Origin of the sequence: Solidesulfovibrio sp. DCME (genome assembly GCF_049995385.1) — a bacterium.
Classification (GTDB): domain Bacteria; phylum Desulfobacterota; class Desulfovibrionia; order Desulfovibrionales; family Desulfovibrionaceae; genus Solidesulfovibrio.
The window spans coordinates 4864078-4921748 of the sequence record NZ_CP188261.1 but is presented as its reverse complement, the minus strand read 5'-3'; the positions used below and the strand labels follow the sequence as shown (position 1 = coordinate 4921748).

48 protein-coding genes and 1 tRNA gene (1 of these 49 running past the window's edge) are annotated in these 57671 nt (G+C 65.5%); 22 read left to right on the top strand and 27 right to left on the bottom strand.

What is annotated here, in order from left to right:
- Window positions 1-317: 317 nt before the first annotated feature.
- The 6 genes from ACP59X_RS21790 to ACP59X_RS21765 form a co-directional block, all read right to left on the bottom strand.
- Window positions 318-935 (bottom strand): sensor histidine kinase, encoded by a 618-nt coding sequence (locus ACP59X_RS21790; RefSeq protein ID WP_428562589.1) that lies wholly within the window; start codon window positions 933-935, stop codon window positions 318-320.
- A gap of 10 nt (window positions 936-945) precedes the next feature.
- A complete protein-coding gene (locus ACP59X_RS21785; protein ID WP_428562587.1) occupies window positions 946-1308 on the bottom strand; it encodes a response regulator in 363 nt (120 codons plus the stop codon).
- The gene (locus ACP59X_RS21780; protein ID WP_428562585.1) at window positions 1286-3025 is read right to left on the bottom strand and encodes a sensor histidine kinase; all 1740 of its coding nucleotides are present in this window, start codon (window positions 3023-3025) and stop codon (window positions 1286-1288) included. The genes ACP59X_RS21785 and ACP59X_RS21780 overlap by 23 nt, the downstream gene beginning before the upstream one ends.
- A gap of 66 nt (window positions 3026-3091) precedes the next feature.
- Window positions 3092-4318 (bottom strand): response regulator, encoded by a 1227-nt coding sequence (locus ACP59X_RS21775; protein ID WP_428562583.1) that lies wholly within the window; start codon window positions 4316-4318, stop codon window positions 3092-3094.
- Window positions 4319-4340: 22 nt separating this feature from the next.
- Window positions 4341-6470: a SulP family inorganic anion transporter gene (locus ACP59X_RS21770; protein WP_428562581.1), complete on the bottom strand. Its 2130-nt coding sequence runs from the start codon at window positions 6468-6470 to the stop codon at window positions 4341-4343.
- Between the two features lie 12 nt (window positions 6471-6482).
- Window positions 6483-7064, bottom strand: a complete 582-nt coding sequence (locus ACP59X_RS21765) for a TetR/AcrR family transcriptional regulator (protein WP_428562579.1) — start codon at window positions 7062-7064, stop codon at window positions 6483-6485.
- 233 nt (window positions 7065-7297) lie between these two features.
- Between ACP59X_RS21765 and ACP59X_RS21760 the strand changes: the two genes are divergently transcribed.
- The 4 genes from ACP59X_RS21760 (at window position 7298) to ACP59X_RS21745 (ending at window position 11830) form a co-directional block, all read left to right on the top strand.
- The gene (locus ACP59X_RS21760; RefSeq protein ID WP_428562577.1) at window positions 7298-7726 is read left to right on the top strand and encodes an RrF2 family transcriptional regulator; all 429 of its coding nucleotides are present in this window, start codon (window positions 7298-7300) and stop codon (window positions 7724-7726) included.
- A gap of 76 nt (window positions 7727-7802) precedes the next feature.
- Window positions 7803-10208 (top strand): hybrid sensor histidine kinase/response regulator, encoded by a 2406-nt coding sequence (locus tag ACP59X_RS21755; protein ID WP_428562575.1) that lies wholly within the window; start codon window positions 7803-7805, stop codon window positions 10206-10208.
- On the top strand, window positions 10205-11428 hold the full coding sequence (locus ACP59X_RS21750) for an HDOD domain-containing protein (RefSeq protein ID WP_428562573.1): 1224 nt from the start codon (window positions 10205-10207) through the stop codon (window positions 11426-11428). Before ACP59X_RS21755 ends, ACP59X_RS21750 begins: the two co-directional genes overlap by 4 nt.
- Window positions 11429-11476: 48 nt before the next feature.
- Window positions 11477-11830, top strand: a complete 354-nt coding sequence (locus ACP59X_RS21745) for an STAS domain-containing protein (RefSeq protein WP_428562571.1) — start codon at window positions 11477-11479, stop codon at window positions 11828-11830.
- 120 nt (window positions 11831-11950) lie between these two features.
- Here ACP59X_RS21745 and ACP59X_RS21740 read toward each other — a convergent pair whose 3' ends face one another.
- From ACP59X_RS21740 to ACP59X_RS21680, 13 genes are all read right to left on the bottom strand, one after another.
- Complete coding sequence (locus tag ACP59X_RS21740) at window positions 11951-13069, bottom strand: PP2C family protein-serine/threonine phosphatase (RefSeq protein ID WP_428562569.1); 1119 nt, start codon at window positions 13067-13069, stop codon at window positions 11951-11953.
- A gap of 26 nt (window positions 13070-13095) precedes the next feature.
- Window positions 13096-14268 (bottom strand): MltA domain-containing protein, encoded by a 1173-nt coding sequence (locus ACP59X_RS21735; RefSeq protein WP_428562567.1) that lies wholly within the window; start codon window positions 14266-14268, stop codon window positions 13096-13098.
- Window positions 14269-14335: 67 nt separating this feature from the next.
- A complete protein-coding gene (locus tag ACP59X_RS21730; RefSeq protein WP_428562565.1) occupies window positions 14336-14656 on the bottom strand; it encodes a DsrE family protein in 321 nt (106 codons plus the stop codon).
- 237 nt (window positions 14657-14893) lie between these two features.
- Complete coding sequence (locus ACP59X_RS21725) at window positions 14894-15265, bottom strand: hypothetical protein (RefSeq protein WP_428562563.1); 372 nt, start codon at window positions 15263-15265, stop codon at window positions 14894-14896.
- 54 nt (window positions 15266-15319) lie between these two features.
- Complete coding sequence (locus ACP59X_RS21720) at window positions 15320-16384, bottom strand: protein-tyrosine phosphatase family protein (RefSeq protein WP_428562561.1); 1065 nt, start codon at window positions 16382-16384, stop codon at window positions 15320-15322.
- A 6-nt stretch (window positions 16385-16390) separates the two neighbouring features.
- Entirely contained in the window at window positions 16391-18859 is a 2469-nt protein-coding gene (locus ACP59X_RS21715; RefSeq protein WP_428562559.1) for a PEP/pyruvate-binding domain-containing protein, read from the bottom strand.
- A gap of 16 nt (window positions 18860-18875) precedes the next feature.
- Complete coding sequence (locus ACP59X_RS21710) at window positions 18876-19244, bottom strand: response regulator (RefSeq protein WP_428562557.1); 369 nt, start codon at window positions 19242-19244, stop codon at window positions 18876-18878.
- Between the two features lie 5 nt (window positions 19245-19249).
- Window positions 19250-21307: an ATP-binding protein gene (locus ACP59X_RS21705; RefSeq protein ID WP_428562555.1), complete on the bottom strand. Its 2058-nt coding sequence runs from the start codon at window positions 21305-21307 to the stop codon at window positions 19250-19252.
- Between the two features lie 67 nt (window positions 21308-21374).
- Complete coding sequence (locus tag ACP59X_RS21700; RefSeq protein ID WP_428562553.1) at window positions 21375-22313, bottom strand: phosphate/phosphite/phosphonate ABC transporter substrate-binding protein; 939 nt, start codon at window positions 22311-22313, stop codon at window positions 21375-21377.
- Window positions 22314-22416: 103 nt separating this feature from the next.
- Window positions 22417-23625: a PQQ-binding-like beta-propeller repeat protein gene (locus ACP59X_RS21695; protein ID WP_428562551.1), complete on the bottom strand. Its 1209-nt coding sequence runs from the start codon at window positions 23623-23625 to the stop codon at window positions 22417-22419.
- A 286-nt stretch (window positions 23626-23911) separates the two neighbouring features.
- Window positions 23912-24484 (bottom strand): hypothetical protein, encoded by a 573-nt coding sequence (locus ACP59X_RS21690; protein WP_428562549.1) that lies wholly within the window; start codon window positions 24482-24484, stop codon window positions 23912-23914.
- Between the two features lie 127 nt (window positions 24485-24611).
- On the bottom strand, window positions 24612-25763 hold the full coding sequence (locus ACP59X_RS21685) for a sulfite exporter TauE/SafE family protein (RefSeq protein WP_428562547.1): 1152 nt from the start codon (window positions 25761-25763) through the stop codon (window positions 24612-24614).
- 612 nt (window positions 25764-26375) lie between these two features.
- Entirely contained in the window at window positions 26376-26624 is a 249-nt protein-coding gene (locus ACP59X_RS21680) for a hypothetical protein (protein WP_428562545.1), read from the bottom strand.
- Window positions 26625-26805: 181 nt separating this feature from the next.
- Here ACP59X_RS21680 and ACP59X_RS21675 point away from each other — a divergent pair, with 181 nt between their 5' ends.
- Both ACP59X_RS21675 and ACP59X_RS21670 read left to right on the top strand, forming a co-directional pair.
- Window positions 26806-27396, top strand: a complete 591-nt coding sequence (locus ACP59X_RS21675) for a hypothetical protein (RefSeq protein ID WP_428562543.1) — start codon at window positions 26806-26808, stop codon at window positions 27394-27396.
- Window positions 27397-27916: 520 nt separating this feature from the next.
- Window positions 27917-29203 carry a DUF3466 family protein gene (locus ACP59X_RS21670; protein WP_428562541.1) on the top strand — a complete coding sequence of 429 codons (1287 nt, stop codon included), beginning with the start codon at window positions 27917-27919 and terminating at the stop codon, window positions 29201-29203.
- 86 nt (window positions 29204-29289) lie between these two features.
- On the opposite strand, the gene ACP59X_RS21665 is transcribed toward ACP59X_RS21670, so the two are convergent.
- The gene (locus ACP59X_RS21665) at window positions 29290-29796 is read right to left on the bottom strand and encodes a 4Fe-4S dicluster domain-containing protein (RefSeq protein ID WP_428562539.1); all 507 of its coding nucleotides are present in this window, start codon (window positions 29794-29796) and stop codon (window positions 29290-29292) included.
- Window positions 29793-30353 (bottom strand): 4Fe-4S binding protein, encoded by a 561-nt coding sequence (locus ACP59X_RS21660; protein ID WP_428562537.1) that lies wholly within the window; start codon window positions 30351-30353, stop codon window positions 29793-29795. The genes ACP59X_RS21665 and ACP59X_RS21660 overlap by 4 nt, the downstream gene beginning before the upstream one ends.
- A 259-nt stretch (window positions 30354-30612) precedes the next feature.
- On the opposite strand from ACP59X_RS21660, the gene ACP59X_RS21655 reads away from it, so the two are divergent.
- From ACP59X_RS21655 to ACP59X_RS21640, 4 genes are all read left to right on the top strand, one after another.
- Window positions 30613-32700, top strand: coding sequence for a molybdopterin-containing oxidoreductase family protein (locus tag ACP59X_RS21655; protein ID WP_428562535.1), 2088 nt, complete (start codon window positions 30613-30615; stop codon window positions 32698-32700).
- Window positions 32701-32849: 149 nt separating this feature from the next.
- Entirely contained in the window at window positions 32850-33314 is a 465-nt protein-coding gene (locus tag ACP59X_RS21650; RefSeq protein WP_428562533.1) for a MarR family winged helix-turn-helix transcriptional regulator, read from the top strand.
- A gap of 47 nt (window positions 33315-33361) precedes the next feature.
- Window positions 33362-35005, top strand: coding sequence for an FmdE family protein (locus ACP59X_RS21645; protein ID WP_428562531.1), 1644 nt, complete (start codon window positions 33362-33364; stop codon window positions 35003-35005).
- Between the two features lie 63 nt (window positions 35006-35068).
- Entirely contained in the window at window positions 35069-35848 is a 780-nt protein-coding gene (locus tag ACP59X_RS21640; protein WP_428562529.1) for a lytic transglycosylase domain-containing protein, read from the top strand.
- Here the strand turns inward: ACP59X_RS21640 and ACP59X_RS21635 are convergent.
- On the bottom strand, window positions 35845-36294 hold the full coding sequence (locus ACP59X_RS21635) for a hypothetical protein (protein WP_428562527.1): 450 nt from the start codon (window positions 36292-36294) through the stop codon (window positions 35845-35847). The two genes, ACP59X_RS21640 and ACP59X_RS21635, sit on opposite strands and share 4 nt — an antisense overlap.
- 104 nt (window positions 36295-36398) lie before the next feature.
- On the opposite strand from ACP59X_RS21635, the gene ACP59X_RS21630 reads away from it, so the two are divergent.
- Entirely contained in the window at window positions 36399-36797 is a 399-nt protein-coding gene (locus ACP59X_RS21630; protein WP_428562525.1) for a lysozyme inhibitor LprI family protein, read from the top strand.
- Window positions 36798-37091: 294 nt separating this feature from the next.
- Here the strand turns inward: ACP59X_RS21630 and ACP59X_RS21625 are convergent, their stop codons facing one another.
- A complete protein-coding gene (locus ACP59X_RS21625; protein WP_428562523.1) occupies window positions 37092-37742 on the bottom strand; it encodes a DedA family protein in 651 nt (216 codons plus the stop codon).
- 269 nt (window positions 37743-38011) lie between these two features.
- Between ACP59X_RS21625 and ACP59X_RS21620 the strand changes: the two genes are divergently transcribed.
- The gene (locus ACP59X_RS21620) at window positions 38012-39298 is read left to right on the top strand and encodes an RsmB/NOP family class I SAM-dependent RNA methyltransferase (protein ID WP_428562521.1); all 1287 of its coding nucleotides are present in this window, start codon (window positions 38012-38014) and stop codon (window positions 39296-39298) included.
- A 20-nt stretch (window positions 39299-39318) separates the two neighbouring features.
- Entirely contained in the window at window positions 39319-40179 is an 861-nt protein-coding gene (locus tag ACP59X_RS21615) for a class I fructose-bisphosphate aldolase (protein ID WP_428562519.1), read from the top strand.
- A 64-nt stretch (window positions 40180-40243) separates the two neighbouring features.
- On the opposite strand, the gene ACP59X_RS21610 is transcribed toward ACP59X_RS21615, so the two are convergent.
- From ACP59X_RS21610 to ACP59X_RS21595, 4 genes are all read right to left on the bottom strand, one after another.
- Window positions 40244-42358: a SpoIIE family protein phosphatase gene (locus ACP59X_RS21610; protein WP_428562517.1), complete on the bottom strand. Its 2115-nt coding sequence runs from the start codon at window positions 42356-42358 to the stop codon at window positions 40244-40246.
- A 139-nt stretch (window positions 42359-42497) separates the two neighbouring features.
- Window positions 42498-44582, bottom strand: coding sequence for a methyl-accepting chemotaxis protein (locus ACP59X_RS21605; RefSeq protein ID WP_428562515.1), 2085 nt, complete (start codon window positions 44580-44582; stop codon window positions 42498-42500).
- A gap of 287 nt (window positions 44583-44869) precedes the next feature.
- Window positions 44870-46714, bottom strand: coding sequence for a chloride channel protein (locus ACP59X_RS21600; protein ID WP_428562513.1), 1845 nt, complete (start codon window positions 46712-46714; stop codon window positions 44870-44872).
- A 6-nt stretch (window positions 46715-46720) separates the two neighbouring features.
- Window positions 46721-47659 (bottom strand): bifunctional riboflavin kinase/FAD synthetase, encoded by a 939-nt coding sequence (locus ACP59X_RS21595; protein WP_428562511.1) that lies wholly within the window; start codon window positions 47657-47659, stop codon window positions 46721-46723.
- 186 nt (window positions 47660-47845) lie between these two features.
- Here ACP59X_RS21595 and ACP59X_RS21590 point away from each other — a divergent pair.
- The 9 genes from ACP59X_RS21590 to ACP59X_RS21550 all read left to right on the top strand — a co-directional run.
- Window positions 47846-47932: transfer RNA gene (locus tag ACP59X_RS21590), tRNA-Leu, on the top strand.
- 86 nt (window positions 47933-48018) lie between these two features.
- Window positions 48019-49965: a tyrosine-type recombinase/integrase gene (locus tag ACP59X_RS21585; protein WP_428562509.1), complete on the top strand. Its 1947-nt coding sequence runs from the start codon at window positions 48019-48021 to the stop codon at window positions 49963-49965.
- A 111-nt stretch (window positions 49966-50076) separates the two neighbouring features.
- Window positions 50077-50817: an ERF family protein gene (locus ACP59X_RS21580; protein ID WP_428562507.1), complete on the top strand. Its 741-nt coding sequence runs from the start codon at window positions 50077-50079 to the stop codon at window positions 50815-50817.
- Between the two features lie 91 nt (window positions 50818-50908).
- Window positions 50909-52147: a hypothetical protein gene (locus ACP59X_RS21575; protein WP_428562505.1), complete on the top strand. Its 1239-nt coding sequence runs from the start codon at window positions 50909-50911 to the stop codon at window positions 52145-52147.
- Between the two features lie 11 nt (window positions 52148-52158).
- Window positions 52159-53136: an AAA family ATPase gene (locus ACP59X_RS21570; RefSeq protein ID WP_428562503.1), complete on the top strand. Its 978-nt coding sequence runs from the start codon at window positions 52159-52161 to the stop codon at window positions 53134-53136.
- Between the two features lie 19 nt (window positions 53137-53155).
- Complete coding sequence (locus ACP59X_RS21565; RefSeq protein ID WP_428562501.1) at window positions 53156-54187, top strand: DUF3150 domain-containing protein; 1032 nt, start codon at window positions 53156-53158, stop codon at window positions 54185-54187.
- A gap of 14 nt (window positions 54188-54201) precedes the next feature.
- Window positions 54202-54690 (top strand): hypothetical protein, encoded by a 489-nt coding sequence (locus ACP59X_RS21560; protein ID WP_428562499.1) that lies wholly within the window; start codon window positions 54202-54204, stop codon window positions 54688-54690.
- A complete protein-coding gene (locus tag ACP59X_RS21555) occupies window positions 54671-55900 on the top strand; it encodes a VWA domain-containing protein (RefSeq protein ID WP_428562497.1) in 1230 nt (409 codons plus the stop codon). Before ACP59X_RS21560 ends, ACP59X_RS21555 begins: the two co-directional genes overlap by 20 nt.
- A gap of 461 nt (window positions 55901-56361) precedes the next feature.
- Window positions 56362-57671, top strand: the 5' portion of a protein-coding gene (locus ACP59X_RS21550; protein ID WP_428562495.1) for an AAA family ATPase. Its footprint extends 1120 nt past the window's final position; only the first 1310 of its 2430 coding nucleotides appear in the window; it begins with the start codon at window positions 56362-56364; its stop codon lies beyond the right edge, outside the window.

Sequence of the window (57671 nt, the reverse complement as noted above, 5' to 3'; positions counted from 1 at the left end):
CCGCGCCGGCCGCGGGCCGGCGGGAGCGGGCAAGGCCCTGCTAACAGGCGCCGGGCCGGGCCGTGGACAGCCCCGGGGAAGGCCTGCCCCGCAGGCGTTGGGCCAGGGCCACGGACAGGCGGGGAAGGCCCTGCCGTAAGGTGCTGGCGCAGACGACGGACAGGCCTGGGGAAGCCTGCCGTCAGGCGTTGGGCTGGGCCACGGACAGGCCGGGGGAAGGCCTGCCCGTCAGGCGTTGGGCCAGGGTACGGACAGGCGGGAAAAGCCTGCCGTCAGGGTTGGGCCGGCCCACGGACAGGCCGGGGGAAAGCCTGCCGTCAGGCGCCGGGCCAGACCACGGACAGGCCGGCGGCGTCGCGGCAAAGCCGGGCACCCAGGCTGGCGGCCAGGGCGTGCAGGGCGTCGTCGTCGGGCAGGGCGGCCGCCGGGTCCAGGCCGGTCAGGGTCACGGCCGGGCCGTGCGGGGCGTTTCGCGCCGCGACGCGGATGGTTTTTTCGGCCCCGGGTGCGTCCATGGCCCGGTCCAGGCAGGCAGCCAGCAGCCGCACGGCCAGGAAGGGGTCCCCGGCGACGGGCGCGGCCTCGCCGGGTTCGGCGGCCAGGCAGACCTGGCGCATCTCTGCCCGGCGGCGGCACAGGCCCACGGCCAGGGCGGCGGTCTTGGCCAGGTTGACGGACGGGGCTGGCGGGTCGGTGGTGTGGGCGAAGTTGTTGATGTGGGTGAGGATGGCGTCGCCGCGCCGGATCTGCTTGAGCAGGCAGTCGGCGGCGGCGGCCAGGCGGCAGGGGTCGAGCGGCATGCCCCGCTCGGCCATGAGGGCCAAATCGCCCAGGAGCCCGGCCTGCTCGTGCATCACGGCCAGGACGTTTTTGAGTTCGTGGGAGACCGAGGCGCACACGGCCCCGAAAAAGCGCAGGTCGTCGTTGTCCGGCATGGGGGCCTCCTTAGCCCTGCCCGCCGGCCAGGGCGGCCTGGACAGCGGCAATGAGCGCCTCGATGCGCACGGGCTTGACCAGGTAGCCGGCGGCCTCGGCCGAGCCGGCCCGGAAGTCTTCCTCGGAACCATGGCCGGTCATGAAAATGAACCGCATGCCCGGCCGCAGGCGCTGCAGCTTTTTTTTCAGGTCCAGGCCGCTTAAGCCGGGCATTTTCATGTCCAGCACGGCCAGGTCGTAGGCGCCCGCCCGCACCTTGTCGGCGGCGGCGTCGCCGTCGGTGGCGAAGTCCGCCTCGATGCCGCGCAGGCGCAGGCGTTCGGCCAGGGCGGAAACCAGTTCCGTTTCGTCATCCACGAGCAGCAGGCGCACCGTCGTCTCCTTTGGCCAGGGGGAAGGTCACGGTGAAGGTGGAACCATGGCCGAGTTCGCTGGCAACGGCCAGCGTGCCGCCGAGTTCCTGGACCAGCCCATAGGTGATGGACAGGCCCAGCCCCGTGCCCCCCTTCTTTTTCTTGGTGGAAAAAAACGGTTCGAAGATGCGTTTGATGTCCGCGGCCGGGATGCCGCAGCCGTTGTCGGCCACGGACACGGCCACGCTGGCCTCGCCTGGCCTGAAGATGCGCACCCGCAGGCTGCCGCCGTCGTCCATGGCCTGGAAGGCGTTGTTGACGAGGTTTAAAAGGATCTGCTGGAGCTTGCCCCGGTCGGACTCGATGGCCGGCACGGCCGGGTCGGCCGTCACGTCCACGGTGATGCGCCGGTATTCGGCCTCCTTGGTCAAAAAGCTCAAGACCTCCTCGGCGATCTTTTGCAGGCTCACCGATTCGATGTGCACTTCCAGGTGCCGGGCGAACGACAGCAGGCGCTTGGTGATGGTGCCGGCCCGCTCCACCGAGGCCAGGATGGAGTCCACCAGTCCCGAGAGGCGTTCGGGGGAGGGGGGCTCCTTGGAGAAGGTGATGAGGTCCTGCATGAGCCCGGCCTTCTCGTTGATGATCGCCAGGGGGTTGTTGATCTCGTGGGCCACGCCGGCGGCCAGGCGGCCGATGGAGGCCATGCGGTTGGTGTGCTCCATCTGGTGCATGGTCTTGGCCCTTGTCTGGTCGGCCGTGAAGATCTTTTCCACCATGTAGGTGGCGACACCGAGGATGACCACCAGGATGACCAGGACGCTGGCCCCGAGGAAGCCCATCAGGTTCAGGCGCATGGCGAACCAGGGCCGCATGAGTTCGGCCTGGCGCTTGACCACCATGAGCACCAGCGGCGTGCGCTCGATGGAGGCGTAGCCGACGATGAGCCCGCCCTCGGCGTCGGAGGTCTCCACGACCTCGGTGCGCTCGACCTGTTCGGGCACGGGGAGAGTGAGGTGCTCGAAGACCGTGCCGTGGGAGCGGGAGACGGTTTGCAGCACGCCCGCGCGGTTGACCAGGAAGGCGTCGCCGTTGCCGGAGAGGTCGAGGCCGGCCAGGATGTCGTTGATGCGCTGGGTGTCCACCGAGGCGCGCAGCAGGAAATGGCCGCCGCCGGGCATGTCGGCGCGCACGGCGATGATCAGGTGGGGGACGTTGCGAAAGCCCAGGAAGATGTCGCTGATGTAGGAGCCCGAGGCCAGGGTTTCCTTGAACCAGGCCTGGTCGGCGTAGTTGATGCCGAGCAGGTCGTAGGGGCCGACGTAGGCGACCTGCCGGCCGTCCTCGCCGATGACGCCGAGGTCCATGAAACCGCCGAAGGCGGCTTTGAGGTCCCGAAGCAGCGCGGTCAGGTGGTCCTGGGTGGCGAGGCTGTCATAGGTCTGGACGCGGGCGGCGAAACCCAGGGCGGCCAGGCGCTCGTCCAGGAAATAGGTCAGGGTGCGCCGGGTGTTGGAGGTGGTGATGGTGGTGCGGTTGATGTTTTCCTGGTTGACGGCCCGCTTGGTGACGTTGAAGTCGATGACCGTCATGATGCAAAGCGGGGTCAGGGAAACCGCGGCCAGAAGGGCCACGGACAGGCGCCACAGGCGCCTGTAATTGAACAGGCTCCGGTACGGCCCGCCGTCGGCGGCGCCGTCCCAGAAGGCCGGACGCAAGCGATCGATCATCCCCATGGCGCTGTCCTCTCCGCCTGGTCGGATCGCGGCCGCCGGACGTTGGCCCGGCGGCCGCGGGGGGCTTTACGCCCCGGCCTTGCGGGCCTGGACCTTCTCGTTGGCCCGCTTGAGGGTATCGCTTAACTGCTCGATGTCCACGGGTTTTTGCAGGTAGGCAAACGCGCCCAGGCGCATGCATTCCTCGCGGTCGGCCTCGGAGCCGTGGCCGGTGAGGATGATGACCTCGACACCCGGCCGGTCGGCCTTGGTGCGCTTGAGCACCTCCAGGCCGTCGATGCCCGGCATCTTGAGGTCGAGCACCATCACTTCGGGTTCGTCGTCGGCCATCATCTGCAGGGCCGATTCGCCGTCGAACACGGCGTGGGAGCCGACCTCGCGCATGGACAGGCGTTCGGACAGGGTCTGGACGAATTCGCGCTCGTCGTCGACCAGAAGAACCTTGGTCGGCATCTCGAAATCGGCCCGGCGGTAGATGTCGGTCTGGTAGTAGCCCTTGCCGACCTTGGTCACCACGTCGGTGACGCCTTCCACCTTGCCGGCGATGGCGCGCAGTTCGTTTTCCAGGCGGTCGAGGAGCAGGACCTTTTTGTTGATGGTCAAAAAGACCACGCCGTCCTTGGCCGCAACGGCCACGTCGTGTCCCTTGCCCGTGACCACGGTCTCCACCCGGGCGGCCAGGAGGAAGTCGCGGGCGCAGGCCTTGGAGGCCTCGGTGACGCGCACGGCCGGATCGGCCAGGTGCTTGAGGATCAGGGCCGCCGCCTCGTCCACGGTGGTCTTGTCCATGGGCACGACCATGTCGTAGAGGGCCGGCGCCCAGGGGTCCTTCACATCCGTGGCCTGGGCCGCCCACAGGGAGCGGTCCTCGTCGCTTTTTTCCAGGGCGCGCTGGGCCTCGCGGTCGGCCAGCCCGTCCTCCTCGGCGGCCACGGCCCGGCGGAAGGCGGCGTCGGCGATCAGGCACACCCGCAAGACGTGGGCGATGTCGCGCGGCGGCAGCAGGGCGCAGAACCCGGACACCAGCAGGCGCTCGCGCTCCACGAACTCCGTGGCCAGGGCCAGGCGCAGCCAGGAGATGGCCCGCTGTTTCTCGTGGGTGAACTTGTTGAAAACCGAGGTCTTGGCCGTAAAGGCCTTTTCGATTTTCTCGGCGCCAAGCCCCGAGAGCTTGGCGGCCAGACCGACCAGGTCGGCGTCGCGGACGATGGGCAATCCCGTGGTGCCGGCCAGGGCCGCGACGACGGACTCGTCCTTGCAAAAGGCGCCGCTGAAAAGGGAGATGACGGACATGGGTCGCTCCTTGTGATCGTGCTTACGCGCCGGGCAGACGGCAGACGCTGGTCAGGGGGCAGCTTTCCCCGGAGGCGTGCCAGGAATCCTGGTGCACGGCGCAAAGCGCCTGCCCCAGGTCGGGATAGAGGTGGTCCTCGCCGATATGCTCCAGAAGGTGGGTCCGCTTCATGACGTCCATGACGGATTCCTTCACGCCGCAAAGGGAGATGTCAAGGCCGGCGCTGCGCACGCGGTCGACCAAAAGCGACAGCGCTTCCTCGCCCGAGGCGTCCATGTCGTTGATGCCGTCGGCGGCCAGGATGATGTGCTTGAGCGATTTGCCAGACTGCATCCGCTCGGTGATCTGGTCTTCCAGGAAGCTCGCGTTGGCGAAGAAAAGCGTGCCGTCGAAGCGGACCACGGCCACGTAGGGGCACTCGGCCAGCTTGAAGACCGAGGCGTCGCGGTAGGCGCTGTCCTCGGTCAGCGACAGGGAGGCCACGCGCGGGCGCATGCTCTTGTACAGGAACACCAGAAGCGACAGCACCACGCCGATCATGATGCCCTTGTCCAGGTGGGGGGCGAAGGCCAACGTGGCCACGAAGGTGATGATGGAAATGGCCCCGTCGTACCACTGGGCCTTCCAGGCGTGGATGAAGCCCGTGGCGTTGAGGAGTCCGATGACGGCCATCATGATGACCGCGGCCAGCACGCTTTGCGGCAGGTTGTAGAGCAGCGGGGTGAAAAAGAACAGGGCGATGACCACGGTTGCGCTGGTAAACACCGAGGAAAAGCCCGTGACCGCGCCGGCCTGCAGGTTGACGGCCGAACGGGAGAACGAGCCCGAGGCCGGGTAGCTCTTGCCCACGGCGCCGAGGATGTTGGCCAGGCCCTGGCCGATGAGTTCCTGGTTGGGGTCCAGGCGCTGGCCGGTCTTGGCGGCCATGGCCTTGGCGATGGAGATGGCTTCCATGAAGCCCAAAAGCGAGATGATGGCCGCAAACGGCAAAAGCTTGAGCATGGCCTTCAGGTCGAGGCTGGGGATGGTGAAGGAAGGCAGGCCCGAGGGGACGACGCCCACGACCTGGCCGCCGCCGATGAGCAGCAGCTTGTCGGTTTTCAGCGCCGAGTTGCCCACGCGCATAATCCAGGTGCGGCCGTCGGTTTGGGCCCCGGCCGGTTCCTGGCCCTTTTCGTAGAAGGCAAGGCTCCCGCCCGCGCCCGTCACGCCGGTGAGCAGGTAGCGGCGCAGCTTGGCCCGAGAGGCGGCGGCCTCTTTCTGGGCCTTGACCTTGTCCAGGTCGAGCAGGGCGATGTCGTGGTCCACGGCCAGGATGGCCGAGGGGTCGCCCGAGGCCTTGGCCGCGTCCTCGCGCGGGGTGAGCTCGGCGCGCTTGGCGGCGATGGCCGGCAGGGCCGCAGCGGCCTTGTTGAAGGCCTCGATGTCGGCCACCACCTGGGCGGACTTGATGGTGCTCAAATCCACCGTGGCGTTGTGCTCGAAGCCGACGGCCCAGGAGACGGCCGTGGTGATGACCACGGCCACCAGCACGTTGGGGATGCGCGGGTTGAGCTTTTTAAGCCCGAACATGATGGCGAAGGCGGCCGCGCCCATGATAAAGGTCGGCCAGTGGGTGTGGTGCCAGGCGGCGGCCACCACCCGGCCGATGGTTTCGTAGTAGTGCTCGGCGTCGTCCACGGACACGCCGAACATCTTGGACAGCTGGGACGAGGCGATAATGAGCGCGCCGGCGTTGGTGAAGCCGTTGACCACCGGGTGGGACAGGAAGTTGACGACCAGGCCCAGGCGCAGCACGCCGAGAAGGAACTGGAAGACGCCGACCAGCAGGGCGAGCAGGATGGCGTAGGCGATGTAGCCTTCCGAGCCGGCCGTGGCCAGGGGGGCCAGCGAGGCCGAGGTCATCAGCGAGACCACGGCCACCGGGCCGGTGGCCAACTGGCGGCTGGAGCCGAACAGGGCGGCCACGAGCGGCGGCAAAAACGAGGCATACAGGCCGTAGTACGGCGGCATGCCGGCCAACTGGGCGTAGGCCATGGATTGCGGGATGAGGACCAGGGCCACGGTGAGTCCGGCAATGGCGTCGACGCGCAGCTTGGCCATGTCGTAGCCCGAAAACCAGCCGAGAAAAGGAAAGATTCGTAGCAGCATCGGCATCTCCCGTCACTTTTTTGCCAGCATCCTGCGGCAGGATGCGATCAGCTCGTCGTACAGCGCCCCGGCGTCGTAGAGGTTGCAGGTCTTCAGGCGCAGCAGCCCGTCCACCATGGCGAACAGGATCATGGCCGTCTCCCGGGGCGGAAAATCGGCCATGGAGCCGTCGGCCTGGCCCGTGCGCACCACCCGCTCGAAGATGTCGGTCAGGCAGTTGTAGATGGCGGCCAGATGCGACCGGCATTCGGGGTTGTCCTCGGCCAACTGGTGGGGAAACTGGCGCTGGAGCAGGGTGAACTCGTGCTCCATGACTCCGGTCAGGTGGAAGTAGTGGGCCACGGCCTCCTCCATCATCTCCAGGCCCGAGGCGAAGGCCCGGCCGGTGAAGGCGGCGTCGTACTCCTCCAGGATGCGGGTCTTGGCCTGTTCGAGGATGGCGATGAGCAGGCCTTCCTTGCTCTTGAAATGATAGAAGATCGTCCCTTCGGCCGTCCCGGTGACCTTGCAGATGTCCTGCATGGTGGTCTCCTGGAAGCCCTTGTGGGCGAACAGCACCGTGGCGGCGTAGCGTATGGCTTCTTTGCGTGTCATGTGAAGTCCGGCACAATTCGACTGAGTGCTCAGTCGGTTTTTCTTTAGGCCCGGCCCTGTCCCCTGTCAAGAATCCGGAGCGGATTTTTTCTCCTTGGGCGACGGCGCGGTGGCCGCGGCCGGACGGCGCCGCGCGTTGACGGCGGCCGACTATTTTTCTACCATGGGCGTATGAATGTGCGTCCCATGCGGCGGCCGCCAGTCGTTCACCCGCCAGCCAGGAGGCGGCGATCATGAAGCTCACCACCCGAAGCCGCTACGGCACCCGGATGATCCTGGACATGGCGCTCCATGGCCACAATGGCCCGGTGCGCATCAAGGACGTGGCCGCCCGCCAGGGCGTGTCCATCAAGTACCTGGAAAAACTGGTACGGGAACTCAAGCAGGCCGGGTTCGTGCGCAGCCGGCGCGGGCCGCGCGGCGGCCACGAGCTGGCCAGGCCCCTGGAAGCCATCACCGTGGGCGACATCGTGCGCACGCTCGAGGGCGAGCTCAGCCTGGTCGAATGCGACGCCGACCCGGGCCGGCCTTGCCCGCGCCTGGCCGATTGCCTCACCCGCGAGGTCTGGGTGGAGGCGGCCAGGGCCATGCACCAGGCCCTGGACGGCATCACCCTGGCCGATCTGGTGGCCCGGGCCGAGGCCAAATCCGCCGTGTCGTGAATTGTGCTTGAACGCGGGGCTCCTTTTGCCCTAGTGTGTGTCAGTTGCCGCGAAGACTCTTGCGGCGGGCGGTGGCATGGCACACGGGAACACCAGCACGGCGCAGCGCAAGCGCGTTCTCGTCGCCGAGGATGATCCGGTCTCGGCCGATCCGTTGCGCCGCCTGCTGACCCATTTGGGTTACCAGGCCCTGGGGCCGGCCGCCGATGCCGTGACGGCCATGGACATGGCCGCGAGGCTCTCCCCGGACATCGCCCTGGTGGACATCCTGCTGCCCGACGCCGCTTCGGGCCTTGGGCTGGGGCAGGCGATCGGCGCCCGGGGCATCCCCGTGGTGTTCATGACCGCCCGCCGCGACCAGGACATCCTGTCCGGGGTGGCCGAGGCCCGGCCGTACGGCCTGCTGCTCAAGCCCCTGGACCGGTTCCAGCTGGCCGTGGCCCTGGAGGGGGCGTTGCGGCTGCGGGCCGAGGAACTCCTGGCCCAGCGCTGCCAGGATGTCACCGAAAGCGAGCGGCGGTTCCGGGCCGTGTTCGAGCAGGCCGGGGTCGGGGTCAACCGCCAGACGCCGGAGGGGTTGTTCCTCGAGGTCAACGAGCGCTTCGCCCGCATGGTGGGGCGCACGCCCATGGGGCTGGTGGGCCGCTCGTTCCGTGACATCAGCCATCCCGACGACCTGGCCGCGCGCGGCAACGACCGCGAGGAGCTCCTGGACGGCCGGCGGGATACCGTCGTGCGGGAAAAGCGCTACGTGCGCCCCGACGGCTCCGTGATCTGGTGCCGGGTCACGCTCTCGGCCATCCGCGACGAAACCGGCCGGCCCGAGGGCGTCCTGGCCGTGGCCGCGGACATCACCGACCAGCGGCGGGCCGAGATCGAACTCAACAACCAGCTGTCCTTCCAGCGCAGCCTCATGGACGCGGCGGTCAACCCCATCTACGTCCAGGACCCCGAAGGCCATTACGTGAGCCTCAACCGGGCCTTCGAGACCTTTCTCGGCGTGTCCATCCAAAGCGCTCTGGGCCTGACCGCCCGGGAGATCTTTTCCGAGGAGACCGGGGAATTCCTGGCGGACAAGGACCGCGAGATCCTCGAGGCGGGCGGCGTGCAGCGCTTCGAGGTGGCCCTGGAGGACGCCTCGGGCCGGGAGCGCCACCTGGTCTTCCACCGGGCCCGCTTCGACGACGCCGACGGCCGGCCCCAGGGCATCGTGGGCGTGGCCACGGACGTCACGGACAGCAAGCGGGTGGAAAAGGAACTGCGCGACGAGCAGGAGGTCCTGCGCCGCATCCTTTCGGGCATCCGGGCCGGCATATTCATCATCGATCCGCGCTCCATGGTCATCGAGGACGTCAATCCCGTGGCCGAGGAGCTGTGCGGCCGTACCCGGGAGGCGCTCGTCGGCCACACCTGCCAGGAGATCGGCTGGCGCTACACCGACGGCCGTCGCCTGACCGAGTGTATCCTGGCCGAGCGCAACCTCATCAACGAGGAGATGCGCCTGGAGCGGCCCGACGGGCGCATCCTGCCCATCGTCAAGACCGTGGTTTCGGCCATGCGGCGCGGCCAGCTGCGCCTTTTCGAGATCGTCTTCGACGTCAGCGAACGCAAGGCCCTGGAACGCCAGTTGGCTGTGGCCCAGAAGCTCGAGAGCGTGGGGGAGCTGGCCGCCGGCATCGCCCACGAGATCAATACGCCGACCCAGTACATCGGCGACAACCTCCATTTCCTGGCCACGGCCTTCGACGGGCTGTCCAAGGCCCTGGCCGATGTCGAGGCCGTGGCCCGGCGGCTGGCCGCACTGACCGGCGACCCGGCCGACCTGGCGGCCGTGGACGCGGCCAGAAGCGCCGCGGACGTGGATTTCCTGCTGGAAGAGGCGCCCCGGGCCCTGGAGCAGTCCGTGGAAGGCGTGGCCCGGGTGACGGCCATTGTCTCGGCCATGAAAAAGTTCTCCCACCCCGGCGGCGAGGAGAAAACCTTCGTCGACATCAACGCCGCCGTGGAAAACACCGTCACCGTGGCCAAAAACGAATGGAAATACGTGGCCGACGTGGAGCTCGCCCTGGACCGGAGCCTGCCGCCGGTCCTGTGCCTGCCCGGCGACTTCAACCAGGTCCTGCTCAACATCCTGGTCAACGCCGCCCATGCCGTGGCCGACAAGGTCAAGGGCACGGCCGATAAAGGGCGCATCGTCATCGCCACCACAGCCGACGGCGCGTTCCTCAAGCTGACCGTGGCCGACACCGGCACGGGCATTGCCGAGGAAAACCGGCCCAAGATCTTCGATCCCTTCTTCACCACCAAGGAGGTGGGCAAGGGCACGGGCCAGGGGCTGGCCATCACCCACAACATCGTGGTGGTCAAGCACGGAGGCTCCATCGATTTCGAATCCGAACCCGGGGTGGGCACCACCTTCACCGTGCGCATCCCCTTCGCCGGCGACGGCGGCACGCGCGAGCACACCGGAGAGACGCCGTGAAAACCCGCATCCTGTTCGTCGACGACGAACCCAACGTCCTGTCGGCCCTGCGCCGCATGTTCCACGACATGCGCGGGGCCTGGGACATGGCCTTCGCCACGGACGGCCCCATGGGGCTGGCCATGATCGCCGAGCAGCCCTTCGACGTGGTGGTGGCCGACATGCGCATGCCGGGCATGGACGGGGCCATGTTTTTGCGCGAGGCCCAGCTGGCCAATCCCGGGGCCATCCGCATCGTGCTGTCGGGCCATTCCGACCGGGACATGATCCTGCAAACCGTGCGGCCGGCCCACCAGTTTTTGCCCAAGCCCTGCCAGCCGGCGGCGCTCAAGGCCGTCATCGACCGGGGGCTGGCCCTGCGCGAGGTCTTTTTGGACGAGCGGGTCAAAAACGTGGTGGCCCGGCTCGACCGGCTGCCCACCGTGCCCCGGCTCTATGCGGCCCTGCTCGAGGCCCTGTCCCGGGAGGAGCCGTCCATGCGCGAGGTGGCCGGGCTCATCGCCCAGGACGTGGGCATGTCGGCCGGCATCCTGAAGCTCGTCAACTCGGCCTTCTTCGGCCTGCGCACCCACGTGGCCAGCCCGGCCCACGCCGTGAACCTGCTGGGGCTCGAGATCGTCAAGGCGCTGGTGCTGGGCATCGGCCTGTTCGACCGCTTCGACAAGGAAGCCTTCCGCGACTTCGACCTGGAAAAGCTGTGGGGCCACAGCTTCGGCACGGCCCGGCTGGCCCGGGTGATCGCGGAACTGGAGGAGGGCTCGGCCGGGGAGCGGGAACACTGCTACATCGCCGGGTTGCTGCACGACGTGGGCAAGCTGGTCATGGCCACCAATTTCCCCCAGGCCTACCGCGAGGTCATCGCCGCCTGCCAGGCCGGGCAGGGCACCATCCTCGACATGGAGCAGCAGGTGTTCGGGGCCTCCCACGCCGAGGTCGGGGCCTACCTGCTGGGGCTTTGGGGCGTGGAGGACCCGGTGGTGCAGGCGGTCTACCTCCACCACGAGCCGGGGCGCGACCGCCGGGCCGGGTTTTCGCCGCTTCTGGCCGTGCATGTGGCCAACCGCCTGGAGCACGAACTGGTGGTCATCCACCAGGGGTATGCCATCAATCCCCTGGACGAGCTGTACCTGGCCGCGTCGGGGCTGTCCGGGCGCCTGCCGGCCTGGCGCGAGGCCGGCCTGGCGGCGCTGGCGGGCGGGCCGGCGGCGCGCGACGGGTAAGCCGTCCTCAACCGCCTGGCGTTTCGGGCAAAACTGCGCGAGGTGCCCATGGATCTGACGACGAGGCTTGTAGGGACGTGTTTTTTGGTGGAAGTGGGGGACCGGGAAGTCGACCACACGGTGAGCGAGGAATTCAAGGACGCGGTCTTGCTGCGCTACGAAACGAGCGGCGCCCGGGACCTGCTCATCGACCTCGGCCAGGTGACGTTCCTCGACAGCAAGGCCATCGGCGCCATGGTGACCATGCGCAAGGCGGCCGGCGGCCGGGGCGGGCGGCTGGGGATATGCAGCCTGCATCCCCATGTGGAGAAGATCATCCGGGTGGTGACGCTCGGCACGCTGTTCGAAGCCTACCCGGACCGGGAGACGGCGGTGGAGCGGCTTTGCGGCGCGGGGGCCTGACCGTCGGGCGGCTTTGCCATGCCCGTTCGCCCGGGGCCACGACGAAAGGCCGAGGCCGGGTGGGCGCGCGCGTACCTTGTCCGGCCCGGCAGGTCGGAGCGGGCACGGGGCACCGGGCGGTCACAGGCGGCGCAGGGCGGTCATGGCCAGGTCGTCGTGCAGGCTTCCCAGGCAAAAGGGCAGGGCGGCCTCGATGATCTCGCCGATGAGGTCCTTGGGCGGGCGGTCCGGCCGCAGCAACTCCCGCAGCCGGTCGTCGCCGAAAAATTCCCCCGAAGGCGAACGCAGTTCCGTCAGGCCGTCGGTGTAGTGGAACAGGGTGTCGCCCGGGGAAAACGGCACCACGCAATCCGACCAGTCGAAATCCGGGATGATGCCCAGGGCCGGCCCGGACGAGGCGATTTCGGTGAGGCCCTGGGCCCGCAGCACGAAGGCCGGCACATGGCCGGCCGAAACCGCGGTCAAAACCGGCGAGGCCCGGTCGATGCGGCACAGGACCATTGTCACGAACATGTCCAGGTCGCCGCCGTCGAGCAGATTGCACAACAGCCGGTTGAGCCGGCCCACGATCTCGGCCGGGCCGAGCCTGGCCGCCTGCAGCGACAGCAACAGCCCCTTGCACACGGCCATGAGCATGGCCGCCGAGGCGCCATGCCCGGAGATGTCGGCCATAAGCAGGTACACGCCCGCGCCGTCGTCCCAGGCCTCGTAGAAATCCCCGCCCACCTGCTCCTGGGCCTGGTACACGGCCGCCGATTCGAAGCCGTCGAAGTCGAGGTCCCGGGGCAACAGCTGGCGCTGGACGCAGCCGGCCAGGTAGCGTTCCCGGGAGAAAAGCGCGTTCTGGGCCCGCAACTCCCGGCCGAGGCTCGAGAGCTTCAAGTGCAGCGACAGCCGGGCGGCCAGTTCCTGGTGGTGGTAGGGCTTGGACACGAAATCGTTGGCCCCGGCCGAGAGGGCCTCGGCCCACTTGCGCCGGTCCGTCTCGGCCGAAAGCAGCACGATGGGCACGTCGCGCAGGCCCGGCACGGTCCGGATGCGCCGCGTGGCCTCGATGCCGTCCACGCCCGGCATCATGAGGTCGAGCAGGATCAGTTCGGGCCTGGTGGCGGCGGCCAGTTCCACGGCGCCGTCGCCGTCCTCGGCCTCCACGATCTCGAAGCCGAACAGCCCCGTGACCTGCCGTTTGAGCATCTCCCGGAAGATGGGGTTGTCGTCGGCGATGAGGACGCGGGACATGGGACCGCCTTGTGCCGTGGCGCGCCTTAGCGCGGCAGGAGGATGTAGCCCTTGGCCGTGCCCTTCATGAGGCCCGCCTGGTGGGCGGCTTTCTCGCCCGGGCCGAGGTAGAGGTCGAAATGGTTGCCGCGCATGCAGCCCGTGTCCTGGGCCATGACGAAGCCGGTGAAGCGCTCCGGGGCCGGCCCCGGGAAACCGGGCAGGTCGCCGTCCACGACCAGGAGCGCACCGTAGGGCACGAAGCCCGGGTCCACGGCGACGCTGGCATGGGGCGTGACCGGCACGCCCATGGCCCCGATGGGCGGGATCTGGGATTCCTTGAAGAAGATGTAGCTGGGGTTGGCGGTCAGGTATTCCCGGATCTGGGCCGGGTTTTCCTCGAGGTAGCGGCGAATGCGCTGCATGCTCATTTCTTCCTCGGGAAAACAGCCCCGGTTGACCATGACCCGGCCCACGCCCACGTAGCGGTGGCCGTTGTTGCCGCCGAAAAGGACGTATTCGGTCGAGCCGTCCTCCACGAAGCGCAGCTTGCCCGAGCCTTGGACGTGCAGGAAAAAGACGGCGATGGGGTCCTTGGCGTAGCCGATCTCCAGGCCCTTGCCGCGCAGCGCCCCGCCGTAGTCGATGGCTTCGCGGCTGTGTTTTTTGGCGCCGGCCCCGGGGTTGCGGTAGATGGGCCAGGTGTAGGGGCTGCGGGCGGTGCGCGAGACCTCGATGATGGGCTCGTAGTAGCCGGTGAGAAGCGTGTCGGTCTCGAGGGGCACCCACTTGAAATACTTCGACAGGACCGAGGGGTCGCGGTCGAGTTCGGGCAGGATGCGCCGGAAGGTGATGAGCGCCTGGTGGAGCTGGCCCCAGGTGAGGGTGGCGCCGGGTTTGTCGATGGCCAGGGCCGAGGCGGGCTTGCGGGCGGCGTAGGCGATGGAGCGGTCCACGGCCGGGGCCAGGGAGGCGAAGCTCGGGATCTGCTGGCTGCCGCGGCTGATGCGGGTGTTCCAGGGTGTGGTCGGCGCGGGCGTGGGCGCCGGCGGCGGGGTCACGGGCAGGCGCACCTGGTGGGAGCCGTTGGGCCCGGGATTGGCCCCGGGCGCACTGGCCGGGTTTTCGGCCACGCCGGCGCAGGCGCCGGTCAAAAGGAGCACCGCCAGGCCAAGCCCGGCCGCCAGGGGACGCAGCAGCGCCGACGCGGGGTTTTTCATGGCCGGACTCTAACGCGGGGCCGGGCCAATGGCAACGCGGGCGGCCGCGAAACCGCTCGCTCAAGGCTCAGTAGCACAGGATTTTGTCGGCCAGCCGCATCCGCTCGTAGAGGAACTGCATACTGGAAAGGCTCACCGGCGCTTCGGCTTCCACACCGTGGAGGCCCAGGCATTTCCCTCAGGCGGCCAGCTTGCCTTCGCTCAAGCCGAAAAGCTTGGCTTCGGCCGCGATGGGGAACCGGTCGGTGTTGCCGGCCGCGAGGTCCACGGCCGGGCCGTTGAGGAAGATCGTGACTTCCTCGCCCTTGTCGAGCAGGAAGTTGCCCAGCCGCACGGCGTTCCACTTGATTTCCGGGTCGGCGCTGGAAAGGACGATGAGTATTTGCATTGCCTATGCCTCCAGCAATTTTCAATAGAAAAATTCAATACAATAGGCAAGGGCAAACCGGTCGGACAGGCGGCTCGCAACATCGCGAGCCTGGCCGCCGGTCAAGCGGTTATTGGACAAGAGGGGTAACGGGCCGGTTGCCGGGAAGGAAAGGCCTGGCAGGCGGAGCCGGCCACAGCGAACCCGGCTGGAGCCGGACTGCCGTTTCCAAAGAAGGCCGACCGGCCGGGGCGGTTGCTACGGCAGCGGATGGGTCCGGGCGTACACCAGCAGGTCCTCGTAGATTTGCTGGCAGGTGGCCACGGGTACGTCCGGGGCGCGCATGATGGTGGGGCCGTCCTGGACGAAAAGCGACGCCCAGGGCTTGGCCGCGAGTTCTTCCCAGGCGCCGTGGCGGCCGTAGCTGATCACGCCCTGGACGGTTTGCAGGCGCAGCTCGAAGGAATCGTAGCCCATGGGGCCGACCAGGGTCTGGGGGCGGCTGTCGTGGAACGGGCCGGCCTGGGCCGAAAAATAGAACCAGCCGCCGATCTGGATGTCCCCGAACCAGCGGTCCCCGTCCTCCAGGCGATCCGTCTCCATCAGCAGCGTCCTGAAATCTTCGGCCATGCCCGACCTCCTTGGAAATGCGTTCCGGCTTGTAGCCCGATGGGAGGGGCTCGGTCAACGCCCGAGGCCGTTTTCCAGGGCCAGCAGGAACTTGAACACCGCCGACACGTAGCGCCCGGAAACCACGTCCGGCAGGGGAAAACGCGGCAACACCTGGCTGCTGAGGCTGCCGGCCAGGGCCAGGAACACCTGGCGCGACAATTCGGCCAGGCCCGGTTCGAGGCTTTGCTCCCACAAGGCCGCCTCGGCCCCGGGCTCCATGCCGGCGGTCACGCAGGCGATGGGCCGGTTGGCGAAGACCAGGCAGGCCCCCTCCCGGGACAGGGGGCACAGCCGCGCCCAGGACGAAAGGCAATGGCCGCTGCCCTCCCCGTAGCGCCGGGACAGGTCCGCCATCTCCCGGGAAGCAGCGGCCGCCTCGTCGATGACGGCCAGGCGGGTTTGGCTGGACAGGCCGATGTTGATGCGGTTGCCCAGGTGCACGGCCTCGATCAGCGACAGCGACAGGGGCCGGCGGCAGCAGCGGGCGTGGTCGCGGCCGCAGCGGGGCAGCCCCTTGGCCGCCAGGCGGGCCACGGCCACCAGGCCGGCGTAGTCGGCCAGGAAGGGGCTCAAATCGACCAGGTGGCCGCATTCCAGGCGCGGTTCGCGGATGGTGAGCTTGCCCGCCTGTTTGCCGTAACGCCGTATGGTCCACCACTGGTCGAAGTTGGTCGGCTTGGACCGCAGGGGTTTGAGCACCCGGGCGGCCAGCTTGTGGCCCAGGCCCCGGCGCAGCAGATAGGCGTTTAAGACCGTGCCTGTGCGGCCGATGCCGTGGCGGCAGTGGATGAGCACCTTCTTGCCGAGGTAGACGGCCTCGTCGAGCCAGGCCAGGGCCCGCTCCAGGGCGGCCAGGTCCGGGGCCTCCTCGTCCTGCACCGGCAGGTAGTGGACCTCGAAGCCGTAGGCCGTCTCGATGTCGTGGAGGTCGCAAAATTCCGCGCACAGGTTGAGGATGGCCGAGACCCCCTGTTCCTTGAGCGAACGCAGCTGGTCATAGGACATGGGCGCGCCGCCCACGGCCAGATGGTCCGTGACCCAGGTCAGGGGATAGGCCTGGTCGGTCGCCTCGGGCATGGCCGCCTACCGGTCCGTACGGGTGATGAAGGAGGCGACCCAGGCCTCGGCCTCGGCCTCGTCGGCCAGCCGGATGTCCAGCAGGCGCGTGGCCGCGAGCAGGCAGCCGAGCATGGCCAGGCGCTTCTGCACGACGTGCTCGGCAATGCGGGCCAGGCTCGCATCGAGCAGGTCGCCCGAAACCCGCACCGCAAAGCCGAAATGGGCCAGCACCCGGCGCACGCACGACAGGCGCAGGCCCCGGCGGGCATGGTCGGCCCCGCCGCCCTTGAAGCGGAAATGGACGAAGTTCTGGTTCTCCTTGGGGCCGCACAGGGCGTCCACCACGGTGAAATGGTAGCCGAAGCGCAGCATGACGTGGGCGTAGACGTCGGAGATGACGGCATAGCTGGCCAGGTGGCGGTCCTCGCCCAGGAAAAGCCCGGCGCTGGTGCGGTCCAGGGCCACGTCGTCGACCATGGGCGGCCCCTCGGGCCAGGGCGCGTCGTCGGCGGCCAGCCCCGACCACAAGGCCCACATGGGCGCGCTCTTGATCTGGTCCGGCCGCACTTCCTTGTCCGCCGCCGCCGAGTCGAACACGCCGCCGCCGAGGTCGAGGAGATACATGCTCAGGGGCAGGGGGCTTTTGAGCCTGCGGGCCGAGGCCATGCCCCTGGCGTCGTCGCCGACCAGGGAAAACATCTCGGTCACGGCCTTTTCGTGGGCGAAGCGCACCACGTCGTGCAGGGAGCGGACCTTGGCCGGTGTGAAATCGGGCGAGGCCGGATCGGTCAGGGTCAGCCCGGCCAGCAGCGGCACCAGCCGGGACAGGCGCCGGGCCACCGGGGAACCGGCGTCGGCCCGGGCCAGGCGCGAGCGGGCCAACAGGGCCTCGACGCGGCCCGGGTAGACGGCTCCGGCGTCGGCGTCCACGGTCACCCGCGCCCCCTCGGCCAGGGCCTCGAAGGCGGCCTCGGCGCCGGTGACCACCGGCAGGCCGAACTCCCGGGCAACGGAGGCGAAATGCCCGGCCCGGCTGCCCGAAACCGCCACCACGGCGGCCAGGCGGTCCACGGCCCGGGCCAGGCTCGTGGGCAGGGTGGGCGTGACCAGCACCGTGCCCGGGGGGATGGCGTCCACGTCGAGGACGGTGGCCGCGAAAAGCACCGTGCCCGTGGCCGTGCCGCCCGAGGCCCGCTGGCCGCCGGAAAGCAGCGGCGTCACGGCCGGCCGGGGAGGGGGCGACACCGTGCCCGGCGCGTCCGGCTCGGCCGCTTCCACGGCCATGGGCCGCGATTGCACCACGAAAAGCTCCCGGCCCGGGGTGAACACCCATTCCACGTCCTGGGGCGCGCCGAAGGCCGTCTCCAGGGACAGGCCGATGCCGGCCAGTTTGCGGGCGGCCGCGTCGGGCAGCACCGGGCCGTCGAGGCTGACCCGGTCGAGCAGGAAATGCGGCGGGGCGTGGGACAGGGCCAAACGTTCGGGGCAGGCCACGCCTTCCACCAGGCCGGCCCCCAGGCCGGGCACGGCGTAGACGGCCATGGGCGCTTCGCTGTCACCGCTGTCGCGGGTGTAGAGCACCCCCGAGGCCGCCGCCGGCAGCATGGGCAGGTAGAGCACGGCCATGGGCGTCTCCTCGTCGGCGAAGCCCGTGAGTGCCCGGTAGGTGATAGCCTTGGCCGCGTACTTGCCGGCCACGACCCGCAGATAAGCCGCGGCGGCGTCGGCGGCCGGGACATGCAGCACGCTTTCGTATTGGCCGGCGAAGGAAGCCCGGCCGTCCTCGGCCACGGCCGAGGACCGGGCCGCCAAAAGCAGCGGCTCGCCGCCGGGGACCAGGGCCAGCTCGGCGGCGGCCCGGGCCAGGGGGCCGGCCACCTCGTCGGGCAGGCTGGCGGCCGCGATCAGCGCCCGGATGGCGGCGGCCGCCTCGGCCACCTCGCCCGGCCGGGACAGGTCCACCCGGCGCAACTGGCGGTTGATCTTGGGGCGCAGTTCGCTTGCTTCCAGGAAATAGCGGAAGGCGCCGGTGGTGACCACGAAGCCCGGCGGCACGGGGGCCTTGGCCGCCTGGGCCGCCCGGGCCAGGTTGGCCGCCTTGCCGCCGGCCGTGGCGGCGTCGCCGGCCACGTCGCCCAGGGCACGGACAAAGGGGCCGGTCATGTCCCCGGCCGGCACGTCCAGGGCCATCTGGACGTAGAAATCCACCTTCTTGGCGTATTCGGCCAGGTCGAGGTGCCGGCTCGGGGACAGCCGGGCCAGCCTGGTGACCATCTCGGATACCGACTGGCGCAGCCGCCGGGTCAGATGGGCCACCCTGGCCCAGTCCACCACGGCCGCGCCGTAGTGGGCGTCCTCGATGGCGGCGATCAGTTCCAGGCTCAGGTCGTCGAAGCGCAAAAGCTCCCGGAAGGCGTTGTACTTCTCGCGCAGCAGCACGCCCGGGGCGAAGACCTGGTAGGTCCAGCGGCGAAACAGTTCCTTGGAAAACACGTCCCCTCCGGCCCCGTCAGCTGTGCGGCGCGGCCAGGGCCTCTTCCACCTTGCGCTCCAGCTCTTCCTTGTCGATGGGCTTGACGCAGTACTCGCAGGCGCCCAGGCGCACGGATTCGCGGGCCGTTTCCAGGGTGGGGTAGCCCGTGAGCATGATGACCCGGGTGCCCGGGGAGCGCTTGCGGATCTCCTCCAGCACCTCCACACCGCTCAATTTCTTGAGCTTCATGTCGAGGATGGCCAGGTCGGGCTTTTTTTTGGCCACGTGGGCCAGGGCTTCCTCTTCCTCGGTGAACACGCCGACGCGGTGGCCCTTGCGTTCGAGGATGCGCTTGATGACCACGCCGGCGTCGATGACGTCGTCGAGCACAATGATCTCGGCCATGGGCGTTATCCCTCCACGGGCTCGGCGGCACGGGGCACGCCGAGGGTTTCTTCGTGTTCGAGCGGCAGGTCCACGATGAAGACGGCGCCGGGCCCGGGGTTGGCCCCCAGACTCAGGTCGTCGAAAAATCCAGTTGGCACGGGGCTTTGTACGGTGATGGCCCCGCCGTGGTCCTTGATGATGCCAAAGGAGACGGAAAGCCCGAGTCCCGTGCCCTGGCCCACGGGTTTGGTGGTGAAAAAGGGGTCGAAGATGCGGCTTTGGCTGTCGGGGCCGATGCCGGGGCCGGTGTCGGCGAACCAGGCCGTGACCTTTTGCTGCCCGGCGAAAAGCCGCGAGCGCACGAGCACGGAGCCGCCGACCGGGGCCAGGGCGTCGCGGGCGTTGGAGAGCAGGTTGATCCAGACCTGCTTGAGCTTTTCGGGGTCGCCGTAAATGATGGGCATGCGCTCGTCGAGGTCCGTGGCGATGGCGGTCCGTTCCAGGGAAAAGGCGTGTCGCACCAGGCTTACGGCCTCCATCAGGGAGTTGTTGAAGCACATTTCGATCTTGGCGCTTTCGGCCTGGCGGGAAAACCCGAGCAGGTCGGCCACGATCTTGCGGCAGACCTTGGCCTGTTTCTCGATGGTTTGCAAATCGGCGCGGATCTGGCTTTCGGCCGGGACGTCCTCCTGGAGCAGCTGGGCGTAGCCGAGGATGACGCCAAGGGGCGTGTTGATCTCGTGGGCCACGCCGCCGGCCAGTTTGCCGAGGGACTCCATCTTCTGGGACTGGATGAGCTGTTCCTGGAACTGCTTGAGCTGGGTCACGTCGCGGGCGGTGCGCAGGATGCCGATGGCCCGGCCCTTGGCGTCGACGATGGGCACGCGCACCACGTGCAGCCAGACGCTGGCCCCGGCCCGGCGGGCGGCCACCTCCCGGTCGCTGGGGCGCGAGGTCGCAAGGACGAGGCTATTTTCGTCGTGCATGGCCATCCCCTCGTCGTCGGGGAAGACGTCGCGGTCGGTGGCGCCGACGATGTCGCGGGGATCGGCCCCGATCCAGGCGGCGAAGGCCCGGTTGACGGCCAGGTAGGTGAGGCGCTCGTCGAGCAGGCAGACCAGGTCGGGGGTGGCGTCGAGGATGGTGCGCAGTTGGCGTTCCTGGCGCGAAAGCTCCTGCTTGGCCCGGCGCAGTTCGTCGAGGTGGGTTTTGAGCGACACGGCCATGACGTCGAAGGTCTCGGCCAGGTCCTGGATCTCGTCGCCTTTTTGGGTCTCGAAGACCGGGCAGCCCTGGCAGCATTCCGGGCCCTCGCAGCGCTGGCCCGGGGAGGCGGTCAGCCAGCAGCGCCGGTCGCGGTCGCCGTAGGCCGGGCACAGGCGCTTGTCGCAGGACAGGACCGTGGAGCAGGCGGCCTCGGCCCTGGGGCCGGTGCGCTGGTCCAGGTTGCCCTTGACCACCTCCTCGGCGTGGGCGCGCAGGCGGTTTAAGCGCTCGGTGACGCGCCGGGCGAACAGCGTGGAAAAGGCCAGGGCGGCCACCATGGCCGCGCCGGAATAAAAGACGATCATCAGGGCCAGGCTGTCGGCGGCGGCCTCGGCCTTGGTGCGCGAGAGCCCAATGCGGGACGTGCCGAAGGGCGTGCCCACGATGACCACCGGCGCGGCGAAATCGTCCACGAATTCCCGGCCGGTATCGAGGAGCTGGATATGGGGCGCGCCGTCCTTGGGCGCGTTGACCGTGCGCAGCTCCACGGGAAAGCCGCCCTTGAAGGAGTGCACGAGCACGTTGCCGTCGCGGTCGAGGATAAAGGCATAGACGATGTCGTCGACCTTTTTGAGCTCGTCCACCATGTTTTTAAGGCGCAGCAAATCCATGGACAGCATGGCGTCGGACACCCGCATGGCCAGGTTCTCGGACAGGACCAGGCCGCGCTTGCGGGTTTCGGCCTGCAGCGTCCCGGCGGCGGCCCGCCAGGTCAGGTAGGCCAGGGGGATGCTGATGCAGGCGACGATGAGCACGATGCCGCAGTTGATCTTGGTGCGAAAGCTCAGGCGCGACAGGCGCGGCCAGGCGGTCATTGCTCGGCCTCCGTGGCGCTGCGCACGGGGGAATCCTCGCGGTTCGGGCGTTGGCGCGGCCGGGCGGTCATTCCTCGGCCTCCGTGGCGGTGTCGAGGTCGAGCTTTTCGGCCAGGGCCCGCACCGGGGCGTAATCGGTGTCCGTGGCCGGGATGATGCCGCGCATGCCGGCGGTCTGGAGGATGACGGCGTCGTCGGGGCGCTGCATGGACAGGGCGAACATGGCCTGGGCGACCTTGTGGGTGATTTCCGGCGAAAGCCCGGCCCGGGCGGCGTAGACCCAGCCGGGATAGGCCTTGCTTTCGGCCAGGATGCGGATCTGGCCCAGGTCGATTTTGCCGGCCAGGATGTCCAGGGCCCCGTCGCGCACGGACCCCAGGTCGCAGGTGCCGGCGAACACGGCCAGCACGACCTTTTCCTGCTTGCCGCCCGGCCCCGGGGCGAAGGTGATCTCGGCGAAGTCGCGGCGGCGGATGCCGTGGTCCAAAAATTCGCCCAGGGCGTAGATGTAGCCGCCGGCCGAGGACGGGTCCACGGCCATCCAGCGCTTGCCCCGGCAGTCGTCCAGGCTGCGCAGCTGGGTGTTGTCGCGGCGGCAGATGATCTGGCTGCGGAAATCCGGCTTGCCCGAGGGCTCGATGATGCGGGCAAAGGCCCGGGCGCCGGAACGGGCCATGCGGATATAGGCGAAGGGGTTGGAAAAGGAGAGGTCGATTTCGCCGCGCTCCACCATGCGCACGTGTTCCTCGAAGGTGTCGGGGAAGATCTGGCGCAGGGGCAGCCCCGTGGCCCGGGCGAGGTAGTCGAGCAGCAGCCGGTGGCGCTCGTAGGAGACGGTGTGGGCGTACTGGGGCAGGTAGGCGTAGGTGACGGCCCTGGGCGGCAGGCGCAGCGTCGGCTCCTCGCGGCGCGAAAGGTCCACGCGCACGGCCTCCTCGTCGCCGCCGCAGCCGGCCAGCAGCACGGGAAGGGCGAAAAACGCCAGCAAGACATCGCGTCGCCGCATGGGACAGGCCTCCTTAAGGAGGCAGGATACGCCAGTTCGGGCCGGCTGGAAAGGGACCCGCGCCGCGGGCCGTCGGCCGTGCGGCGCGGGTGGGCCGGCGCGGTTATTGCCCCAGCAGCAGCAGATCGACCGGGGCGACGGCCTCGGCCGGGGCCGGGGTGTCGCTCGATCCGGTCAGGGCCGGGTTGTTCTTGAACATGGGCCAGATGGAGTCCGTGTGGCCGGCGGCGAAGGCGAATACGCCGGTCCAGTCCGTGGCCAGGTAGAGCCGGCCGTTGGCGATGGCCGGCTGGCTCCAGGACATGGCCATGCTGTGCGGCGTCTGCCAGGCCACGGTCCCGGTGGCCCCGTCCAGGCACAGCATGGTCGGGGCGTCGAGGAAGAGCTGGAGGTAGACCTTGCCGTCCACGGCCGCGGGCAGGGCCGTGCCCAGGCCGGTGTTGCGCACGGCGTAGGTCCACAAGGGGTTGCCCGATGCCAGGTCGAAGGCCCGCAAGACGCCGCCCCGGGAGTTGGCGAACACCCGGCCGCCGTCGATGGCCGGGGGCGATCCGTCGGTCATGTCGCCGCCGAAGTCCTGGGTCCAGGCGAGGCTCGGCGCGGCGGAACCGTCGCCCAGGGACCAGGCGGCCAGGACGTTGGTGCTTTCCCACTGCTTGGCGGCGAAGGCCACCAGCGTGCGGTCGGCCAGGGAGCCGGCATTGAAATAGTCGTAGCCGTCGGGCGGGGGCACGGACCAGCGCTGGTTGCCGGTCAGGGGATCGAGGGCGGTCAGGGCCTCGGCCAGGACGTAGAGGTTGGTGCCGTCGGTGAGGACGCTCGCCATGGAGGCGCCCAGGGGCTTGGTCCAGACATCCTCCAGGCTGGCAATCGAGGCGGCGTGGAGGGTGAAGGCGGATTCGCCGCCTTCGATGAAGAACAGGAGTTGGCCCGAGGCGGCCGGGGCCTGGCCGTAGACCGAACCGGCCAGGCTGCGGTCGGCCAGGATGGCCCCGGTTGCGGGCGCGATCTTGTACACATGGGACCCGGCGATCATATACACAAGATTATTGAAGAGAATGGGGGAGGTGATGTCGCCGGGGGGTGTGGCATTGTACCAGACCTGTTCGCCCGTGTCGCCGCGCAGGGCGGTCAGGCCGCCGTCCTGGCCCTGTATGATGACGTAATTGTTAAAGACAAGCGGTGTGGACCAGGTTGCGCCGTCGCCTCCTATGCTGCCGGACCAGAGAAAGTCGCCCGTGGCGGCGGCCGTGGTGGATGGGAGGAGGCTAAACAACAACGCAAGAACGCTCACTATGCAGTTATTGGTCATTTTGGCACTCCTGTATGGAAAGTTAACAAGGTGAATGGTTTCCAGAGCCTCCTTTTCCGGTGCGTTCACCGGGCACGCGTTATGAAGTGACAGCGCTACAATAACCGAATCCCACCGCGTAGCAAGCACGATGGGGCGGACACTGGGCAGACGCCGGCTTGGCTTGCCGCGACAGGGGCATGGGCGGGGGCGGGAGCGAAGGACGGGGCGCTTCGGCTCACGGCCACCGTGCCTTTGCCGGGGCGTCCGGGCGGGGGCGGGAGCGAAGAACGGGGCGCCCGGGCGGTCATTCGCGAGGGGCGGCGGGTTTGGCGAGGTCGGTCCAGGCGCGCAGTTTGGCCCGCCGGGCGGCCGTGTCGCGGCGCACGCGCTCCACCCGGCCGAATCCGGGAAGTTTTTGCCACAGCGGCCAGGCGGCCAGGCGCAACAGGATGTAACAGCCCAGGAACACGGCGTTGTAGCGCAGCCCGTGGCCGGGGAGAAACGGCACGTCCAGGCCCTCGAACCGGCCCGACAGCCAGGCCAGGGCAAAGGGCACCGGCCACACGGACACGGAAAAAAGCGCCGCCCCGGCGAAGAACGACTTGCCGAAAGCCTCGTTGGCCTCCTTGTTGGCGGCCTTGTAGGCGGCCTTGTCCCCGGCCTCGATGGCGGCCACGGACAGGTTGTGCATCCGGGCCATCTCCGCCTCTTCCCGGGCGTAGTGACGGCGATTGAACAGCCAGACCAGGTCGTAGGTGACGCGGCCGAGCAGGAGGCTGGCCAGGGCCAGGAGGAACGTGCCCAGGTAGAAGCCGGCCACGGCGTTGCCGGGCAGGCGGAAGGGGGCAATCAGCACGGCGTCGAGCAGTTCGTTCACGGGAAACCTCGTGGGCGTTGGGCCGGGGCGAGCCTAGCCGAGTCGGCCCGGAAAGCGAAGCCCGCACGCGGCCATAAAAAAGGCCCCGGGCCACATGCCCCGGGGCCGACGCTTGGGAGGGCGTCTGTTAACCGAACATTTTGATGTCGAAGAAGCCGCGCAGCACGTAGTCCACGCCGACGTACAGGGCCAGGATGATGAACAGGCGCTTGAGCCAGATGTCGGGGATGTACTTGGAGGTGCGCGGGCCGATGATGGAGCCGACCACCACGCCGACCAGCTCGATGCCGATCATGTGCCAGTGCAGGGGCACGCCGCCGGACATGAAGGTGGTGATGGAGGTGATCATGCTGACCAGAACGGCCAGGGCCGAGGTGCCGGCGGCCAGGTACATGGGCAGCTGGGCCACGCTGGTGAGGAAGGGCACCAGCAGGAAGCCGCCGCCGACGCCCAAAAACGCGGCCAGGGCCGAGATGACGATGCCGCCGAGAAACGGGATCAGCGGGTTGAAGCCGAATTCCACGCCGTAGAAGGTGAAGGTGACGCGGGTGAGGCTAAAGGACGTGACCTTGACGCCCAGGGCCTTGGTGTCGATCTGCTCACCGCTTTTCTGGCGCTTGACGGTGTCTTCGAAGGCCTTGGCCGCGGCCTTGGCCTTCTTCTTGCTGGCCTGGCCGGCCGGAGTGGTTTCCCAGAAGAGGTAGCAGCCCAAAAGCAGCACGAACAGGCCGAAATAGCCCTGGTAGGAGGAAAACGACACTTTGCCGGCGGTGAGCGTCACGGACAGCCAACTGCCGGCGATGGAGCCCAGGCCCAGGGCGGCGGCCAGGGGCAGGACCAGGCGGCCCATCTTCCAGTAGTTGAACGAGGAAATCAACGCCGACAAGCCGACCAGCCACTGGTTGGAGGTGCGGATGGAGTCGGTGACCAGCTTGTTGAGTTCCGGGGCGGTCTGCTTGAAGCTCTTGGCGTAGGCGCCGTAGCCGTAGACCGAAATGTGGCCCACGCCGGCCATGACGCCGCCGAAGGCGCCGACGGTGGAGAAGATCCAGCCCACCCAGACGGCCCAGCCGAAGGCCAGGCCCAGGCTGACTTCCGGGGCGCCGGGGATGCCGAGGAAGCCCTTGGGCGCGGCCGGGTCGATCTGGCCAGGGCCGGTGCCCACCGGGGCCTTGGCAATGGCGTCGGAGAGCTTGTCGGCCAGGGCCGGTTCGATCCACAGGGCCAGTACGGCCAGGACGGCCAGCCCCACAGGCAGGGTCAGTTTCCAGTTTTTCACAAGGGCCTCCTTTTTTGGCGGCGAAATCGTTGATCGCGCTCGAGGATGTGCGCGATGCGCCAGCAACCGGCACACATCCCCAACCAGAGGCGGCGCGACACCATGTCGACCGCCGCAACACGGAGCTCGTACCCGCTGCCGGCCGTGTGGCGCCGGGGGATTGTCGCCCTGGCGACTGTTTCTCCCGGGCAGCCGGCCGGCCGTGGCCGTTGAGCCGCCGTGCGCCTCCCGCCCGTGACGGTGTGGCGACAGCTTTACGCCAGCATAGACCAGCACAATCGCGATTTGTCAAGGAAGTCTTGCAGTTGTTCTGTTTTTCGCAATTTTTTCCTGCTCCGCCCCGGCAAGGCGGGAAAAAACGGCTGGACTTTGTGATTTGTTTCACAAACTCAGGCCACAAAAAAGGGCCTCGCCGCATTCGGCGAAGCCCAGTCCCCGGCGCATGGGCCGGTCGGGATTTGTTTGGCACAACCGGCGCGGATTGACAAGGGAAAAAGGAAGGCAGGGACTCAGCGGACGGAACATCCAAAATCAGGGCACTGGTGGCGCATCAGGTGGGCACGTTCGGACCGCGGCCAGGATCGAGAGCGGCGACGGGGGCAGCCGTGGCGTTCAGGAAAGGAACTTGACGATAGCGGCGACGATGGCGATGGCCGAGGCGGCAATGGCGCCCAGGCGCAACGTCAGGCGATACTCGAGGCGCAGTTCCAGTTCCCGCAGGCCCCGCTCCAGGTCGGTCTTGGTGGCGAGGTCCTGTTTTGCCTCGGCTTCCTGTGTCTCGAGAATCTTGATCAGGACCCCGGCGGCTTCTTCGCCCAAGGCCTTTTCGAGTTTTTTGGTATCGTCGAAAAGAAGGGTCATAGGGAAACCATGCCCATGCCGGGCGGGGCAGTCAAGAGGGGCGCGCCGGAAGGAAGGTGCCAGCGGCCGCAGTTGGCCGCCCTGTCCGCGCGGCTTTCTCTTTGACCCCCAACCGGGGCCGCGCTATACCACGCCCGCCTCGGACCCGGTTCGCGGCCAGTCCCCTGTGGAGCCCCTGCCGATGCTCTCCCTGTTTCGTGCCAAGACGCAAAAGGATTTCAGCGACAAGTTGCTCGGGAAAACCCGCAAGTACCGCCTCAGCCGCCACGGCGCGGCCGTGGCCGTGACCGGGAAGCTCCTGGCCCACTACAGGCGGCAAGCCGCCCCCGACGGCCTCATGCCGCCCGCCGCCGGCCGGGTGGAGCGGCTGGGCCTTCTGCTGTCCGCCGCCGGCCGGTTCGTGATTTACTACGCCGTGGCCTACCCCGAGACCGAGGACATCGCCGGCCGCCAGGAATACGTCCACGTCTGCCCGAGCCTGGACGCGGTACGCGAGTTCCTGGCCGCCATGCACTATCCGGACAAGGGGGAGTTCGCCGAGGCGGCGCTGGTCCAGGCGGCCAAGACCCTGGCCGGCGACGTGCGCACGGCACCCCAGGCCACGGAAACGCGCTGCCAGATGCCGGCCGCGGAACCGGATACGGCAAGGGGCGGCGATGCCGACGCGGACGCGGCCGCCGCCAGGCCGCAAGGCGTACCGGACGCACAGGGGGGGGCGCTTCGGGAGCCGTCCGGGGCCCTGCCGCATTTCCCTTCCAAGTCGGATACCTGAAAGAGTGCCCCGTTGCGCGCTTGGTAGCGCTTGAGACAGGCAGGCCCCGGGTTGCGCCCCAGCGAACCCGGGCACCTTCCCTATTGCCTGGCGCCAGGAGGCGATAACGCCACGCGCGCGCCACAAGGCCCATGTCCACTCTTTCTGGGTGAAAAATCCCCGATGCACCGTTGTGGTAGAATCATGATCGAGGGTGGCCACGTGTCCCACGGAGACGGTGTGCGCCGTCGCATGGGGGGGACGAGCCGGCGTCGCTGCGGGAAAGCCGCTTGACTTGTGTGTGCGCCGTGATCACGGTGTCACGCGGATGTACGACGTGCGGCCCCTGCTCACCACGGCTCCGTTTGCCGCGCGCTTGGGTTTGGCGGCATCCAAGTGGATACGGCGCGATGGTGAAGATGGCCAGGTTTGCTTTTCGAGTGGATGGGTGGCGCGGGATTACGCCAAAGCATATTGGTCGATAGGCCTTTCCCCGAGAGAGTACTATTGCAATGGTGAATTTATGGCAAGGAGTATTTGAATGTCTCGTATTGGCTTGGCGCGAGTCGTGGTGGTATTATATCGTGTTCTGATGGTGTTGTTGACGGGAGTGTCGCGAAATTTCCTTGTTGCATCTGGTCGCATGATGGTTGTCATTATAATTTTTGTGGTGATCCTTCAAAAGGATGCCTTCGCTGACCCGAAATATTATATCATTGACCTCGGTGCGTTGCCAGAGCAGCAGGATAGTCATAATAACAACCTTGTCTATAGCGTTGGGATAAAAATAAACAACAATTCTGAAGTGATCGGGGTGTGCGCGGCGGGGAGTCAAACGCTGGGGTATGGCGCTGTCTTTCGCAATGGGCAGATTGCGTTGTTGGGTGGAAGCAGTGACGTGGTGCATGAAATGCCCAAGGCGTGGTATTCTGGGAATAACGAGAATGGTCTTGTCGCCATCAACGATCATGGTACTGTGACCGGAACATTCGCAGAAAACAATGAGTATGGCTACAGACGGGCTTTTCTTCTGAACGACACGGGATACACCTTCTTCAGTCCCTGGATTCTGCCTCTCAATTACGCGCAACGCGTCTATTCGTCGACATACGTGATGGATATGAATAACTCGGACAGTGTCGTTGGTTATACGGAAATCTGTGGAAATGAAACGGCCTATCGATATGCAGGTGGGGAGATGCGATTCATCGGCTTCCCCTTCGACATTGACCAGTATGGGCACTGCCCGAAAACATTGAACTCCAAGGCCTATGGAATAAACGACAAGAATCTCATCGTGGGCTGGGCTAACTTTGGCACGTCGACCCTCGCCAAACTCCATGCCTGTACGTTTGAAAACGACATGCCGAACGACATCGGCTGCCCAGAGGAATATGGTGATTTATGCTTTGCAAGCGCGGTGAATGACAAAGGGCAAATTTTGATAGCCCCGTTCACGCTAAAAGAGAAGAATGTTTATATTTACGAAAATAATACCTTTTCGCAAATAGCGATGTGCGGTGATAAGGAGCTTGCGAACGTATCGGCAATGAACAACAAGGGCGATATCGTCGGTCGTTGTGGAAACATATCGGTTCTTTATATCGACAACAAAAAATATAAATTTATCGATACGGTTGTCAATCAAGACATTTTGTACTTCCCGGGCTGGAATGATTTTAGCGTGCTTTCCATCAACGACAAGAGAGAACTGACCGGCTATATGCTTTTCAAGACCGGCCCCAGTTCCGCGGTGACGCACGCATTCAAGGCTGTTCCCGTCAATCCTTCAACCACAGCGGCCCAAACACTCTTATTGTCACAGTAGGTTGTTGCCGGATACGGCTCGCCAGGGCGGCCGGGGGATTCACTCCCCCCGGCCCTCGGCGGTTTCTTCCCTCTCCCCTTCCCGTATCACGACTGGCGCAGCAGCAGGCGCTTGCCGTAGACCTCGCGTTCGTCCACGTTGTTTTTGCCCGGCCGCACGAAACGCAGGGCATGGGCCGTGCAGCCGGTGACGCAGGCCGGGTCCAGGCCGGCGTCGATGCGGTCGCGGCAGTAGTCGCACTTGACCACCTTGCCCGTGGCCTCGTTCCACTGGGGGATGCGCCAGGGACAGGCCTGGATGCAGGCCTTGCAGCCCACGCACAGCGACTCCCGGACATAGACCACCCCGTCCTCCTCGCGCCGGGTCATGGCCCCGGTGGGGCAGGCCGGCACGCACCAGGGCCGCTCGCAGTGGAAGCAGGACATGTAGAGGTTTAAAAGCCGGGGCCGGGCCTTGACCATGTCCGGGCCGACGGTCACGAGCTTGCCCGGCTTGGCCGAGGGCGGCACGGCATTGACGACCTGGCAGTGCACCTCGCAGGCGTGGCAGGAAATGCAGCGCTTCTTGTCCATCTGGATCATGTACTTGCTCATGCGGGCTCCTTGGGGGTGTCGGCGGCCGCCTGGGCGCGCAGGCGGGCCAGCAGGTCCAGGCGGAAATCCGCCCGCGAGGCGCCGACATAGTAAACGTGCCGCGAAAACCGCAGCGAATCCACCGGGCAGGCCCGGGCGCACTGGCCGCACAGGCTGCACAGGGAATAGTCCAGGACAAAGGCGCCGGGCGTCTTGCAGCCCTTTTGCGGGGCCGGGGCCATGGCCTCGGCCCGGGGGATGAGCTCGCCCACGAACTCCTCGGCCTCGCGGCCGACCGGCCCCGGGCCGCCGGCGCCCACCGGGCAGGCTACCGTGAGGCACGACGACGGGCAGGCCCGCACGCAGGCCCCGCAGGCGATGCAGCGCGCCGTGGCCGGGTCGTCGTCTTTGCCCACAAGCTCCACATGCCCCCGGTAGGTGTCGAGGTTGTCCACCTCGCCCATGGGGTAGAGCACCGTGACGACCGGCTTGGTCTGCGCCCTGCCGGTGATGCCGAGGCCGATCAGCAGGCTTTTGAGGCCCGTGGCCGCCTCGGCCAGGAGACTGGTTACGGTCACGTTTTCCCTCCCGCGGCGTCAGGCCCCTTTCGCCAGGCCGCCGTTTTCCCAGTCTAAACGGTTTTTCCCGCCCCTTGTCAACGTTTGGGTCGCAAGTTCCCGCCTTCACAAAAATCGTCCGGCATAAGCGTGTTTACGCAGTTTGCACGTTCCCGGTTTCACAACACTTTTCCCTTGCCCTCGGTCACGAATTCTTGCTAATGCGTGTAAGGATCGAAAGGGTCCCCGAAATGCAACTTCGTCCCGATGGGAGCGAGTCATGACACGCAAACAGGTCTACAGCGTCTGCGGCATGTGCACGGTGCGCTGCCCCATGATGGCCACCGTTGACGGCAACCGCATCGTGCATCTGCAAGGCAATCCGCACGCCTCGGGCATCAAGGGCGCCCTGTGCGCCCGGGGCGCGGCCGGCGCGGCCCTCGTTGCCGACGACGAACGGCCCCAATTCCCCATGATCCGGGCCGGCGAGCGCGGCGAGGGCAAGTGGCGCAAGGTGTCCTGGGACGAGGCTTTGGCCCATGTCGCCGGCGAACTGTCGCGCATCAAGGAAAGCCACGGCGCCCGGTCCATCCTGCTCTCCGACCGGGGCGGGCCGTTTCGGGACATGCACCGGGCCTTCCTGCGGGCCCTGGGCAGCCCCAACTACTGCAACCACGATTCCGCCTGCGCCCGCAACGTCCAGCACGCCGCCCTGTCCCTGTTCGGCTTCGGCCGCAAGGACGTGGCCTACGACTACAAGAGCAGCAAGCACGTGGTGCTCCAGACGCGCAACATCTTCGAGGCCATCAACGTCAAGGAAGTCAACGACCTCCTCGACGCCAAGGACGCCGGCTGCAAGATCACCTGCATCGACGTGCGGGCCACGGTCACGGCGGCCAAGGCCGACACCTTCCTCATGGTGCGCCCGGGCACGGACTACGTCCTCAACCTGGCCGTCATCCACGAGCTGCTCGCCCGCGACCTCTACGACAAGGACTTCGCCGCGGCCTGGATCAAGGACCTGGAGGCGCTCAAAAATTTCGTCGCGCCCTACACGGCCGCCTACGCCGCGGCCGAGACCGGCCTGCCGGCCGCGCGCATAACCGCCCTGGCCGAGCAGCTCGCCGCCGCCGCCCCGGCCGTCATCTGGCACCCCGGCTGGATGACCGCCCGCTACGGCGATTCGTTCCATGTCTGCCGCTCGGCCTACATCATCAACGCCCTGCTCGGGGCCATCGGGGCCAAGGGCGGCCTGCCGCTGGTCAACGGCCCCGGCCACGTCGGCAAAAAGGGCCTGAAAAACCTCATCGACCGCTTCCCCAAGCCCGAGGACAAGCGCGTGGACGGCGTGGGCTGGATGGAGGGCCGCACCCATTTCGACACCGGCCCCGGCCTGGTCAACCTGGCCTACGAGGCCATCGAGACCGGGGAGCCCTATCCCATCCGGGCCTACATCGCCCATCGCCACGACCCGCTCATGGCCTTCCCGGACACGGCCGACCTCAAGCGGCGCTGGAAAAACCTGGAACTGCTCGTGTCCGTCACCTTCTCCTGGTCGGACACGGCCTGGTTTAGCGACGTGGTCCTGCCCATGTCGCCGTATCTGGAGCGCGAGTCGCTTATTGCCACCAAAAAGGGCGTGTCGCCGTCGTTGTTCGTGCGCCGCCGGGCCGTGGAGCCCCGCTTCGACACCCGGGCCGACTGGGAGATCTACCGCGACCTGGCCCGGGTCATGGGGATTGCCGAGCTCGATTTCGCCGCCATCGAGGACATCTGGGCCTACCAGCTGTCGGACACCGGCCTGACCATGGCCGATTTCGAAGCCAAGGGCTTCGTCGGGCTCGGCGGTCCGCTCTACCGGCCGGTGGACGAAAAGACCTTCAAGACGGCCTCGGGCAAGATCGAACTGGTCAATCCCAAGCTCGAGGCCGACGGCCTGGCTTCGCTTGCCCCCTACGTGTCGCCGGGGGCGCCGCCGGAAGGCCGTTTCCGCATCACCTTCGGCCGGGTGGGGCTGCACACCCAGGGGCACACCGTCAACAACCCGTTGCTCTTCGCCCAGATGCCGGAAAACGAGCTGTGGATTCACGCCGCCTGCGCGCAACAGCTCGGCATCGCCGACGGCGCCCTGGTGGAAGTGGCCAACGGGGCGTCCGCCGGCCGGCTCAAAGCCAAGGTCACCGAGGGCATCCACCCCGAGACCGTGTTCATGGTCCACGGCTTCGGCCACACCCTGCCCGTGGAGAGCCGGGCCAGGGGCCGGGGCGTGGCCGACAACGAACTCATGCCCGGCGGTATCGCCACCTGGGACAAGGGCGGCGGCGGGGTCTGCATGCAGGAGCACTTTGTCAGCGTGCGGCCGGTTTGAGGTGCCTGGGCCCTGGCGAAACGTCCGTCGCGGTGATGGCGGCGGACGTTTCGCCGCCGCCGCCGGTCAGGGTGGCGGCGCGGCAGCGTCACGAAAATTCCAAAACGCCGTTGACCCGGGGCCATCTTGTTGTTATCAACATAACCCACATGGAACATACGCCGCCCTCCGCCGACGACCTGCGTCCCTTTCCCTTGCGCCAGTCCCTGGGCTTTCTGCTCGTGCGCACGGCGCTCAAGCTGCGCCTTCTGGGCAATGTCATTTTGCAGGAGGCCGGCGAGGACATCACCGTGGACCAGTGGGGCATCCTGAACCTGCTGTGGGAGGCCGACGGCCAGACGCCGGTAGAACTGGCCCGGCGCGCCGACAAGGACAAGCCCAACGTCACGCGGCTGCTCAAAATCCTCGAAGACAAGCAGCTCGTCGCGCGCCGGCCCGACCCCAAGGACCGCCGCAGCCACCATATCGTCCTGACCGAGGCCGGCGCCGCCCTCAAGGACCGCCTCCTCGGCCTCGGCATCACCTGCTACGAACGCGCCTGCCAGGGCCTGTCCAAGCAGGAGATCGAGACGCTCAAAAGCCTGCTCAACCGCCTCTACGCCAACGTTTCGTAACAGCGAAGGACGCCGTCCCCGCCAGGGGACGCCTTGCGGGGATGATTATGTCTAATTTAACAGATGTTAGGGTCAACGACAGCTCCATCGGACCCTATACCTTCGAGGAGTTTCTCGACGTGGCCGCGGCCTTCCACGGCAATCCGGCGCCGGGGCTGATCATCGGCGGGTTCATGGTGGACGCGGCCCGGGCGTTTCTGCCCGAGGGGACACTCTTCGACGCCGTGGTGGAAACGAAGAAGTGCCTGCCCGACGCGGTGCAGATCCTCACCCCTCCCAGCTACGGCAACGGCTGGATGCGCGTGATCAACCTCGGCCGCTATGCCCTGACGCTCTACGACAAGCACAGCGGCGAAGGCTACCGGGCCTGGCTCGATCCCGAGCACATGCGGGCCTGGCCCGAGATCCACGCCTGGTACCTCAAGACCAAGCCCAAAAGGGAACAGGACCGGGTACGCCTTTTCGCCGAGATCAAATCCGGTGCCCGGACCCTGTGCCGGGTGGCCAAGGTGCGGGTGCGCCCGGATTTCATGGCCAAGCCCCACATGGGGGCCATCGGCGTGTGCCCGGTGTGCGGCGAGGGCTATCCCAAGGCCGACGGCGCCATCTGCCGGGGCTGCGCCGGCGAGGCCCCCTACCGCCGCGACGGCGACGCCCCCAGGCTTCGGGCCATGCCCGTGGGCGAGGCCGCCGGCCGGCGGGTGCTCCACGACATGACCCGCATCGTGCCGGGCACCTCCAAGACCGTGGAATTTTCCGCCGGCGCGGACATCACCGCCGGCGATGTCTGCCGCCTCCAGACCATGGGCAAGAACCGGGTCTACGTGGAGGACCTGTCCGAGCCGGTCGGCGATTTCGTGCACGAAAACGAGTCCGCCCTGGCCTTCGCCGAGGCCATGTGCGGCCCGGGGCTCGTGACTTCCGGCCCGCCGCGCGAGGGCAAGGTCGAACTCGCCGCCGCCATGGACGGCTTTTTCACCGTGGACAAGGAGCGCCTGACCGCCTTCAACCTGATCGAGGGCGTCATGTGCGCCAGCCGCCAGAGCCATCTGGTGGTGGAGGCGGGCAAGCCCGTGGCCGGCTGCCGGGCCATTCCGCTCTATCTGCCCCGGCACGTCTTCGAGGCGGCCAGGCACGTGCTGGCCGACGGCCCCCTTTTCGTGGTGCGGCCCATGCGCAAGCCCCGCACGGGCGTGCTGGTCACGGGCACGGAAGTCTATTCGGGGCTGATCGAGGACAAGTTCGAGCCGGTGGTGCGCGGCAAGGTCGAGGCCCTGGGCGGCGCGGTGGTTGCCGCGGTCACGGTGCCCGACGACCGGGCCGCCGTGGCCGAGGGCGTGGCCGGGCTGCTGGCCGCCGGGGCCGACCTCATCGTCACCACGGCAGGGCTGTCCGTCGACCCCGACGACGTCACCCGCCTGGGGCTCGACGACGCCGGCCTGACCGACGCCGTCCACGGCCTGCCGGTCCTGCCCGGGGCCATGGCCATTGTCGGGCGCATCGGCGGGGTGGACGTCATCGGCGTGCCGGCCTGCGCGCTGTTTCACCGCACCACGAGCTTCGACCTGCTGCTACCCCGGGTGCTGGCCGGGGTGGCCATCACCCGGCGGGAACTGGCCGGCCTGGCCGAAGGGTCCATGTGCCTGTCCTGCCGGTCCTGCACCTATCCCAAATGCCCCTTCGGCAAATAGCCGCCCCTTGACCGGCCGGGTTCGCCGTCCTATGGGAGGATGGCCGACCCGGCCGGAGGTGTGATGCGCGCGCGAGCCGTTGCCGCCCTTACGGGCGCAGCCTTGCTTCTGTTCCCGCTTTGGGCGGGCGCCTACAGCCTGTGGGGCTACGAGGACGACTATGGCCTCGTGCACTTGAGCGAATGGCGGCAAAGCGACGCCTACGTCCTGCTCTACGAAGGCCCCAAGGACCCGAAAATGGGCTTTGCGGCCATCAGAAAGCGTATCCACGACCTGGGCGCCGTCTCCAAGGACCGCAAGGACGGCTGGATTCTCGAAGCCACCCGGTCCTATGTCCGCATGGGCACGGCCCCCCTCGGCCCCGGCGGCTATCCCGAGGTCATCGAATCCGGGCCGCTGCTCGACCTCGTGCGCGACAAGAGCCGGGCCTGCGGCCTGGACCCGGAACTGCTCTATGCCGTCATCGAGCAGGAATCGCGCTTCCAGGCCGGCGCTGTCTCGCCCAAGGGCGCGGCCGGGCTCATGCAGCTGATGCCCGCCACCCAAGCCACCTTCGGCGTGGCCGATCCCTTCGACCCGGAACGCAACGTGGCCACCGGGGCCAGGTTCCTGCAAAACCTGCTGGCCCGCTTCGGCGACCTGTCCCTGGCCCTGGCCGCCTACAACGCCGGGCCCGAGACCGTGGCCCGCTGCGGCCGCATTCCCGACATCCCCGAAACGCGCAACTACGTCTCGCGCATCATGAACCGCTACGCCATGCTCAAGGAAAGCCACCCGGGCCTTGCGCCCAAAAAGAACCTGGCCGCCGCCAAGCCGTCAAAGGGCAAGGGGAAAAAGGATTAGCCGCCCCGGCGGCGCCACAGCCGTATCTGCACCCAGACCCCGATGGTCAGCGTCAGCAAAAGCAGCACCGGCACGATGAGCAGGCCGAAGGCGTTGCCCTCCATGGGCACGAAGCACAGCGGCAAGGTCAGCGGCAGGCACAGCGCCGCCGGCCGGTGGGCCAGGCAGAAGCGGGCCCAGGCGTCCTGCCCGGTGTCGTGGCGCAGCCAGCGGCGCAAGAGCCGCCACAGCCGGAAGCGTGCGTAGGCCAGCAGGGCCAGGATGGCCCACAGGATCGGAAAGATCGGCAGGGTGACGTTGGTCCCCTGGGGAATGGCGCCGAAGGGCAGGCCGGCATCGAGCATGTAGCCCACGAGGAAGGCCGGCGGATAGCCGATGGCCGTGGCCGCCAGCCACAGCAGCCGGCCGGCCCGCGAGGGCGGGGTGAAGGTGGGGGCGCTGTCCATGGGGGCTCCCGTTTGTGGGTCAGGGTTTGGCTTCGAAAATGTCCCAAAGCCGCTTGCGGCGTCAATGGCCATCGGTTCAACAGCACGCCCGGTGCGGAGGTTCCATGCGCGTTGTGTTGCTTGTTGCCCTGTTTTTTTTCGCGTCCGTTCCCGCCGCCTGGGCTCAGTCCCAGGCCGATCTCAACGCCTCGGCCTGCCAGGCGGCGAAAAAGGCCGATGCCGAACTCAACGCCGTCTACAACGCGATTATACAGAAAAACGCCGGGGAGAAAGCCTTCCTGGACAAGTTCAAGGCGGCGCAGCGGGCCTGGCTGGCCTTTCGCGACGCCGAGCTGGCCGCCCGGTTCAAGGTCGACCCCTCCGAGATGTACGCGTCGTCCTTCAACCTGTGCTGGTGCACCGCCCTGGCCGAACTGACCGAAAAACGCACGGCCCAGCTCAAACCCTGGCGCGACGGCGTCGTGGAAGGCGACATCTGCGCCGGCAGCTACCCGGTGCATTGAGGCGCGGACAGCGCGGGCAGGAGCATGGCCGGCAGGGGGGAAGCCTCCGGCGGCCGCAGGGCCGGCGCCCGCTGGACTCCCTTGCGAAAAGCATTGTGGTGATGCGATGGGCGGCAGTGCGGCCGCTGGGCAACCGGATGGCCGCGACGGTACCGGCGGCCGGCCAGGGGACCAGCCGGGGGCATCCCCGCCGGCGCGGCCAGGAAAGAGGAACCGTGGTGGCCGGCCGGTCGGTGAAGTGCCGGACGCGGCCGGCCGGGCGACGGCTTCCCCGGCCGGCCGATAAGGCCTGGGCTACTGGGCCTTGGCCGCGGCCCGGCGGTGGCGCAGGTATTCGATGATTCCGGGCAGGATCGAGATGAAGATGATGACCACGACCACCAGGCTGAAATTGCGCTTGATAAACGGCATGTTGCCGAAAAAGTAGCCGGCGTAGACGAAAAGCCCCACCCAGATCACGGCGCCGGTGATGCTGTAGGCCAGGAAATGGGCGTAGGTCATGCGGGCGATGCCGGCCACGAACGGTGAAAAGGTGCGCACGATGGGCACGAACCGGGCGATGATGACCGTCTTGCCGCCGTGGCGCTCGTAGAAGGCGTGGGCTCGCAGCAAATATTCCTTTTTGAAAAACCGGGTCTTTTCGCGTTCGAAGACGGCCGGCCCGACCCGGCGGCCGATCCAGTAGTTGAGGTTGTCGCCGATAAACGCCGCGGCCACGAGCAGGAAGAAGATGGCGTTGGGGTCGAGCACGCCGCCGCCGCACAGCGCCCCGGTGGCGAAAAGCAGCGAATCGCCGGGCAGAAACGGCGTGACCACCAGGCCCGTCTCGCAAAAAACGATCATGAACAAAATAAAATAGGTCCAGGCCCCGTAATCGGCGGCGATGGCATTCAAGTATTTGTCGACATGCAGCACGACGTCCACGAGATGCATGAGAAACTCCATGCGGGCTCCTTTTGGCGGGTTCCAGCGGCCACTGCATAGGCGGCGGCCGGGCGTTTGGCAAGGGGAATCGGCGCGGATGGGACGTGGGGCGGCGGGTGCCTGACGCGGGGAAACGGCGTGGCGGGGCGGCGCGGCGGCCGGTTGCCCGGCAAAGGGAAATGGCGCGGATGCAAGCGGAGCTGTCGGGTGTCCGGCAAAGGGAAACGGCGCGCACGGAAGCCGGGCGGCCGGGGCTTTTCAAGGGCGCCTCGGCACGGTAGGTTCGGGCCATGCCGCCTTGCGATGCCGTTGCCGCTGCCGCCGATCCCGCCGCCTCGTCCGGCCGTTCCTTCCGCCTGGTCTGCCCCCCCGGCGAGCGCCGGGCCGTGGAGGCCCTTTTGTCCCAAACCGGCCACGCCTGGGTCCCGGAGCCCTTTTCCCCCTGGTGCCGGCGGTTGACGGCCGAACCCGTGCCCCTGGGCACGTCCCTGGCCGCCCGTTTCGGCTATCTCCACATCCAGGACCGCTCGTCCATGCTGCCGCCGCTGCTCCTTGCCCCGCCGGCCGGGGCGCGGGTGCTCGACATGTGCGCCGCGCCGGGCGGCAAGACCGGGTTTCTGGCCCAACTCGTCGGGCCGACGGGTTTCGTGCTGGGCAACGAGCCCTCGCCGGACCGCCTGGCCACCCTGCGCCAGACGCTTCTGCGGGAAAATCTGGCCAACACCGCCACCTGCGCCCAGGTCGACCTGGAACCGTTTTTTCCCGAAGGGTTTTTCAGCCACATCCTGCTCGACCCGCCGTGCAGCGGCTGGGGCACACTGGACAAGAACCCGCAGGCCGCCAAGATCTGGGTCGGCGGCAAGGTGGCGCCCCTGGTCGCCCTGCAGCGCAAGCTCCTGGCCACGGCGGCCAGGCTGCTCGCCCCGGGCGGCCGGGTGCTCTATTCCACCTGCACCACCAACGTGGCCGAAAACGAGGACCAGACGCGCTTCGCCCTGGACAACCTGCCGCTTGTCGCCGTGCCCCTGGCCCCGCCGGCCGGTTTCGTCTTCGAGGCCCCGGCCCGGGGCGACGTTTCGGGCGTGCTGCGGGTGGACAGCAAGGCCTCGGCCGCCCAGGGCTTCTACCTGGCGCTTTTCGAAAAGACCGGGGGACAGGCGGGGGCGCCCGAGGATGGCGAACTGCCCGGGGCACCGGTGCCGGAAGCGGCGCTTGTGGCCGCCGGCTGCGACCCGGCCGGGCTGCCGCCCGGGATGGTCCGGGACTTCGGCGGCAAGGCCTATTTCCTGCACGCCGGCGCGGCCGGGCTGCCCCCGGGGCTGCGCTACCAGGGGCATGCCCTGGGCACGTACAAGGCCGGGGTGTTCCGGCCCCATGCCCGGGCCAGGCTGCTCCTTGGCCCCTGGCGCGAGGGGGCGGGCTTGAACGAGGCGGCGCTTTGCCGTATCGAGGCGCTCCTGGCCGGCCAGAGCCTGGCGGGCACCGGCCTGCCGGCCCGGCCGGGGCTGTATTTCCAGGGCCTGCCCCTGGGGTTCGCCACCCGCAAGGGGGCGCGTATCCTGTGGTCGGACCGGTAATTTCACTTCTTGGAGGACGCATGCACGGCAGCGATCGCAAACTGGCCAGGCTTTTCCACCCCCGCACGGGCAGGACGGTCATCGCGCCCCTGGATCACGGGGTCATGGAGGGAATGCTCAGCGGCCTGGAGGAATTGCCCCGGCTGCTGGAAATGGTGGCCTCCTTCCCCATCCAGGGCGTGGTGCTCAACAAGGGGGCGCTTCGCGTCCATCTGGCCGAGGTGCCGCTGTATGCGGCGGCCGTGGCCCAGCTTTCCGGGGGCACGCGCCACTGCCTGCCGCCCTATGCCAAAAGCCTCATGTGCGGCGCGGCCGAGGCCTTGCGCCTCGGCGCGGACATGGTGGCGGTGATGGTCAACATCGCCAACGAACTCGAGGACCGCATGCTGGCCGATCTGGGGGCCATCGTGGACGAGGCCCATGGCCTGGGCGTGCCGGTGCTGGCCATCATCGCGCCCAAGGGCGAGCGGGTGGTCAACGAGAACGACCCGACCCTGATCAACCACTGCATCCGGCTCGGGGCCGAGCTTGGGGCCGACATGACGGGCGTGCCCTATTCCGGGGATGCGCGCAGTTTTTCCCGGGCCGTGGCCGCCTCCACGGCGCCGGTGGTGGTGACGGGCGGGCCGTCGCGGGCGGATTTCCGCAGCTTCGCCGGCATGGTGGCCGACGCCCTGGCCGCCGGGGCGGCCGGCACCTGCATCGGCCGCAACGTGCTGGCCCATCCCAACCCGCGCGAGGCCATGCGCCGCATCGTGGAAATGGTCCACGGCCGCGAGGAGCTGGAAGCGGCCGAGGCGGCCCTGGCCGAAGCCAAGGCGGCCGCGGCTGAAAGCGACGAGGCCGAGCCCGACGGGGCAGGGGACGGCGCCGGGGAATAGCCAGGCGCCGAGGTGCGATGCTCGAAACGGCCGGGAACCCCCGGCCGTTTTTTTATGGTGGCGGCTAGGCCGTGGCCTTGATGACCACCAGCGTCACGTCGTCTTCCAGGTGGGCGCCGGCCTTGAATTCCCGCAGGTCGGCCACCAGGGCGTTGACGATGGCCGAGGCCGGCTTGGCCGCCTCGCGCCGGATGATCGCCTCCATGCGCTCCTTGCCGTACATGCCGTCACCCGCGCCGCCGTCGCGGGCCTCGTGGATGCCGTCGGTGTAGAGCACCAGCACCTGGCCCGGGGTAAACCAGCCCCGGCGCTGCTCGGCGTACTCCCAGTCGGCCATGGCCCCAAGCGGGATGCCCGGCCCCATGAGCTGTTCGAAGCTGTCCCCGGCCGGATCGTAGAGCAGCCCCGGGTCATGGCCGGCCCGGCACCACAGGATCTCCTTGGCCGCCAGGTCCAGGCGCAGGAAAAAAAGCGTGATGAACCGGCCCGTCATGTGCGTGTCCTGGCACAGCAGGTCGTTGACCTCGGTGAGAAGCGCCGCCGGCCCGGGCCGGTCCAGGGCCCGGCCGCGCAACAGCGCCCGGCCCGTGGCCATAAATAGCGCCGCCGACACGCCGTGCCCCGTCACGTCGCCCACCACCACGTCGGCATGGGCGGCATCGTCCTGGGAAAATTCCAGGAAGTCGAAATAGTCGCCGCCGGTTTCGTCGCAGTACAGGCTCAGCGCCGCCACATCGAGCCCGTCCACGCTGGGCGGCCGCCCCGGCAGCAGGTTCTGCTGCACCTCCATGGCCAGGGCCATGTCGTTTTTGAGCTTCACCCGCTCGAGCAACTGCGGGGCCATGTCGTTGAACGACCGGGCCAGTTCGCCGATCTCGTCCTGGCCGCACGGCGTGACCCGGGTGGAAAAATCCCCCGAGGCCAGCTTGCGCGCCGCCGCCGCCAGCTCCATCACCGGCCGGGTGACGCTGCGCGAGGCGGGAAGGGAAATGGCGGCCACGACCACCACCGCCGCGGCCACGAACCAGCCGATATGGCCGAGCATGCGGGAGACGGCCGCAAGGACCCGGTTCTCGGCTTTGCGGGCATCGGCCACCACGACGTCTCGGGGCGCGGCCAGGACCACGGCCAGCCCCTTGGAGCCGATAGGCGCGAAGGCCAGCAAGGTGTCCTGGCCCCGGTAGGACAGGCGCCGCACCCCGGTCCGGCCGGCCGCCAGTTCGTCGCGCACTTCCCCCAGGGCCGCCGTGTCCGGGGATTCCAGGCGCTCGAGCGCAACCGGCGCGGTCCAGTCCAGGTTGTGCTGGGCGTAGTCCCGGCAGGCCACCACGGCCAGTTCCGGTTGCCCGTTCGTCGCGTTGTGCCGGGGGGAGACGATCATGGCCCGCATGTCGTCGGTCCAGGCCCCGGACAGGTCGCTTTGGGGAAAAATCGCGCCCATGGGGATATCGCAGCCGGCCACGCCCAGCAGCCGGCCGCCGGCGTCGCGAAGCCCCAGGGCCATGGTCGCCATGACCTGGCGGGTGATGGCGTCGGTCATGATGTCCCAGGTGATGCCCGTGGAGGCGGCGGCGTGCTGGTACCAGGGCCGCTGCCGGGGATCGTAGTCCGGGGGATAGCCGCCGTGGCCGGGGTAGGCGCAGTGCAGCCCCGAGGCCAGGCCCACGTAGCCGAACAGGATGAGGTTTTTGTGGCGGGCGAAAAGCGTCTTGTAAAAGGGCAGGATGCCGGACAGGGCCTGCATCTGCGGCAGGGCCGCCTGGCGGTCCAGGCCCGGGGCCAGGTGGAAGGCCAGGCCGTCGTAGGTGGCCCGGATGTCCGTGCCGGGCAGGTCGGTGAGGAGTTCCGGCATAAAGGCGGGGTTGTCGTATTCCCCGGCCAGGATGATCGGCCCGGACGGCAGGGCGCCGGACGGGGCCGAAAGGAGCTGCACGGCCTCGCGGGCCGTCAGCGACAGGGACGTTTCCAGCAGGTCCAGGGTGTCGGCGCAGGATTCGCTGATCATGTCCACGGTCTGGGCCAGTTCCTTGGAGGCGTTGCGCTCCAGGGCCAGGGCCGCGGCCTGGGCCAGTTCCCGGCCGAGGAGCCCTGTTTGGCGCCAGGCGTACAGCCCCAGGGCGACCAGGGGGATGATGACCATCGCAAGCAGCAGAACGAGGAATTTCGATCGGATACGCATGGTGTCTGGCCTCTGGGACGGGCGGGGGCGCCGTGGCTGGTGTCGTGACTGCATAGTCCCTGGCCGCGCAGTGGGCAAGTGGCGGCTCCCCGGCCGGCGCGCGCCCTCGCGGCGGCGGGCCGGCCGGGGCCGGGGGGGCTCAGGTCAGGGCACGGCGCCGGCCGGCGGCGGGCAGCCGCTTGGCCCCGCCGTCGCCGGCCTGCATCTCGTCGATGAGTTCGCGCAGCATGCGCGTCTGTTCCGTGAGCCCGGACAAGGCCTGGGACGAGTGGCGCAGGGCTTCGGCCGTTTCCGAGGAGATGCGGCTGATGTCCATGATGTTGCGGTTGATCTCCTCGGTGGTCGCCGACTGCTCCTCGGCGGCCGTGGCGATGGCCCGGACCTGGTCGGTGGTGGCGTCGACGAGGGAGACGATGGCGGCCAGGGCCTCGCCGGAGGAAGAGGCCAGGGAGGTGGCCTCGTCGATGCCCGCGGCGGCCTGGCCGACGTTTTCGATGTTGCGGCGGGCGCCTTGCTGGATGCCGGTGACGGCCTCGCCGACCTCCTTGGTGGCGGTCATGGTCTTTTCGGCCAGTTTGCGGACCTCGTCGGCCACGACGGCGAAGCCGCGCCCGGCCTCGCCGGCCCGGGCGGCCTCGATGGCGGCATTGAGCGCCAGCAGGTTGGTCTGGTCGGCGATGTCGGAGATAACCCCCAGCACCGCGCCGATGCCCTCGGCCCGACGGCCGAGTTCGGCCATGTCGTCGCGCAGGGCCAAGGCCTTTTTCTGGACGTTCTCGATGCCGGCCACGACCCGCGCCACCACGGCCGAGCCCTCGTTGGCCTTGTGCCGGGCCGAATCGGCCGTGTCGGCGGCCTGGGAGGCGTTTTGGGCCACTTCCAGGACCGTGGCGTTCATCTGCTCCATGGCCGCGGCCGTCTCGGTTACGCGGTGGGCCTGTTCTTCCGACCCCTGGCTCGACTGGCCGATCTGGCCGGCGATATCCTCGGAGGCGGCGGTGACGGCGACGACGATGTCCTCCAGGCGGGTGGCGGCCAGGAGCATGCCTTCCTGTTTGGCCCGTTCGGCCTGTTCGCGGGCGGCTTGCGCCTCGGCCATGGCTTCGGTGGCCTTTTGCGTTTCCTTCTCGGCCTGGCGGCCTTTTTCCTCGGCTTCCCCGATCTTGGTGCGCAGGTTGGCCACCATGGTGGCCAGGGCCTGCTGGAGGACGCCGATCTCGTCCTTGCGGCCGGCGTCCAGGCGCGTGTCGAGGTCGCCGCCGGCGATGCGGCTGGCCGCGGCCACCAGGGTGTCGATGGGGCGCAGGACGTTGACGGACAGGATCGCCATGATGCCGACAATGAGCACGACCAGTTGGCCGAAAGACAGGGACAGCAACGTCAGGCCGAGGCTTCTGGCGTCGGCGAAGGCCACGTCCTTGTTGACGGCCATGCCGATGATCCAGCCGGTGCTTTTGGATTTTTCGAAAAGGATCAGCCGGTCCGCGCCCCGGGAGACGACGTCGAGGGAGCCCCGGTCCTGCCCGGCGATCTTGGCCCCGTAGTCGGTGTCCTTAATCACGTTGAACTTGCCGATGAGCGAGGCGTCGGGATGGGCCAGGGCCAGGCCGTCCGGGGCGCAGATGAAGCCGAAGCCGGCCGGGGTGTCCAGGGGGGCGACGAACTGCTTGGAAAACCCGCCGATCTTGATGCCCATGGACAGGATGCCGAGGACCTTGGCGCCGTCCTTGACCGGGGTGGCGATGGCGAAGACCGCTTCGCCCCTGTCCTTGCTGATGATCGGGTTGGACACGAACGTCTGGCCTTGCATGGCCTTTTGGAAATACTCGCGCTCGGCGAGGTTCGCCCCGACAAGGGCCTGGCTGGTGCTGGCCAGGACGATTCCCTTGGGATCGATCAGCATGATGGCGTCGAAGGTCGGATGGCGTTCGATGCAGGCGCGCAGCAGCTCCATCACGCGGGCCATGACGTCGGAGTCGGCCGTGCCCTGTTGCAGGGGGGCTTTCATGGAGTGGGTCAGGGCCAGGGTGAGCAGTTCGTTTTTCGCGCCGTCGACCCAGAGGTCGACCATGGAGAGCAAGGCCTCCAGGTTGGTTTTGGCCTTGTCCACGGCGACGGTGGACAAGGCGGCCGTGCTGCGGGTGTAGCCGATCCACGACGTAACGGACATGCCGGCGAGGATGAGGACGAGGGTCGGCAGGATGAATTTCGCTTTGAGCTTCATGGCAGGTTCCGGTGTTGCGCTGTTGGGGGGGCCGTACTTCTTCCTTGGCCGCAAAAGGCAAGTCCCGTCGTGTTGTGACGCACCGCTAAACCGCAGACCAGCCCGGGCTCACCTTCTTGGGAATACCGGAGTGCATAAGCGTTTGCCGTACAGGATACAAAAGGCGCAGCCCCCGTTGGTGCGCGAAATACTATACGCCAGGGTACACTGACGGGTTGCCGGTCGGGTGTCAAGGGAGGCTTGGGACAGCCTGGGGCGGGGCCGGTGCGACGGTGAAGCCGCTGTCGCTATTCCTGTTTCAGATGGCGCAGCGTCGTCGAGTAGGCCGTGAAGACATGCTGGCGGCTGAGCATGCCGAGCACCGTGTCGGGGCGCTGTGCGTCCACCACCGGCAACTGGCTCAAGTCCGTCTCGATAAAAAGCATGAGCGCGTCGTAGAGCGACATGTCCGGATGCACCGTCACAGCCGGGCGCATGAGTTCCTTGACCAGCACCAGTTCGTGGAGGCACTCCTCGAAGACCACGCCGCGCACGTCCTGGAGGGCCAGGATGCCGGTGAGCTTGCCGGCATCGTTTTTGACCGGGAACACCAGTTCGCTGGTGGCCGAAATGATGTGGGCCAGGGCCTTGAGCGTCACGCGCTCCTCGAGGATGGTGGCCCGGCCGGGCGTAAAGACGCTGGAGACGGGCACGGCTTCGAGGATGTTGTTGGTGGCGTCGGCGACGTGGGCCGGGGAGGCGAACTTGTTTTGGACCTGGTTTTCGTAGAGGTGGATGTCGTCGCAAAGGACCAGGGCCACGGCCGAACAGAGCATCAGCGGCGCCAGCAGGCCATAGCCCTGGGTGATTTCGCTGACCATGATCAGCGGCCCGATGGGGGCGTGGGCCACGCCGGCGAAAAAGGTGGCCATGCCGACGAGGGTGTAGCCGCCGGGCTGGGTGACGATGTCCGGGGCCAGCATGTGGCCGACCTGGCCGACCATGCCGCCGGCCGAACCGCCCAGAAACAGCGCCGGCGCGAACATGCCGCCGGAAAGCCCCGAACCCACGGTCAGGGACGTGGCCAGGACCTTGCCGCAAAAAAGCCCGGCCAGAAAGCCCAGACCCAGCTGGCCGTTTACGGACAGTTCCAGCCAGCCGTAGCCGCCGCTTAAAAACTGCGGGTAGTGCATGCCGAAAAGGCCCATGGCCAGCCCGCCCACGACCATGGGCAGGGTCAGGCCGAAGCGTTGCCGGATCCAGCCGAAGATCCGGAACTTGAAGAAGAAAAACGTGCGGATGAACACCCGCGCCGCCAGGGAGACCGTCAGGGCCAGCACCAGGTAGAAGGGCAGTTCCAGGGGGTTTTCGAAGACGTAGCTGGGCGTGTCGAGGATGGCGTCGTGGCCGAAAAAAAACGAGAACAGGGTATGGGCCACCACGGCCGAGACCACGGCCGGCAGCATGGCCTCGGCCTCGAAATCCTCGGCATAGAGCACTTCCACGGCCGTGATGGCGCCGCCCAGGGGGGCGCGGAAAATGGCGCCCAGGCCCCCGGCCGCGCCGGCCAGAAGCAGGATGCGCCGTTGCCGGGCCGTCAGGCGCAGCCACTGGCCGATAAACGAGCCCAGGCCCGCGCCGAGCTGGGAGATGGGGCCTTCCTGGCCGGCGCTGCCGCCCGAGGCGATGGTGGCGATGGCCGTGAGCCCCTTGACCAGGGGCACCAGGGGCCGGATGAGGCCGGCGTTTTGGTGGAAGGCCTTGATCATGGCGTCGGTGCCGTCGGTGGCCCCTTCCATGGCCTCGGGGATGAACCGGGTGGCCAGAAACCCGGTTATAAGCCCCACGGCCGTGGTGAAAACCGGGATGAGCCAGGGGCGGTAGGGGCCGGTGGTGGCGTGGACCAGGGATTCCCCGGAGGGGTGGGGCAGGCTCAGGCCCGCCAGGCGGATCTGGAGGAAGGCGGTGAGGTGTTCCAGGCCCAGGTAGAACAGGCAGGCCAGGATGCCGGAACCCACGCCGGCCACGACGCCGAGCCCCAGCCAGCGCATGAGGCCGAGGCCGGTCAGGCGGCGGCGCAGGCGCCGCCAATAGATGCGCGGGCGGCGAAACAGCGAGGCGTGGTGGCGTGGTTGGGGTTGCGGCTGGTCCATGGCCGGTCAGGGCCTGGCATCGGGCGCGGCCAGGATCATCCGGGCCAGGCCGATGTCCTCGCGGATGCGGGCGACCAGTTCGTCGGGGCCGGAAAATTTTTTTTCGGATCGGATGCGCTGCACGAAATGCACCCGGATGGGCTGATCGTAGATCTTGCCCTTGAAATCCAGGATATGGGCTTCGACGGACATCTCGAACTCGCCGAAGGTGGGGTTCTTGCCGATGTTGGCCACGCCCGGCCGCATGACCCCGCCCACTTCCACCCAGACGGCGTAGACGCCGGTTAGGGGCACGAGCTCCTCACGAAAGGCCAGGTTGGCCGTGGGGAAGCCGAGCTTGCGGCCGCGCTTGTGGCCGTGGGCCACCAGGCCGCGCACCTGGTGGAAGCGGCCCAGCAGCGGCCTGGCGTCCCAGACGTTGCCGGCCAGGACCATGTCCCGGATGCGGGTGGAGGAGACCACGGCGCCGTTGATGATGACCGGGTCCAGGCGTTCGACGCCGAAGCCGTATTTCTGGCCCAGGGCCGAGAGCAGCTCGAAGTTGCCGCGCCGGCCCTTGCCGAAGGCGTAGTCGTAGCCGATGACGAGCTGCTTGAGGGAAAGGCCCTCGACCAGGACCTCGCGCACGAAATCCTCGGGTTCGCGGGCGGCGAGCTCCCGGGTGAACGGCAGCACCACGGCCACCTGCAGGCCCACGGCCTCCATGCATTCGAGCTTGTGGCCTATGGAGGTGATGGCCGGGGGGGCCGAGGCGCCCAGCAGCACCTTGCGCGGGTGGGGATCGAAGGTCAGGGCCACGCTGACGAGGCCCGTGGCGGCGGCCCGGTCGCGCACGCGGGTGAGCAGCTTGGCGTGGCCCATGTGCACGCCGTCGAAATTGCCGATGGTCAGGCAGACGCCATTTAAGGCTTCGTGGATGTCCGCGACGCGGGTGACGACAATCATGGGGATTCACGCAACGGGCCTGGGGAATGGAGTGGCGCCCGCGACCTTCGTTGCTAGCGTAAAAGCGTGACGTCTTCAACCCGGGAGGGGGGCGTTGTCGCTTTCGGGAAAAAAATGGGTCTGGGGATGATTTTTTTCTTGCCAAGGGTGGGGGCCTTCTGTAAATACCTCCTTCTGCACCGCACTGCCGAAGTGGTGGAATTGGTAGACACGCTAGGTTCAGGGTCTAGTCCTCGCAAGGGGGTGGGAGTTCGAGTCTCCCCTTCGGCACCAAGATTTCAGGGGTTACAGCTAACCAGCTGTAACCCCTTTTCTTTTTGGTTTCAGGGTTGCGGCAAGGCTTCAAAAAGCCCAGTGATTTGGCCAAAGTAGCAAATAGGGTCAAAGTGCTGGGTCAAACATGCCGGACGCCGGCGTGGGCCAAAGCCATGTCACCAGCTTGCCAGTCGCTCCAAGGCCGAAGGGTTGCACTCTCGCCCCCACAGGCTTCGAAAGACGTCTTTGCCGGATCGTCACGCCAGGAAGCGCTATCCCTTAAGCGCACCTCTCCCAGCTATCTTTACCTCAAGGGAAATCTCTTTTATTTTCGCTACGCTTTTTCCAAGATCTATCGTGATCGGCTGGGCCGTGCTGAAATTCGGATGAGCCTGGAAACAGGCTATATGCGTGAAGCAAGGGTGCGGGCCGTGTCCATGTGTTCAAGAATTCGGATTTTATTGGAGAGTGGCGTCATGGACTATCAAGAACTCCGGCAGCAGTTAAAGGAATGGTTGCTTCAGCTTCTTGCAAAAGAGGATAAGAAACCTGTTTCTCAAAAAGAGATTCGAGAACGTATCAACGGATATTTACGGATGCTGCTTGAAAATGATGATCGAAATGTTCATCCACGGCCACGGGTGGTGGGGCCTGACATTGAATTAACCAGCGGACAAGCTTCGCTCTGTCATGCTGATATACTTACAAGCATCGTTAATGAGCCAAAGTCACTGGCTAACATCTCAATTGATGTAATTCCTGAACTTGTAGCAGAAGATATTTTTAGCCAAGATGAGATATCAAAGAGTAACTTTTTACAAATTACAAAAGAATATGTGAAGGCTCAAATCACTAATCATAGGATCCAGGAGGCGCGAGCACGGGGCGATTACTTGCCAGAGCAAGCTGTTTTTGCTGCTCCATATAAGCCCTGTGAGCACGAAGACGTTGCTCAATCTTCAGATGTTGCTTCTTCGAATACAGAAAAAGCATTGTCGTTGTCTGAGCTTATTGAGAAATATATTGAAGTCAAGTTGTCGGATGGTCTTTGGAAAAAACACAGCGTGCCTGACCATAGAGGACGGCTCGTGCATTTGGTTGAAATATTGGGTGACAAGCCGATAGAATTGGTTTCGCGAGAAGATATCCGTAAATTTCGGGATACTCTCCGCCGATTGCCTCCTAATAGGACAAAAATAAAACAGTATAAGGATAAGAGTATTGAACAGATCCTCGAAATGAATCCTGAAAAGGTGTTGAATGTTAAAACGGTCAAAATGATTGTTGAAGCAGCTTCCAGCCTGTTTGAATGGGGTGTTAAAGAAGGATATCTTGAAAAGAATCCTGTAAAAGGTATTATAGTTAAGGATGACAGACAGCAAATTGAACTTAGGGATGCGTTTGACGTGTCTGATCTGGAAAAAATATTTTCCTGTAAAAAGTATATTGGCAACGAATTTAAACACCCATCATTTTTCTGGACACCCGTGGTAGCTCTTTTTACGGGCATGAGACTTGAAGAAATTTGTCAGTTGCGCTGTGAGGATGTTTATGAGTCGGAAACAAGTGGATTGTTTGTTATCGATGTCAATGCACGGCCATCTGCAGACGGGAAAGTAGACAAGACACTTAAAAATAAGAATGCGACCAGGGTAATTCCCGTTCACAAGACTCTTGTAGAAATCGGATTTATTGAATATTGTAATAAGATGAAGGTGGATGGTCTGGAAAGAATATTTCCTGAGCTTAATAAGACGGCGGCTTCTCCAAAGTATGGAAAGCAGCCTGGCAAGTCTTTTGGAAAGCTTATTCGCGAACTGGAGATCGAAGGAAACAAGACGTTTCATTCATTGCGGCATACTTTTAGTGATTTTTTCAAAAAGAAAGATATGCATAACGATTTGTTTCGGCAAGTGTTTGGCCATGAAATATCTGAACTCGCAGGTCGTCAGTATGGTTCAAAGTTTGATGTTCAAATGTGTTATGATAAATTAATATCATTGCTGGATTACAGGATAGATTTTAGCTTGCTCAAGTATGGGGATAAGTAATGTGTTTATAGCGATAAGCTTCTGAATGATGTCTTGCGTGTACTTCAATTAAATACAAGTATATATTATTACTGAGATAGGGAGGAATTTTTACATCAAAAGGAGGCATAAATGGTCGAATATCAATCCGGTGAGACTTCTGAATTGGCAAAAGCTCTCATCGCCGTGCAAAAAGGCTTGCAACCTGCCGTCAAGGACGCGACTAATCCCTTTGTGCATAACCGATACGCCACACTCAACAGCGTCATGGACTCCTGCCGAGACGCACTGCTCTCCAACGACATCTGGATGACGCAGTTTCCTGTCCCCGCCGATCCTGGCTACCTAGGACTCGTCACCAAGCTCACCCATGCCAAATCCGGTCAGTGGCAAGCCTCGCTCGCAGTCGTTCCGCTTCCAAAGGCCGACCCCCAGGGGATGGGCAGCGCCATGACCTATGCCAGACGCTATTCGCTGAGTGCCATGCTGGGGATCGTCACGGACGCTGACGACGACGGCACAGGGGCCTGCGCGACACGGCAGACAACGCTGCCCCAAACACCACCCAAGATGGCACCACGGCAAGGGGCTCGGGCGTCCATGCCGTCTCACCCTGCGCAGGAGAAGAAGCCGCGTTGTGCACCGGGTGCCACCAACCCTGGAGCGAATACGCCCACGCCGGCATCCATACCCATGCCGTCTGCCCTGCCCAAGATCGACGGCATTTCCTACCAGACCGTTGCTGCCGAAAATGGGCGGAACTGCGTCATCGCCACGGGAAACACGGCAGCGAAAAAGGACATGCTCGCTGAAATTGGCTTTCGGTGGAACCCGCAACGCAAGGTGTGGTGGATGTATGCCCATGCCTCCTGATCGGTCGCAAAATATCCAGTCAACGTAAGAGGGCTGCCCGCACGGGTGGCCCTCTTCGTTTTGGGGGATCGTTATGCACAGGAAATTCGCCATGCAAAAAGATCAAGCCTCGGTCTTGCTTGGAATTCTCTCGCAAGGTCTCAAGCGGTATGCCGCCCTTTCCACGCAAAAATTCCTTGGCGATCGCACGGGGTACGTGGGGCTCAGCGACGTGGGCCGGGCCATGGAATGCATGCGGGCGACGGTGGCGTCCAAACTGTCGCCGGCAAGGGGAGGGGACCACGACGCGCCGCCGGACGTGGTGCAGGCAACGCTGCGCCGGCACCTGACCCTGCAGCGCGGGCACTGCTTCGAAGACCTGGTCGGCCATGCCTTAAGCGCCCACGATCTTCTCATCATGCGGCAACTGGAGATCGAGATCATGCACCAGGGCACGCCCCTGCGCGCCCACCTGGATTTCGTGCTCGTGAGTCCGACGCCGGTGCCCACGGTGCGCATCCTGGAGTGCAAAAGTGCGCAGCGATTGCCGGACGCGCTGTACACGTCTTACGAAACGCAGGTGTACGGGCAGGTCTGCCTTCTTCATGCCGCCTGGAACACCAAGGCCTTCTCGCTACGGGACGCCACGGGTCGGGTGTGCTCCTCCCGCCTGACCTTTCCCGAACTGTGCCAAGCCTGCCTGGGCGTCACGCTGCCCAATAGCCCCGAGCAGGTCGACCTGCAAGCCTGGGTCCTGTGCCTGTCCATGACGGATGGGAAGGCGTTTGGGCCGTATGTGGCCCATCCGGCCATGCTGGAGATGTGCCTGAAGACCGCGTCCGCGCTTTGGGGGCACGTGACGGCCTGTCGGGAAGGCCGGGGCGACCTCGACACATTGCCCACGGCCCACGGCTGCCATGGGCTCTGCGGCTACTGCGATTGGAATGCGGACTGCCCGAAGTTTCGGGGGGAAGAGCATCCCGACTGGGAAGGGGATCTGCGAACGCTTTTTACCCTGAAGGCGAAAAAGCAGGCGCTCGAGGAAACGATTCAGGAAAAGGAGGAGGTGATCCGGTCCGCCTGCGCTCTGAGCCAGGCAAATCACGCCTGGATTCGGGCCGGAGGCTACCGCTGCAAATTGGCGCAGCAAAACGGGCGACGTAGCCTCGATACGGAGAAACTCCGCCAAGAAGTCGCTGCCCTCACAGGGTCCGCTGCCGAGGCGGAGCAGCTTCTCGAGCGGTGCCAGACGCGAGGGCAACCCACGACACGACTGCTTGTGCGGGCGATGCGCGCCACACCAGAGGCCACCGATCCTGCGGTGGCCTCTTCATTTGCAACCGCAACTTGATGGAGCATGCCATGGAAAGCGACCTGCAGGAGCTCGAGGCCCTGGAAGCCACGGAACTGGATGCCGGGACGGTGTTCAGCGGCACGCCGTCCGGGAAGGGGGTCCGGGGATTTGCCGCGCCGTGCCGCTACACGCCGATTCCGTCCCTGGATTACGTGTTCCACGAATCGAGCCGCGACATCATCGTCTGGTTTTTGGACAGAAGCGATCCGCTCTACGTGTTTGGCCCAACCGGCTCCGGCAAGACTTCTTTGATCAAGGAACTGGCCGCCAGGCTCCACTATCCCGTCTTCGAGGTGACGGCCCACGGCCGATTGGAATTCGCCGATCTGGTCGGCCACCTGGCCGTGCGCGAGGGCTCCATGGAATACGCCTATGGTCCCTTGACCTTGGCCATGCGCTACGGTGGCCTCTTTTTGCTCAACGAAATCGATCTGGTCAGTCCCGATGTGGCCGCAGGCTGCAACGGCATCCTGGATGGCCAACCGCTTTGCCTGGCCGAAAACGGCGGGGAACTCGTGGTGCCGCATCCCATGTTCCGGTTCGCGGCCACGGCCAACACCAACGGCTCCTTTGACGAAACCGGGCTCTACCAGGGGACGCTGCAGCAAAATCTGGCTTTCATGGACCGCTTCTGGTTGTGCGAAGTTGGGTATCCCAAGGCCTCGGCCGAGCTTGCGCTTTTGGAGCGCCGGGCGGCGCAACTGCCCGAGTCGGTGCGATCCCGCATGGTGGAGTATGCCCAGGAGGTGCGCAAGCTCTTCGTCGGGCAAACCTCGGGCGAAATCGCCAAGACGATCGAAGTGACCTTTTCCACCCGCACGCTGTTGCGCTGGGCCGCCCTGACCCTGCGTTTCCAGCCCCTTTCCCGTCAGGGCATCCAGCCGGTGACCTATGCCCTGGACCGCGCCCTGGCCTACCGGGCCACCCGGGAAACCCAGGCCCTACTCCACGAACTGGCCCAGCGGATGTTTCCGCTGACGGCATAACGAAGCACTTGGAGGAAAAATGGATACGCCCATCCTTTCCGATATCCGTGTGTTGGACAACATCCTGGCCGTCAATCTCAACGTCACCCTGTGGTCGGCCCGCAGGAAGCTGACCCTCGAAGACTTCGGTCCTGTGGACCTGCCGCCGGAAGATCTGGCCTCCCTTGGCAGCAAGCGCATCGCGCCGCCGGAGAGTCTGCGCATCTTCGGCACGCTCAAGGCGCGGGCCTTTGCGCTCCTGGACCGGCACGGCATCCGCTTTCTCGGCGGCTGGGCCATCCCCGAGGACAAGGCCACGGATATCGTCCAGGAGCTGACCGTGATCCGCGACGAGTTTTTCGCCTGCAAGGAAGTATTTCTGGCCGAATACGACGGCCTGGTTCGGGATTGGATCGCCAGGCATGCCGCGTGGGCCAGCATCTTGGCCAACGCCACCGTTGGCAGCGACTATGTGCGCTCCCGGCTGGGGTTTGCCTGGCAGTTATACAAGGTCGCGCCGCTGATGGGGCATCCCGATGCCGCGACGATGGCCGCCTCTGGCTTGTATGAGGAGGTGGAGCAGCTTGGCGCAGCGCTTTTCACCGAGATCGCCAAGTCTGCCGATGAGACCTGGCGCAAGGTGTACGCTGGCCGCACGGAGGTCACCCACAAGGCGCTTTCGCCGCTGCGCACCATGTACCAAAAGCTCATGGGACTCACTTTTGTCGAGCCCCATGTGGCTCCGGTGGCGGAGATCCTCGAGATGGCGCTGTCGCGTCTGCCGCGCAAGGGGACCATTGCCGGCACCGATCTGCTCATGCTCCAAGGCTTGGTCTGTCTGCTGCGCGATCCGGATGCGCTGATCGAGCACAGCCAAAAGGTCATCGAAGGCTATGGCCCGGCCACGGTGCTGGACGCGGTCCTGCGCGCGCCGTTACCGGCCGTGGATGCCAGCGACATGGACGAGATGCTGGATGGTCCGGAGGGGGAGGCGCTGGAGGTTGCCCCCATGCCCATCCCCATGCCCGAGCCCGTGGCCGGGGCCCGGATACCCAGTATGGGACTTTGGTGAGCGCCATGGGATCCATGCGCCACGTGCTGCGTTCCCTGCCGCTTCTGGCGGCCGTGCTTGGCGATGCCTACGGCGTTTCCGTGGTCATGGGCGGCAAGGACGCCCATACGGACGGGAAGGTCATTTGCCTGCCCAGTTTGCCGGCGGAAGGAGAGGCGACGCTGCTGCCCCTGGTGCGGGGCCTGATCGATCATGAGGCGGCCCATATCCGGGAAACGGACTTTGCTGCGCTGGCCGCCTGGCCGGCGACACCGTTTTCCAGGCACATCTGGAATTCGCTGGAGGACTGGCGGGTGGAGAACAAGCTGGGAGACCTCTTCCCAGGCTGTCGCCACAATTTCAGGTGGCTGATTGAGCATTACTTCGCAGGTGCAAACGACAGGGCCGGGGACAACACCCCGGCCCTGTCCGTTTTAAAACGCCATCTTGCTCACCGTGCGCTGCTGGGACGCACCAAGTGTGTCGGCCAATCGGGACAAGGGGGTGGCCGCCATCGAGGCTGATTTGCCAGGGCTGTGGTTGCGCGTCCAGGCGGTCCTGGACCGGGCGCGGGCAACATGCCGGAGCAGCCAGGATGCCATGGCCTTTGCCGAGGAAATTGTCGCCGTGCTTCGCATGGAGGCACAGGCGGCTGCGTCTGACAATGGGATGACGGAGGATGAGGGTGGGAGCCTGGGCTCCGAAACGCAAGAGGAACCGGACAAGGAGGAACCGGAAGGGGGCAATGAGGGCATCGGGGCGGCGTCTGCGCCGGAGCCGCCTGTGCCATTTGGGGGTGCGACCCAAGAGGAGGAGATGCCCCAGGCCTGCCAGGCAGAGACGGTGCGGGAACGCTTGCTGGAAGCGCTGGACGCGCCCCTGGAAGGCGACTGGCCGTTGCACCTGGGGGAGCAGCTGGCGCAGTCGCTTTGCGCCAATGCGGTAGATGCGCCCGATCAGGCGCTGGCCGTGGCCCGGCGTGGCGACAAGCCCGGGCAGCCTTTTGGCGCTTCCGAAGTGGCGGCCTGTCTGCAGGCGTCCGTGGCCATGCGAACGCGCTTGTATCGGCTGCTGCAGGCGCAGCAGTTGGTGCGCTGCCAAAGCGGGCGTCGTGGTCGATTAGACCCGAAGCGGTTGCATCGGGTGCTGACAGGAGATGGCCGGGTGTTTGCCGCTTGGGGCCAAAAGGAGGCGGTCCATACGGCGGTGCACGTGTTGCTCGACAGCAGCGGTTCCATGTCTGGGGAGCCGCTCAAGTTGGCGGCCATGGCCTGCTATGCCGTAGCCTTGGCCCTGGAGCGGATCAAGGGGGTCAATGTGGCGGTCTCGGCTTTTCCGGCAGGGAGTGCCCATGACGGCGTCACCGTGGCACCTCTGATCAAGCATGGGGAGAAGGTGCACGCCAACCTCGATATCTTGGCGGAAGGCTACACGCCCTTGGCCCAGGCCTTGTGGTGGGTGCTGCAGCAGATGATGTTGCTCAAGGAGGAACGCAAGATGGTCGTCATCGTGACGGACGGTGAGCCGGACTCGGTGTCGGCCGCCCAAAGGGTACTGCGAACGGCTGAGGTCTTGGGATTTGAGGTCTACGGGATCGGGATCCAGTCCGCAGCCATACAGGCCTTGCTGCCGCGATCCAGTATGGGCGTGCAGTCGTTGTCGGAGTTGCCGGAAGCGATGTTTATGCTGCTGCACAAGGCGTTGGCACGGGGGACGTCAGGAGTAGGGCAATGAAAAGGGTTGGCGGATGCTTGGAGCGTTGTGGGCCAGGGTGGTGTGGTGAGAGGAAAATTCCCGACTGGTTTCTGTTGTTGGGCCGGGAGTCGTCTGGGCTGCGAAACGAAAATGGAGGTGCGAGATGAATGGATTTCCGTGGGTGCCGGTTATTATTGCTGTGCTCGAATTTATCAGGGAAAAGATGGATGAATAAGTAATGGTTGGGCATAGTACACCTATCCCCCCTATGGGACGATATGGGGGTATAGTGACATCAATTTCTCTTTGGTATATTTCTTGATCGATTTGTTTGGAGTGGGGCGGTAGCCTGCCCCGTTAATGCCATAGCTTGTATAGGGCTCTGTGTTTTTGGGCTGAGATCAATGTGACTCTGTCACGTGTTGCCGAAGTGTCTGGTTTAATGGCTGGCACTTGGTGTTACACCAAGTGCCAGCTGTTACATAAATTGGAGTGTGAAGATGGGTAAAAATTTTTCTTCTGAGTTTTGTTTGTATGTCGGTGAAAGTAATATCGTTTCTGATTGCTTGTTTAGTGCGAAGCAGGTTTTCAGTATTCTTAATGCCAATCTAGAGTGCTTGCTAAGTTATAGTTGTCGAGTTGCTAGGGTTAATAGTGTAGAAGGTTTAAACTTTGTTCGTAATAGATTTAGTGATTTTTTTTGTCTTCAACAGCAGCCCATGGGGTACAATTTGGAGTTTCCAATTCTTGGAGACCCAAGGATTGAAAATTTTCGTTGGGAGATTGATGAGAATAATCGTTATTATAAACTGAAAAATATAACAAAAAAAAGCGGACAAGGTTTTGTTGATCTGTATGCAACAATTTATGGGATTTCTATCTTAGAAGCCTTTAAACGGCTTGCAGGCGAAAATAAGCTGACAGAGAGCGATCTATTTATTTTTTCAAAATGTGGATTTTCTATAGTAGAAGATTCCATTGATCAATTAGATGTATCGGCGCAGCCAAAAACTATTTTATGTGATTCAGACGTGTTCCATTTTAAGTCTAACTTTTTTTTATGTAAAACAGATTCGATCGTAGGATCTTTGGCGTTGTATGAACCGAGTGGGGGTACTGAAAAAGAGTTGTTGATTCCATTCTATGTTAATTATTTGTCAGATAAGTATGTTATCCCTTGTAATGTTTCAGGAAATGAAATCCCGCCTGGTAAAGTTGCGGAGAGAGGTGATGTAAAATTTGCGACAAAGTCTTATTTGGCAATGGGGCAGAAAGATATATCTAAACTGTTTGGGTCAGATGTATTAAGGGATTTGCAGCCTGACACTAAGATCTTGTTGTGTGAAGATCCAGTTGTTGCTATAAGACTAAAAGAATTTATACGTGATAAATTGAAAGATTTTGATAATAAGTATTTTGTTACTATGTGGTATGGAGGATATAAAGCGATTGATGGTGTAGACTTTGGTTATTTGCATGAAAGGCATGTTATTTTCTTGCCGGCTTTGAAAAAAATGAGTTATGTAAAAATCTTAAAGTGTCAGAAGAAATGCGTCGACGTAATGGTTAAGAAATTTTCTATTTTGTTAGATCCAGTGTTAACAAAAACTTTGCCTCGAAATGGATTAGTTGAAAAAATGAATCCATTTGAGAAGTTGCTTGCGGATAAGGCTGTGAATATTTCTGAGTTGAATAATGATTTATTTTTAGATATTCTAGGGAAGAGTGTTTCTCATGATGAATTTTTGAAGATTGGCAAAAGAATGGGATTGTTTAACGACAAAGTAAAAGAAGATATTAGCGATGTAGA

Coding starts and splice junctions, on each gene's coding strand:
- ACP59X_RS21580 (WP_428562507.1), top strand. CDS start 50,077: ATGGTCGAATATCAATCCGGTGAGACTTCTGAATTGGCAAAAGCTCTC.
- ACP59X_RS21620 (WP_428562521.1), top strand. CDS start 38,012: ATGCCGCCTTGCGATGCCGTTGCCGCTGCCGCCGATCCCGCCGCCTCG.
- ACP59X_RS21645 (WP_428562531.1), top strand. CDS start 33,362: ATGTCTAATTTAACAGATGTTAGGGTCAACGACAGCTCCATCGGACCC.
- ACP59X_RS21565 (WP_428562501.1), top strand. CDS start 53,156: ATGGATACGCCCATCCTTTCCGATATCCGTGTGTTGGACAACATCCTG.
- ACP59X_RS21720 (WP_428562561.1), bottom strand. CDS start 16,384: ATGCCCGAGGCGACCGACCAGGCCTATCCCCTGACCTGGGTCACGGAC.
- ACP59X_RS21670 (WP_428562541.1), top strand. CDS start 27,917: ATGTCTCGTATTGGCTTGGCGCGAGTCGTGGTGGTATTATATCGTGTT.
- ACP59X_RS21650 (WP_428562533.1), top strand. CDS start 32,850: ATGGAACATACGCCGCCCTCCGCCGACGACCTGCGTCCCTTTCCCTTG.
- ACP59X_RS21780 (WP_428562585.1), bottom strand. CDS start 3,025: ATGGGGATGATCGATCGCTTGCGTCCGGCCTTCTGGGACGGCGCCGCC.
- ACP59X_RS21755 (WP_428562575.1), top strand. CDS start 7,803: ATGGCACACGGGAACACCAGCACGGCGCAGCGCAAGCGCGTTCTCGTC.
- ACP59X_RS21575 (WP_428562505.1), top strand. CDS start 50,909: ATGCAAAAAGATCAAGCCTCGGTCTTGCTTGGAATTCTCTCGCAAGGT.
- ACP59X_RS21675 (WP_428562543.1), top strand. CDS start 26,806: ATGCTCTCCCTGTTTCGTGCCAAGACGCAAAAGGATTTCAGCGACAAG.
- ACP59X_RS21695 (WP_428562551.1), bottom strand. CDS start 23,625: ATGACCAATAACTGCATAGTGAGCGTTCTTGCGTTGTTGTTTAGCCTC.
- ACP59X_RS21775 (WP_428562583.1), bottom strand. CDS start 4,318: ATGTCCGTCATCTCCCTTTTCAGCGGCGCCTTTTGCAAGGACGAGTCC.
- ACP59X_RS21760 (WP_428562577.1), top strand. CDS start 7,298: ATGAAGCTCACCACCCGAAGCCGCTACGGCACCCGGATGATCCTGGAC.
- ACP59X_RS21560 (WP_428562499.1), top strand. CDS start 54,202: ATGCGCCACGTGCTGCGTTCCCTGCCGCTTCTGGCGGCCGTGCTTGGC.
- ACP59X_RS21705 (WP_428562555.1), bottom strand. CDS start 21,307: ATGACCGCCTGGCCGCGCCTGTCGCGCCTGAGCTTTCGCACCAAGATC.
- ACP59X_RS21615 (WP_428562519.1), top strand. CDS start 39,319: ATGCACGGCAGCGATCGCAAACTGGCCAGGCTTTTCCACCCCCGCACG.
- ACP59X_RS21790 (WP_428562589.1), bottom strand. CDS start 935: ATGCCGGACAACGACGACCTGCGCTTTTTCGGGGCCGTGTGCGCCTCG.
- ACP59X_RS21765 (WP_428562579.1), bottom strand. CDS start 7,064: ATGACACGCAAAGAAGCCATACGCTACGCCGCCACGGTGCTGTTCGCC.
- ACP59X_RS21725 (WP_428562563.1), bottom strand. CDS start 15,265: ATGGCCGAAGATTTCAGGACGCTGCTGATGGAGACGGATCGCCTGGAG.
- ACP59X_RS21600 (WP_428562513.1), bottom strand. CDS start 46,714: ATGGACCAGCCGCAACCCCAACCACGCCACCACGCCTCGCTGTTTCGC.
- ACP59X_RS21595 (WP_428562511.1), bottom strand. CDS start 47,659: ATGATTGTCGTCACCCGCGTCGCGGACATCCACGAAGCCTTAAATGGC.
- ACP59X_RS21735 (WP_428562567.1), bottom strand. CDS start 14,268: ATGAAAAACCCCGCGTCGGCGCTGCTGCGTCCCCTGGCGGCCGGGCTT.
- ACP59X_RS21700 (WP_428562553.1), bottom strand. CDS start 22,313: ATGCGGCGACGCGATGTCTTGCTGGCGTTTTTCGCCCTTCCCGTGCTG.
- ACP59X_RS21570 (WP_428562503.1), top strand. CDS start 52,159: ATGGAAAGCGACCTGCAGGAGCTCGAGGCCCTGGAAGCCACGGAACTG.
- ACP59X_RS21665 (WP_428562539.1), bottom strand. CDS start 29,796: ATGAGCAAGTACATGATCCAGATGGACAAGAAGCGCTGCATTTCCTGC.
- ACP59X_RS21710 (WP_428562557.1), bottom strand. CDS start 19,244: ATGGCCGAGATCATTGTGCTCGACGACGTCATCGACGCCGGCGTGGTC.
- ACP59X_RS21635 (WP_428562527.1), bottom strand. CDS start 36,294: ATGGACAGCGCCCCCACCTTCACCCCGCCCTCGCGGGCCGGCCGGCTG.
- ACP59X_RS21740 (WP_428562569.1), bottom strand. CDS start 13,069: ATGTCCCGCGTCCTCATCGCCGACGACAACCCCATCTTCCGGGAGATG.
- ACP59X_RS21745 (WP_428562571.1), top strand. CDS start 11,477: ATGGATCTGACGACGAGGCTTGTAGGGACGTGTTTTTTGGTGGAAGTG.
- ACP59X_RS21630 (WP_428562525.1), top strand. CDS start 36,399: ATGCGCGTTGTGTTGCTTGTTGCCCTGTTTTTTTTCGCGTCCGTTCCC.
- ACP59X_RS21605 (WP_428562515.1), bottom strand. CDS start 44,582: ATGAAGCTCAAAGCGAAATTCATCCTGCCGACCCTCGTCCTCATCCTC.
- ACP59X_RS21610 (WP_428562517.1), bottom strand. CDS start 42,358: ATGCGTATCCGATCGAAATTCCTCGTTCTGCTGCTTGCGATGGTCATC.
- ACP59X_RS21680 (WP_428562545.1), bottom strand. CDS start 26,624: ATGACCCTTCTTTTCGACGATACCAAAAAACTCGAAAAGGCCTTGGGC.
- ACP59X_RS21655 (WP_428562535.1), top strand. CDS start 30,613: ATGACACGCAAACAGGTCTACAGCGTCTGCGGCATGTGCACGGTGCGC.
- ACP59X_RS21640 (WP_428562529.1), top strand. CDS start 35,069: ATGCGCGCGCGAGCCGTTGCCGCCCTTACGGGCGCAGCCTTGCTTCTG.
- ACP59X_RS21625 (WP_428562523.1), bottom strand. CDS start 37,742: ATGGAGTTTCTCATGCATCTCGTGGACGTCGTGCTGCATGTCGACAAA.
- ACP59X_RS21770 (WP_428562581.1), bottom strand. CDS start 6,470: ATGCTGCTACGAATCTTTCCTTTTCTCGGCTGGTTTTCGGGCTACGAC.